Genomic DNA, 57,671 nt, shown 5'->3' on the forward strand with positions numbered 1-57,671 from the left:
TGCCTTGATCGACAGGTTCACACCCGGCGCAATCACGCCACCAAGATAATCACCATTGCCATCAACCACGTCAAATGTCGTTGCCGTGCCGAAATCAAGCACGACCAGCGGCCCACCGAACAATTCATGGGCGGCAACGGCGTTGACCAAGCGGTCAGCCCCCACCTCGCTCGGACGATCCATGATGATCTTCATATCAAGATCAACCGCCGGATCGCCCACCACCATCGGCTCGACACTGAAATAGCGACGGCAAAGCGTCTTCAGGCTGAATTCCGCGGCCGGAACCACGGTTGCGATGATCGCACCGGTGATCGCATCGGCAGGAATGCCAGACAGCGTAAACAGGTGATGGAGCCACACGCCCAATTCATCGGCAGTGCGTTCAGTCGTGGTCGAACAGCGCCACTGCCCCTTGATGGTATCGCCATCAAAGACTGCAAAGACGATGTTGGTGTTTCCGGCGTCAATCGCAAGCAACATGATGCTTACAAGCCTCCGCTACAAAGCAAGGTAATCTATGAAGTCAGGAGGCAAAGAAAACTTCGCCAGCCCCGATACGGTGTTCGACACCGTTGTCTTCTCTTAGGATAAGTGAACCATCATCATCAAGTCCGACGAAAGTTCCTTCAAGCTCGCGTTCGGTCAAACGCGCCACAACCGGCTTGCCAATCCCATAGCCACGCATAAGCCAGGCTTCGCGGATCGGACCAAATCCTTCAGTCTCCCAGATCGGCAACCAGTGTGCAACACGCGCGATATAGGTCGATACAAGCTCATCGACCGAAACCGGCGAACCAAGGGCTGCAAGCGACGTTGCAGGACGTTCTAAATCTTCGGGGAAGAACGCCACATTCACCCCGGCCCCGATCACAAGGTAATCGGTTGCTGATCCCTGATTGGATGCGCTTTCAAGCAGGATACCGCAAATCTTGCGCCCATTGACCATCAGATCATTGGGCCATTTGCAATCAGGGCGCACTTGTTGCCCGGTAACGGTTTCAACCGCCTCGGCCATGGCAACAGCAATCAGGAAAGTCAGACGGGCTGCCTCGGCCAGTGAACAGGTCGGGCGCAGCAGCAAGGATGAATACAGGTTACCGACCGGCGATGACCAGGCCCGACCGCGGCGACCGCGACCAGACGTTTGTGTTCTTGCTAAAACAAGGGCGCCACTTTGGGCGCCCTTGTCCGCGAGGCGCTTGGCCTCATCATTTGTGCTGTCGATCGCTTCCAGTTCGTGAAGGTAGAAACCTTCGGGAAGACGGATCGTTCGCGCTGTCATTCTTACTGTCCGAACAGAGAGGCGGCAGCAACAGCTGCGCTATCCATCAGCGGGTTCGGGAAGAAGACGAAGGCCAAGATGACGATCGTTGCAATTGCCATGATGACGTTCATCTCGGTACCGTTGCGATCAAATCCTTCGACCGGCTCATCGAAATACATGACCTTGATGATGCGCAGATAGTAGTACGCACTCACAACAGAGGTCACGAGACCGATAACTGCCAGCGTCACAAGACCGGCATCAACAGCCGCCTTGAAGACGTAGAACTTGCCAAAGAAGCCTGCAAGCGGCGGGATACCAGCCATCGAGAACATCAGGATCGCAGTGATCGCAGCCATCAGCGGCTTGGTCTTGGCAAGGCCGGCAAGATCGGTGATTTCCTCAGCCATGCGGTCGTTACGACGCATGCACAGGATGACGGCAAAGGTGCCCAGGTTCATGACAAGGTAAATACCAAGATAAACTAGGATACCCGTGACACCGTCCTGCGTACCCGCAGCCAGACCAACAAGCGCGAAGCCAACGTGACCAATGGACGAATAAGCCATCAGACGCTTGATGTTTTCCTGACGAAGGGCTGCAAACGAACCAAGCGCCATGGACAGGATCGAGATCAGGACAATGATCTGCTGCCAGTCTTCAACGGCACCGCCAAACGGGCCCATCGCGACGCGGATGAACAGTGCAAGGCCAGCAATCTTCGGCGCAACCGCGAAGAAGGAAGTCACCGGGGTCGGTGCACCTTCGTAAACGTCCGGGGTCCACATGTGGAACGGAACAGCGGAAACCTTGAAGCACAGACCTGCAAAGATGAATGCCAGACCAACAAGTGCACCAAGCGGCAGCTCACCACCGACAAGGGTATCACCCAGAACGGTGAAGTTGGTGGTTCCGGTGAAACCGTAAACCATCGACATGCCATACAGCAGGATGCCCGACGCGATCGAACCGAGGATGAAGTATTTCAGACCCGATTCAGTCGAACGCACGGTGTCGCGGCGGATCGCAGCAACAACATAAAGAGCAAGCGACTGCAGTTCGAGACCAAGATACAGCGACAGCATATCGTTCGCCGAAACCATCGCCATCATGCCAAGGGTGGCAAGGGTGATAAGGATCGGGAATTCAAAGCGTGCCATGTTTTCGCGCTCGGCGAAGTTCATGGTCATGATGATACCGGTCGCAGAACCGATCAGGATCATCACCTTGCAGAAGGATGCAAAGGCATCAGCCGTGAACTGGCCGAAGAATGCGGTACCACCCTCGCCCATCACCACAAGGATGATGGCGACGATCTGTGCGGCAACTGCCAGCCAGGAGACGGTGCGGAACGATTTGTCCTTGCCGGCGAAAACCCCAAGCATCAACAACGCCAAGGCAGAAACTGCCATAAACATTTCGGGCAGTGCGGCCCCGAGGTTGAGCATAGAAACTCCCATGTTCATTCCCCTCAATTCGCGGCCAGCTGTGCGGCTTGCGCCGCTGCAGCCTGGGCCGTTTCGACCTGGTTGACGAGGTTTTCAACCGAGACATGCATGATGTCGAGGAAGGAGACCGGATAGACCCCCATCCACAGAACGATGATCACCAGCGGTGCGAAGATAATCCATTCACGCGGGCTCATATCGAGGATGGTTTTAAGGTTCTCTTTGGTCAGAGCCCCGAACACGATCCGGCGATAGAGATACAGCGCATATGCCGCACCAAGGATCAGACCGGTCGCAGCAAAGAATGCGACCCAGGTGTTGGCTTCGAACGCACCCAGCAGAGCCAGGATTTCTCCGATAAAGCCACCCGTCCCCGGAAGACCGACAGACGCCATGGTGAAGAACATGAAGATCAGCGCATAGCTCGGCATACGGTGGACAAGACCACCATAGGCATCAATCTCACGGGTATGGATACGGTCATAGACCACACCTACGCACAGGAAGAGCGCGCCGGAAACCACACCGTGGCTGAGCATCTGGAAGATCGAACCTTCGATACCATGCTGGTTAAAGGTGAATGCACCGATGGTAACGATACCCATATGTGCAACCGACGAATACGCAATCAGCTTTTTCATGTCCTGCTGGGCCAATGCCACCAGGGATGTGTAGATGATTGCAACAATCGACAGCGTGAAGACGAGCGGCGCGAAGGTTTCAGATGCCAGCGGCATCATCGGCAGCGAGAAACGCAGGAAACCATAACCACCCATTTTCAGAAGAACACCAGCCAGGATCACAGAACCGGCAGTCGGTGCTTCCACGTGGGCATCCGGAAGCCAGGTATGAACCGGCCACATCGGAACTTTAACCGCGAAGGACGCGAAGAAGGCCAGCCACAGCCACAGCTGCATATTATAGCTGAAGCCATACTCCATCAGGGTCGGGATGTCGGTGGTGCCGGCTTCGAAATACATCGCAAGCAGCGCAACCAGCATCAGAACCGAACCAAGAAGGGTATAAAGGAACAGCTTGAATGCCGCATAGACACGACGCTGACCACCCCAAACGCCGATGATGATGAACATCGGGATCAGGACGCCTTCGAAGAAGAGATAGAACAGCAGACCGTCAAGTGCGCTGAACATACCGACCATCATCGTTTCAAGAACGAGGAAGGCGATCATGTATTCCTTCACGCGCTTCTGGATCGCTTCCCACGCCGAAAGAATACAAATCGGCGTCAGGAAGGTCGCAAGCAGGACGAACAGAACGGAAATACCGTCAACGCCCATGTGATAGGAAATGTTCAGACCCGGCATCCATTCCGCCTGTTCGACGAACTGGAAGTCTGCGGTCGTTACATCGAAGTTCACCCACAGCATCAAGGATACAAGGAAGGTGAACCCGGAGGTCCAAAGCGCAACCCAACGGGAATTGCGGGCAACAGTCGCCTCCTCACCATTGATCAGAAGCAGCAGAGCTGCACCGACCAGCGGCAAGAAGGTGACGATCGAAAGAATTGGCCAATCACTCATCGCCCGTTAACCCATCTTCCAAATTGTGTAGGAGACCAGCGCCGCAATGCCGATCAGCATCGCAAATGCATAGTGATAAACGAAACCACTCTGAATGGCGCTGACGCGACGTGCGATGTTACGGCAAGCCGCTGCAACACCATCCGGACCGCAACCATCGATGATGGCACCATCCCCTGATTTCCAGAAGCCATAGCCAAGTGCAAAGGCCGGCTTGACGAAAATCTTGTCGTAGAGTTCGTCGAAGTACCACTTGTTCAGCGCGAAGCGGTAAACACCGTTGAAGGTATTTGCAAGCGAGCGCGGAAGCGACGGAACCAGCTTGTACATGACAATCGCAAGTGACAGACCAGTCAGCATCGCAACGAACGGTGCCCAAACGACCCAACCCGGGACGTGGTGTGCGTTCTCAAGTGCGTTATGGCCTTCGGCAACAAAGATCGCGCCGTTCCAGAACGACAGCATCTCGTCATAGTCGCCAACACCGAACCAATCGGATGCAAACCAACCAGCGAAGATCGCACCAACGGTCAGGAACAGAAGCGGACCGGTCATAATCGCCGGGCTCTCATGAACATGAGCCATGGTACGTTCATCAGCGCGCGGTGCACCAAAGAAGGTCAGGAAGATCAGACGCCAGCTATAGAACGAGGTCATAAGCGCAGCAAGGATACCTGCCCAGAAGGCATAAAGACCAACACCGGTATGTGCGGCATATGCGCTTTCAAGGATAAGGTCCTTGGAATAGTAACCCGCGAAGCCCGGAACACCGGTAATCGCAAGCGTACCAATCACCATGACAGCGAAGGTCAGCGGAACCATCTTGGCGATACCGCCCATCTTGCGCATGTCCTGTTCATCAGACATTGCGTGGATGACCGAACCGGCACCAAGGAACAGAAGCGCTTTGAAGAAACCGTGCGTCATCAGGTGGAACACACCAGCCGAATATGCCGACACGCCGCAAGCAAAGAACATGTAGCCCAGCTGCGAACAGGTCGAATATGCGATCACGCGTTTGATGTCGTTCTGAACACAGCCGATGGTGGCCGCGAAGAACGCGGTCGACGCTCCAACGATGGTTACGATCATCAGGGTGGTTTCAGCATATTCAAAGATCGGCGACAGACGCGCCACCATGAATACGCCAGCCGTCACCATGGTTGCCGCGTGAATAAGTGCGGAAACCGGGGTCGGGCCTTCCATCGCGTCCGGCAGCCAGGTGTGCAGGCCAAGCTGTGCCGATTTACCCATCGCGCCGATGAACAGCAAGAAGCAGGTAATTTCCAGAGCCGAGAATTCATGGCCAAGGAACATCAGCGTTGCGCCAGAAACCTCTTCGGCATTGCCAAAGATGACGTCGAACTGAACAGAGTCAAACAGAACGTAGACGGCAAAGATACCAAGCGCGAAGCCAAAGTCACCAACACGGTTGACGATAAAGGCCTTGATCGCTGCTGCCGAAGCAGACGGCTTGGAGTACCAGAAACCGATCAGAAGATACGATGCCAGACCAACGCCCTCCCAGCCGAAGAACAGCTGGATCAGGTTGTCGGCGGTAATCAGCATCAACATCGCAAAGGTGAACAGGCTCAGATACGCCATAAAGCGCGGCTTGTCCGGGTCATGCGACATATAGCCGATGGAATAGATGTGAACCATCGAGGAAACGCCGGTCACAACGATCAGCATCACGCAGGTCAGCGTATCAATACGCAGGGCCCAGGATGCATCGAAGCTGCCAGACGAAATCCAGGTGAACAGTTCAATCGTTACCGGGTTGCCACCAAGGGCAACGTCGACAAAGGCAAAGATCGAAATGATGAAGGCAATCACAACACCGGCAACGGTGACAAGCTGTGCCACGCGATCAGCCGATGAAACACCATGATGGTGATGACCGTGCGCGTCATGCGGGGCCTCTTTCGCGGTCGACATGGCGCCAACCAGCGTAATGGTCCCGGCAATGGCTGCCGCGATCAGGGGCAGGAAAACAATCAACGGATACATATCTGCCTTACCCCTTCATCATGTTGATGTCTTCAACCGCAATCGTGCCGCGGTTACGGAAATAGACGACCAGGATCGCCAGACCAATTGCCGCTTCAGCCGCAGCAACCGTCAGAACGAAGATGGTGAAAACCTGTCCAACGAGGTCGCCGAGGAACGACGAGAACGCGACCAGATTGATATTGACCGCCAGCAGCATCAGCTCGATCGACATCATGATGATGATGACGTTCTTGCGGTTCATGAAGATGCCGAAGATCCCGAGTGTGAAAAGGATCGCCGCGACGGTCAGATAATGTGCAAGACCGATTTCCATCAGATCCCCCTTCCGACCGGAACTTTTTTGATTTCAAGCGTATCAGCGCGGGAACGCTTGACCTGCTCGGAGATTTTCTGACGGCGGACACCTTCACGGTGACGCAGCGTCAGGACAATTGCGCCAATCATCGCAACAAGCAGAACCAGACCAGCCGCCTGGAAGATGTATGCGTAATCGGTGTAGATCAGTTGACCGAGTGCTTCGACGTTGGTCAGCCCCGCCGGTGTCGGCTGCGCGAGTACCGCGACCGCCTCATCGGTAAGGGTCCAGCCAGCGCCAACCAGTGCCAGTTCGACGAACAGAACAACCGCGATCAGAACACCGATCGGCAGGTAGTTCAGGAAACCCTGGCGCATTTCAACAAAGTTGATGTCCAGCATCATCACGACGAACAGGAACAGAACTGCGACCGCGCCGACATAAACGACGACGAGCAGCATGGCGAGAAACTCGGCACCCAGCAGGACGAAAAGTCCGGCTGCGTTAAAGAATGTCAAGATCAGCAACAGTACCGAATGCACCGGGTTGCGAACGGTCACAACCGCAGTCGCGGAAATCACCGCGACGGTAGCAAACAGGTAAAAAGCCAAAGCCTGTACGACCATAAGGTACCCCCTTGGCGAACCGTTGCTGCCCCTTTGGCAAACAACGGCCCATGAACTCTCTTTCTAACGATCAGACGCGACACTTACCGGTAAGGTGCGTCTGCCTCCAATCGTGCAGCAAGCTCGGCTTCCCAGCGCTCGCCGTTTGCCAGCAGCTTGTCCTTGTCATAGAACAGCTCCTCGCGGTTTTCGGTTGCGAACTCGAAGTTCGGACCTTCGACGATTGCATCCACCGGGCAGGCTTCTTCACAGAAACCACAGTAAATGCACTTCGTCATATCAATGTCGTAGCGGGTCGTACGACGCGAACCGTCGTCACGCGGCTCTACCTCGATGGTAATAGCCTGTGCCGGGCAGATCGCTTCGCAGAGCTTACAAGCAATGCAACGCTCTTCCCCGTTCGGGTAGCGACGCAGCGCATGTTCGCCACGGAAACGCGGGCTCAGCGGGCCTTTTTCATACGGGTAGTTCAGCGTCACTTTCGGCTTGAACATGTATTTCAAGGTGAGCGCCATACCCGATACGAGTTCCGCGAGCAGGAAGCTCCGGGCCGTCCGATCAATAAATGACATCGTATACCTCTCTCTTTCCGATGCGCGGCGATCAGGCCGGGACCTTGTCAAAAACAACCAGGAACGTGGCAACCAGCATGACCCATGCGAAGGACAGCGGCAGGAAGATTTTCCAGCCCAGACGCATCAGTTGGTCATAGCGGTAACGCGGGAAGGTTGCACGAACCCACAGGAAGATGAACAGCACGAAGCAGATCTTCAGAATGAACCAGATCGCACCCGGGATGAATTCGAGGAACGGCAACGGCGCGCTCCAGCCACCCAGGAACAGAATGGCGCACAGGCCACTCATCAGGATCATGTTCGCGTATTCACCCAAGAAGAACAGCGCAAAGGTCATTGCCGAATAATCGACGTTGTAACCCGAAACCAGTTCTGCTTCCGCTTCCGGAAGGTCAAACGGTGCACGGTTGGTTTCTGCCAGAATGGACACGATGAAGACGATGAACATCGGGAAGTGATAAACAAAGTTCCACTCCCAGATCCCGCCGACCTGACCGCGCACAATGTCGCTAAGGTTCAGGGAACCGGTCGTCAGCAGAACCGAGATGATGATCAGGCCAATCGAAATCTCGTACGAAACCATCTGTGCGCCGGAACGCAGCGCACCAAGGAATGCGTATTTGGAGTTCGATGCCCAACCGGCCATCACGATGCCGTAAACACCAAGCGAAGAAATCGCGAAGATGTAAAGAATACCAACGTTCAGATCCGCCAGAACCATGCCTTCGTCGAACGGGATAACCGCCCAGGCGATGATTGCCAGAATGAAAGTCAGCATCGGGGCGATGATAAATACGCCCTTGTTCGCGCTGCTCGGAATGATTGTTTCTTTCAGAAACAGCTTCAGACCATCAGCGAGCGGTTGCAAAAGGCCAAACGGCCCCACAACGTTCGGGCCCTTACGGAGCTGAATAGCACCGATAACCTTACGCTCGGCGTAAGTCAGATAGGCGACAGCACCCAACAGCGGGAGGACAATCGCCAAAATCTTGGCGACGATCCAGACCAGCGGTTCAATATATCCGTCCCAAAGAAGTTCCATCGGTCAAACCGTATCTTTTGCGTTTCGTCCCTGAATTGGGACACCCCCTTGCGGGATGGGCGACGATCAAATCGCCGCCCCCCTTACTCAGGCAACCTTCTCGGCAGCCGCTTCCTTGACAAAGGCCTCAGTACATTTGGCCATCGTCACCGATGCACGGCTGATCGGGTCGGTCATATAGAAATTGCGAACCGGGGAAACGAAACCTTCCGGCTTCATGTCGCCCGCTTTACCGAAATCGGCCCATTCTGCCTTGGTCGGAACGTTCAGCGACGCGAAGGTCGGGCTGATTTCCACCATACGGGTACGAACGGCATCGATATTGTTGTACGGCAGGGTCAGGTCCAGCGCGCCAGACAGCGCACGAACAATGGCCCAGTCCTCACGTGCATCACCAAGCGGGAAGATCGCGCGCCAGCCCTGCTGTGCACGGCCTTCGGTGTTGACGTAAGTACCGTTCTTTTCGGTATAGGCTGCACCCGGCAGAATAACGTCTGCTGCTTGGGCACCGGCATCACCAATCGCACCCTGGTAAATGACAAATGCCTTTTCCAGTTTGCTCATGTCGACTTCGTCTGCACCCAGCAGGTAAACAACTTCGATGTCGCCTTTGGAAGCGGCATCAAGGATGTCGTTGGTTGCAAGACCGCCGTCGCCCGGGACAAAACCCAGATCCAGACCGCCGACGCGCGACGCTGCGGTGTGCAGAACGTTAAAGCCGTTCCATTCACCGGAAACCATGCCGAATTTCTCGGCAATCGCGCGGGTTGCTGCCAGAACGGCATCGCCATCTTCACGGTTCAAGGCACCCATGCCGACGATGATCATCGGTTTGTTGGCTGCTTCGAGAACCTTGGCAAAGTCGTTTTTGCCGTCAAGAATTTCGCTAAGGGTGTCCGGGCCTGCGCCAAGATAATCGTTCTTGAAGGTCGGATCCCATTTTTCGCCGATGATGCCAAGTTTGAAATCACCTGCGGTCGAACGCCAGCGCTTGCGCAGGCGGGAATTGATGATCGGCGCTTCTGCACGGACATTGGCACCAACGATCAAGCAGGCATCTGCCTCGTCAATCCCGGCAATCGTGCTGTTGAAGATATAGGATGAACGTGCACCCCCAATCTTCGAACCGTCCTGACGGCAATCAAGGTTCGCAGAACCGAACTTGCCCATCAGGTCTTTAAGAGCCGTCATGGATTCACAATCAACCGTGTCACCAGCAAGGGCAGCTATCTTTTTGCCGTCCAGACCGGAAACCTTCGCCTTGATCGCAGCGAACGCTTCGTCCCAGCTTGCAGGCTGGAGCTTGCCATCCTTGCGAACATACGGACGGTCAAGGCGCTGACGCTTCAGACCATCAATTGCGTAACGGGTTTTATCCGAAATCCACTCTTCGTTGATGTCTTCGTTGGTGCGCGGCAGAACACGAAGTACTTCTGCACTGCGTGCATCAATACGAATGTTCGAGCCAACAGCATCCATGACATCGACGCTATCGGTTTTCTTGAGTTCCCAAGGACGCGCGGTGAACGCATACGGCTTGGACGTCAAAGCACCAACCGGGCAAAGATCGATCAGGTTCCCCGAAAGTTCGGAGTTGATCGAAGCTTCGATATACGGTCCGACCTCGGTGTCCTCGCCACGGTAAACAGCACCCATGGTGCCGACACCAGCGACTTCCTCGGAGAAACGAACGCAACGGGTGCAATGGATGCAACGGGTCATGATCGTTTTAACGATCGGGCCCAGTTCCTTGTCCTTCACTGCGCGCTTTTTCTCGGCGTAACGCGACGAGTCAAAACCATAGGCCATGGCCTGGTCCTGAAGGTCACATTCACCACCCTGGTCACAAATCGGGCAATCCAGCGGATGGTTGATCAGCAGGAATTCCATCACGCCATTGCGTGCTTTTTTGACCAGATCGGAATCGGTTTTAATAACCATTCCATCTGCCGCAGGCATGGCGCAGGACGCGACCGGCTTGGGCGCGCGTTCCATTTCAACCAGGCACATACGGCAGTTGCCGGCGATTGACAGGCGTTCGTGATAGCAGAAACGCGGGATTTCCTTACCGGCCTCTTCACAGGCCTGAAGGACTGTCGCCCCGGCTTCTACTTCAACTTCAATACCGTCAACTGTTAGTTTCGGCATGTCTCAATCCCTCTCAACAGGCCCCTCTCAGGCCGCGATCCGTGCGCGATATTCCTTGATCCGACGTTCCATTTCGGGACGGAAGTGTCGGATAAGACCCTGAATTGGCCATGCAGCTGCATCGCCAAGCGCACAAATGGTGTGGCCCTCGACCTGTTTGGTCACATCCCACAACAGATCAATTTCATCGAGCGTGGCCTGTCCGCGGACCATGCGCGCCATCATGCGCATCATCCAGCCAGTACCTTCACGGCACGGCGTGCACTGACCACAGCTCTCATGCTTGTAGAATTCGGAAAGACGGGCGATCGCGTAGACAATATCGGTCGACTTGTCCATGACGATCACAGCAGCCGTACCAAGACCCGAGCCCACTTCACGCAAGCCGTCAAAGTCCATCAGCACGTTGTCACAAACGTCTTTTGGCATCAGCGGAACGGATGAACCGCCCGGAATAACCGCAAGAAGGTTGTCCCAGCCGCCGCGAACACCGCCGCAATGCTTTTCGATCAGCTCTTTAAGCGGAATGCTCATTGCTTCTTCAACGGTGCACGGCTTTTCGACGTGACCGGAAATCGCAAACAGCTTGGTACCGTGGTTGTTTTCACGGCCGAAGCTCGAGAACCACGAACCACCACGACGCAGAATGGTCGGAACAGCCGCAATCGATTCGACGTTGTTCACCGTGGTCGGGCAGCCATAAAGACCTGCGTTCGCCGGGAATGGCGGCTTCAGGCGCGGTTGACCTTTTTTACCTTCGATACTTTCGATCAGGGCGGTTTCTTCGCCACAGATGTAAGCACCGGCACCAAGATGCAGGTAGAGGTCGAAGTCCCAACCAGAACCACAGGCGTTTTTACCGATCAGACCGGCATCATATGCTTCGTCGATCGCGCGCTGCAGGTTGGAAGCCTCGTGATAGAACTCACCACGGATATAGATGTAAGCCGCGTGCGCATTCATCGCGAAGCTGGCCAGAAGGCAACCTTCAACGAGGGTATGCGGATCGTTACGCATGATCTCGCGGTCTTTACAGGTGCCCGGCTCGCCTTCGTCGGCATTCACAACGAGGTAGCTCGGACGACCATCAAATTCTTTGGGCATGAACGACCATTTAAGGCCGGTCGGGAAGCCTGCGCCACCACGACCACGCATACCGGATGATTTCATCTCGTCGATGATCCAGTCGCGGCCCTTTTCGATCAAAGCCTTGGTACCATCCCAGTTACCACGGGACTGCGCGCCTTTAAGGCCGAAATCCTGGAAACCATACAGGTTGGTAAAGATACGATCCTTATCCTGCAGCATATCAGGCGTCCCCTTCGCTTGCATCAGCATCCTGGGGGGCTGCACCACAGCCACAGAATGCCTTCAGAACCTGCGGACCACCAATCGGCTCGCAACCTTTACGGCCGATCTGCGGACCGGCTTTCGGCTTTTCACCCTTTTTCAGAGCGTCGAGGATCGACTTGGTCGTTTCTGCGGTCAGATCTTCATAGTAATCGTCGTTAATCTGCATCATCGGCGCGTTGACACACGCACCAAGGCATTCAACTTCGATCATGGTGAACTGACCGTCTTCGGTGGTTTCGCCAATACCGATGCCGAGTTCCTTTTTGCAGGTCTCGACAACGTCGGCAGAACCGCGAAGCCAGCACGGCGTGGTGGTGCAAACCTGGATGAAGTTCTTACCCACCGGGGCAAGGTTATACATCGTATAGAAGGTTGCGACCTCGTAGACGCGAATGGCTGGCATCTCGAGCATGTCGGCAATGTAATCCATTGCGACGGTCGGAACCCAGTTACCTTCGGTCTGACGCTGTGCCAGATCAAGCAACGGCATGACTGCGCTCTGCTGGCGGCCTTCCGGATACTTGGCGATGATCTTCTTTGCCCGTTCCTGATTTTCAGGCGTAAAGGCAAAGCTGGTCGGTTGAAGCTCTTTCGGAGCTGGTCTTCTCAAATGGCTCATCGGTCAATCTCACCGAACACGATATCTAGCGACCCGATATTGGCAACGACGTCGGCCAGCATGTGGCCTTTTGACATGAAGTCGATGCCCTGAAGGTGCGGGAACCCCGGGGCGCGGATTTTGCAGCGATACGGACGGTTCGAGCCATCCGAAACAAGATACACACCAAACTCGCCTTTCGGTGCCTCGACCGCGGCATAGCATTCGCCAGCCGGAACGTGGAAACCTTCGGTGAAGAGTTTGAAGTGGTGAATAAGGGCTTCCATCGAACGCTTCATTTCAGCGCGCGACGGCGGTGCCACTTTATTATTCTCAACAATAACAGGACCATCTGGCATATTCTTGATGGCCTGCTTGATGATTTTCAGCGACTGCCACATCTCTTCGAAACGAACGAGGAAGCGGTCATAGCAATCGCCGTTCTTGCCGACAGGAATGTCGAAGTCGAAATCTTCGTAGGAGTCATAAGGCTGCGATTTACGCAGATCCCATGCCAGACCCGAAGCACGAATGTTCGGACCGGTGAAGCCCCAATCAAGCGCCTCTTCCGCACTCACGATACCGATATCAACCGTACGCTGTTTGAAGATACGGTTGCCGGTCAGAACGCGGTCAAAGTCCTTGAGGAAGATGTCATACTGATCGGCCCAGGCATCGATGTCTTCAAGAAGACCAGCCGGAAGATCAGCCGCAACGCCACCCGGACGGAAATAGTTGGCGTGAAGACGGGCACCACAGGCGCGCTCATAGAATTCCATGAGCTTTTCACGTTCTTCAAAGCCCCACAGAAGCGGGGTCATCGCACCAACGTCCAGCGCGAACGCGGTCAGGTTCAGAATGTGGTTCAGAATACGACCGATTTCCGCATACAGTACACGGATATACTGCGCACGCTTGGGCACTTCGACGCCCATCAGCTTTTCGATGGCCAGGCAATATGCATGTTCCTGGTTCATCGGTGCGACATAGTCGAGACGGTCGAAATACGGGGTCGCCTGAATATAGCTCTTATATTCGATCAGCTTTTCCGTACCACGGTGCAGAAGACCAATATGCGGGTCGGAACGTTCGACGACTTCGCCGTCCATTTCCAGAACCAAACGCAGAACGCCGTGCGCCGCAGGGTGCTGCGGGCCGAAGTTCATGGTCATATTTTTGATTTTTTGTTCGGACATCAGGCGTTGCCCTCCGCCTTTTCATCACCCGGAAGAACATGCTGGATGCCTTCCCACGGGCTTTCGAAATCGAAATTACGGAAATCCTGAACCAGCTTGACCGGCTCATAGACAACGCGCTTCTGCTCATCGTCATAACGGACTTCGACATACCCGGTCAGCGGGAAGTCTTTACGCAGCGGGTGACCTTCGAAACCGTAGTCGGTCAGGATACGGCGGGGATCCGGATGGTCGGCAAAGAAGATACCGTACATGTCCCATGCCTCGCGCTCGAACCAGTCGGCGGCGCTGAAAAGCGGAACACTGCTCGGTACCGGGGTTTCTTCGTCGGTACGGACCTTCACACGAATGCGCAGGTTATGTTTCAGAGACAGTAGGTGATAGACAACGTCGAAACGCTCTGCGCGTTCCGGGTAATCTGCACCACAAACGTCGATAAGCTGCTTGAACAAGCAGCCGGTATCGTCCCGAAGGAAGGTCAGAACTTTTAGAATATCATCGCGCTTTGCGACGATGGTCAGCTCGCCGTAACGAATCTCGCTTTCGAGGATTTCGTTGGCCAGCTGGGACACCACAAGATCTTTAAGATCATTCAATGCGGCGCTGTTATCGCTGAGCAGTTCGCTCATGCAAGCCCCCTATTACGGATCAGCGTGTCAGGACACCAGTACGGCGGATTTTCTTTTGCAGCTGCAATATGCCGTAGATCAGCGCTTCGGCTGTCGGCGGGCACCCGGGTACATATACGTCCACCGGTACAACGCGATCGCAACCGCGCACCACCGAATAGGAATAGTGATAGTAACCGCCGCCATTTGCGCACGAACCCATCGAAATAACCCAGCGCGGCTCTGCCATCTGGTCATAGACCTTACGCAGTGCCGGGGCCATTTTGTTGGTCAGCGTACCAGCAACGATCATCACGTCTGACTGACGCGGGCTCGGGCGGAAGACCAGACCATAACGGTCAAGGTCATAACGCGACGCAGCGGAATGCATCATCTCAACAGCACAGCAGGCCAGACCAAAAGTCATCGGCCAGAGCGAACCGGTGCTTGCCCAGCTTGCAAGTTTATCGAGATTGGCAAGGACAAAGCCCTTGTCGTTCATCTCGTCAAACACGCCCTTAAGCAGTGCATCCTGATCCGAACCGGGTGCCAGGGGTGCGCCAGTATTGGTGCTCACTCCCATTCCAAAGCTCCCTTCTTCCATTCATAGATAAATCCGACCGTCAGAACAGCCAGGAAGATCACCATCGATACAAAGCCGAAAGTCCCGATATCACCGAGGGTAACAGCCCACGGGAACAGGAAGGCGACTTCGAGGTCGAAAATAATGAACAAGATTGCGACCAGATAGAACCGAACGTCGAACTTGATGCGCGCATCCTCGAACGGCGCAAAACCGCATTCGTATGCGGACAGTTTCTCAACATCCGGTGCCTGCTTGGCAAGAAGCAGCGACGCGATGACGATTACCGCCGAAAGACCGACGGCGATCCCGATGAACACCAGGATCGGAAGATATTCCGAAAGAAGCTCTTGCATCTCTCTGACCTCTCAAGAACAGGCCTTTTGACCCGACCAGGTCCCCACCTGGCCCATTACGGCGCACCATAACGTATGCACCGCACAAGTTCCAGCCCCCAAGCAGGTTTAACCCGCTCTAAGACCGGAAACTTTCTAATCTTTTTACCGTTTACTACCGTCCGATATCGGGGTGCACGTCGTGATGATCAAGACCCAGACCTGCGAAGCAGCATATGCAACACATGAAAAGGCGATCGCGGAAAAGACGAAACACCCGACAAAAGACAACAGATGATGGGTCATGGCGCGAGTGACGGGACTTGAACCCGCGGCCTCCGGCGTGACAGGCCGGCGCTCTAACCAACTGAGCTACACCCGCAAAATGACCATCAATCGGCGGGCCTTTGTTAGACCACACCCCAAACCAAGTCAAGCAGCTAGCAGTGTTTTCAACCCTTTCGACAATTGCACCTGCGAACATCACCTTCTGAAAGGCAATTTGGGGTCATTTTTGTACTGAAAACTCTAAACCCGTACATTTTATAGGTCTATACGTGAGGAGTTTTGCAATAGCGCGTCGGCTTTTATAGAATTGTTGACAAATTCGTCCTATCTTACTGTGCGATAGGGGCAGGTTTGCGCATTTCAAATCAGATGCCAAACATAGTCATCACGACGGAGAAGACCACCCGTGGGGCGCGTTAAAGAAGAATACAGATCACTTGCCGGACCGGAAAAGGCAGCGATTCTCATGCTTGCTCTTGGGGAAGAGCACGCGACCAAGATGTTCAGCATGATGGATGATGAGGAAATCAAAGAGATTTCCCAAACCATGTCGAGCTTGGGCACCATCGGCTCGAACATCGTTGAACGTCTGTTTGTTGAATTCGCAGACCAGCTGTCGTCGACCGGCTCGCTGGTCGGTTCGTTCGACACCACCGAACGACTGCTGTCCAAGGTTCTGCCAGAAGACCGCGTTAACGGCATCATGGAAGAGATCCGCGGCCCTGCGGGTCGTACCATGTGGGACAAGCTCAATAACGTTAACGAAGCGGTTCTGGCCAACTATCTTAAAAACGAATATCCGCAAACCGTCGGCGTTGTGCTTTCCAAGCTCAAACCTGGCCACTCGGCCTCGGTTCTGTCGCTCCTTCCCGAGAACTTCTCGATGGAAGTCATCATGCGTATGCTGCGTATGGAAGCCGTACAGAAAGAAGTTCTCGATAACATCGAAAAGACGCTGCGTACCGAGTTCATGTCCAACCTTGCGCGTGGCTCGCGTGGCGACAACCACGAACTGATGGCAGACATCTTCAACAGTCTTGATCGTCAAAGTCAGGATCGCTTCCTGACCGCACTTGAGGAACGTAACCGTGACTCGGCCGAGAAGATCAAGGCGCTCATGTTCACCTTCGAAGACCTTGCGCGTCTCGACAACAACGGTGTTCAGACCCTTCTGCGTCAGGTCGAAAAAGACAAGCTTGCACTGGCACTGAAAGGCTCCACCGATCAGATGCGCGACCTGTTCTTCAAAAACATGTCCGAACGTGCTGGCAAGATGATGAAAGAAGACATGGATGCACTGGGCCCTGTCCGCCTGTCGGATGTGGAAGAATCCCAGATGATGATCGTCCAGCTGGCCAAGGAACTGGCTGCACAGGGCCAGATCGTTATTTCCGAAGGCAGTGGCGAAGACGAGATGGTCTATTAAGGCCGATCACAGCAGCGCAGAAACAAACAAGGGACAGCCAATGCGCTGTCCCTTTTCTTTTGGGCGGTTATCACCCTGTCCGCGATGCTCGGCCCTTAATCCAAGTCTTTTCTAATAGACAGTCAGAACGATTAAGGGGGGGAGCTAGCCAACAATTACGTTGGGCACCGGATCCGTGATCGAACGGATTTCCCAACGCAAGCGGTTCTGGCCACTGATTTCACGGAACTCGGCGGCATTATGGCTGCGAATACCCGCCGTGGTTCGGAATTCAATCTTGCCAGTCATTTGATAGCCAAGAGCGGTCAAACGGTCCTGATATTGGTCTGGCACAAAACCACCACGGATTTCGACGGTATTGCGTTCGCTGTGGAAGAACATCTCAAGAATGCGGGATTGGCGCCGGACAAAGACAAAGCTTTTCTCGCGGATGATATTGCCGCGCTTTTCATAGACGATGTTAAACACACCCTTCCCGGCATAGGTCAACTGACGTACGGACGAATCGCGCTTGAGATCATAAATCACCTTGGCGACTTTTTCCTTCTCGGCGTCCGCATCAAGCGTGGCCTCAAGAAGCCCCTGCGTGATGTTTGGTTGCATCAGCAATCCGCGATAGCTAAGCCGGTAATCACCATTGCGCTCCATCGACAAATCGATGGTGAAATCCTGGGGCAGATAACAGCTGGTCAGTAAGACTGGCACCAACAACACCATCAGAAGCCGCCTGAGCACCATCAGGGGGCTGTTAGAGCTCATCAGGCGCATCCTGGGCCATCCCGTTCGCGGCAGCTTTGATGACTGTTCTGTCGGATGCGTGTTCATCATGAAGGTTCCGATTCTCGTGACCATGGGATCAACAGTGCCTGTGACAGCGCCAAGCGTCAACTTTTACAGATAGTTACAGAAAAACCGGTATTCAAACGTCGCAATTACACCGGAACTACATTTTGAAATCCCCGTAATCCGCCAGCTCCACTCCGGCTATGGCGCCTTCCCTCAATCGAACTACAAATCCGTTAAAACGCGCCTGAGGGGCATTGAAGCATCAATGCACAGTTTGTCATGACACAAACGGCAACAGCGCACTCAGCAGCTCACAAACGCCAGATCGCCGACTGGCATTCGGGTTTAATTCGGACGGACAGTCAGCTTGGAACGATATGCTTGGCAGGGGAAAATCGGGCAAAGAAAAAGGCAGCCTTTAGGGCTGCCTTTAACGTGGTGGGTGATGAGAGATTCGAACTCCCGACCCTCTCGGTGTAAACGAGATGCTCTAACCAGCTGAGCTAATCACCCGTTGCTTGTCCGCGCTGTTCTCTGCGGAAGCGGGCGGAACTTAACATGGTTTTTCCAAAAAGCAACGCTCTCTTTGCAGAAAAATGTAACTTCTATTTCAGGGCTATTTATCCTCGCCCACTGGTCAACCTAAACCCGCCAAAACACTGCTTATTTTGCCAATTTCTCGGCAAAATGGATGCTGATCGGTGGGATGAAAAGCGTGGCCATGAGAATCACGCACGAAGTTTGATTTGCATTGGTGAGAAAAAGAGAGCCAGAAACGACAAAAGGCAGCCTTTAGGGCTGCCTTTATCATGGTGGGTGATGAGAGATTCGAACTCCCGACCCTCTCGGTGTAAACGAGATGCTCTAACCAGCTGAGCTAATCACCCATTTTTTGTTTCCGCGCTGTGTTCTGCGGAAGCGGGGCGGAACATAACACGGTTTTTTTAAAAAGCAATGCCGGTGACGCTTGTCACCGGCATTTTTTCCAAGAACGGTGTCAACCTTAGTTGACGGCGTCCTTAAGGCCTTTGCCAGCCTTGAACTTCGGCTGTTTCGATGCCGGGATGTCGATTTCTTCACCGGTGCGCGGGTTGCGACCTTTTGAAGCAGCGCGAGCAGCGACAGCGAAGGTACCGAAACCAACCAGACGAACTTCGTCGCCGGATTTCAGAGAATCGGTGATGGAATCGAAAACAGCGTCAACCGCTTTAGCAGCGTCAGCTTTGGACAGATCAGCTTTAGCAGCTACACTTCCAACGAGATCGTTTTTATTCACTTCCTGGCCCCCTTGTTTGGACGTTCGGAGTTATGAGGAAATTTGGTTTGCCCCAAACCTGTTGCATCGGCAGGGTAAGCGGGTATCAAACAGCTCGTCAATGCGACAGTCGCAGTTTTCTGCGGTTTTTGACGTTTTTTTCCTTTTTTTGCGCTTTACACCTATCCCGACATGTCCCTTTGCCAATTCTTGGCCAAAGTTATCCACAGAAAAAGGGGAGCGACATGGTCGCTCCCCTTGATTTCTGCCGGTTATAAGACCCTTTAATGGGTCGTCACACCGCCGATATCCAATTCTTCGCCGTCCTTGGATTTGACGCCGACATCATCAACGTCTTCTTCCCATTCGATCGGCACCAGCGGATTGACCAATGCGTGGCTGAGAACCTCGTCAACATGGGACACCGGAATGATTTCCATGCCGCGTTTGACGTTATCCGGGATCTCTTCGAGATCCTTCTCGTTCTCCTGCGGGATCAGGACGGTTTTCACCCCACCCCGCAATGCCGCCAGCAGTTTTTCTTTCAAACCACCAATCGCAAGCACACGGCCACGAAGCGTGACTTCACCCGTCATCGCCACATCCTTGCGCACCGGGTTACCGGTCAGGACAGAGACAACCGAGGTCACCATGCCAACACCAGCAGACGGACCGTCTTTCGGTGTTGCGCCTTCCGGAACGTGAACGTGAATGTCACGCTTCTGGAACAGCGTCGGCTTGATGCCAAACTCGGTTGCACGCGAACGCACAAACGAGGTCGCAGCCTGGATCAATTCCGTCATGACTTCACCGAGTTTACCGGTGGTTTTCATGTTGCCCTTACCCGGGACCGTCACGGATTCAATCTGAAGCAGATCGCCACCGAATTCGGTATAGGCAAGACCGGTAACGACACCGACCTGATCTTCACCCTCAGTCTCGCCGTAGCGGAACTTGCGGATACCAGCATATTTGCCAAGGGTCCGCGGGGTCACGCGCACGGTCTTGAGATTTTCAAGCATGATGCGTTTGGTCGCCTTACGGGCGAGCTTCGCCAACTCACGCTCAAGGTTACGCACACCAGCTTCACGGGTATAGAAGCGGATCAGATCACGAAGCGCGTCATCGGAAATGCTCCACTCACTCTTCTTCAAGCCGTTATCCTTGACCTGTTTGGGAATGAGGTGACGTTTCGCAATCTCGACTTTTTCGTCTTCCGTGTAGCCAGAGATACGAATGATCTCCATACGGTCGAGCAGCGGCTGCTGCATACGAAGCGAGTTTGCCGTGGTCACGAACATGACATCAGACAGATCGTAATCGACTTCAAGATAGTGATCGTTGAAGGTCGAGTTCTGTTCCGGATCAAGAACCTCAAGCAATGCCGATGCTGGGTCACCGCGGAAATCCGAACCCATTTTTTCAATCTCGTCGAGAAGGAACAACGGATTGGAATATTTCGCCTTTTTCATGCCCTGGACAATCTTGCCCGGCATGGAACCGATATAGGTCCGGCGATGGCCACGGATTTCAAATTCGTCGCGCACACCGCCAAGCGACATACGCACAAAGCTACGACCGGTCGCATTTGCCATGGATTTACCAAGCGAGGTTTTACCAACGCCGGGAGGTCCAACTAGGCACAGGATCGGGCCTTTGACTTTTTTGGTACGCGCCTGAACAGCTAAGTATTCAAGAATGCGTTCCTTGACCTTCTCAAGACCGTAATGCTCCTTGTCCAGAACACGCTTGGCCTTTTTCAGGTCATGGGAAACACGTGAACGCTTGTTCCACGGAATAGACACCATCCAGTCAAGATAGTTGCGCACCACAGTGGCTTCCGCCGACATCGGGCTCATATTGCGCAGCTTCTTGAGCTCTGCCTGGGCCTTTTCCTTGGCTTCCTTGGGCATTTTGGCCTTGTTCAGCTTCTCTTCGATTTCAGAAGCTTCATCCTTGCCATCTTCGCCCTCGCCGAGTTCCTTCTGAATGGCTTTAAGCTGCTCATTCAAATAATACTCGCGCTGGGTTTTCTCCATCTGGCGTTTGACGCGGTTGCGGATCTTCTTTTCGACCTGCAACACGCCAATTTCGGATTCCATGAAGCCGAAAATACGCTCAAGACGATCGCCAACCAGCTTGGTTTCAAGCAGTTCCTGTTTTTCGGAAATCTTGAGCGACAGGTGCGATGCAACCGTGTCAGCAAGCTTTGCCGGTTCTTCGATCTGATTGACCGAAACCAGGACTTCAGGCGGAATTTTCTTGTTGAGTTTGATGTACTGTTCAAACTGGGTCACGACGGAACGTGCAAGCGCTTCGAGCTCGCTATCATCTTCGTCGCTATCCTCGCGCACAGCACCATAAGCCTGGAAGAAGTCCGGGTTATCAACATAGCCGGTAATCTCGGCCCGTTTCCCGCCTTCAACCAATACCTTTACCGTGCCGTCCGGCAGCTTGAGAAGCTGCAAGACAGTCGCGACAGTACCAACTTCATAGAGATCTTCGACGGCCGGGTCATCAAGACCGGCGTCCTTCTGGGTGACCAGCAAAATCTGCTTGTCTTCGCGCATCACATCTTCGAGTGCACGCACCGATTTCTCACGTCCGACAAACAGCGGAACAATCATGTGCGGGAACACGACAATGTCGCGCAACGGCAGCACCGGGTATATTTCGCCACGCGCCAAATCGACCATTATGTTCTATTCCCTACTCTGAGCCAAAAACGTTGCTGGGGTCCTGCCAGAGGCCCCGCCAGTAACGCGAACATTTGTTAGATAAGCTGAAATTCCCGCACCGCAATAGATGCCGGTGCGGGATTTAAGATCAGGCAGTGTTTTCGACACCTTCGTGACGCTCGGCATGGATCAGCAACGGTTTTGCTTTTCCTTCGACGACGTCGCCATTGATGACGATTTCTTCAACACTTTCCATGGTCGGCAGATCGAACATGGTATCCAGCAGGATGCCTTCCATGATCGAACGCAGGCCACGGGCACCAGTCTTGCGCTCAATCGCCTTGTCAGCGATCGACTTAAGCGCATCGGGCTGGAAGGTAAGTTTGACATCTTCCATGTCAAACAGGCGCTGATACTGCTTGCTCAGGGCGTTTTTCGGCTCGGTCAGGATTTTGACCAAAGCGTCATTATCCAGATCTTCCAGCGTCGCCAGAACCGGCAGACGGCCGATGAATTCCGGAATAAGACCGAACTTCAAAAGATCTTCAGGTTCGACTTCACGCAGAACCTCGCCAGTGCGGCGGTCGTCTTTGCTGCGAACATCGGCGCCAAAGCCGATTGCGCTGCCTTTGCCACGCTGAGAGATCACCTTGTCCAGGCCAGCGAACGCGCCGCCAACGATGAACAGGATGTTGGTGGTGTCGACCTGCAGGAATTCCTGTTGCGGATGCTTACGACCACCCTGGGGCGGTACGGATGCAACAGTGCCTTCCATGATCTTGAGCAGTGCCTGCTGAACGCCCTCGCCCGAGACATCGCGCGTGATCGACGGGTTGTCGGATTTACGCGAGATCTTGTCGACTTCGTCGATATAGACGATGCCGCGCTGAGCGCGCTCGACATTGTAGTCAGCAGCCTGCAGCAGCTTGAGAATGATGTTCTCGACATCTTCACCCACATAACCGGCTTCGGTCAGGGTGGTGGCATCTGCCATGGTGAAGGGAACGTCAAGAATACGGGCCAGCGTCTGAGCCAGAAGCGTCTTACCGCAACCGGTCGGGCCGACCAGCATGATGTTCGACTTCGCCAGTTCGATGTCTTCATTCTTGCTGGCGTGATGCAGGCGTTTGTAATGGTTGTGAACCGCTACAGAGAGAACTTTTTTCGCATGGCCCTGACCGATGACATAGTCATCAAGGACCTTGCAAATCTCTTGCGGAGAAGGCACCCCGTCCGCCGATTTGACGAGATGGGTCTTATGCTCTTCGCGGATGATGTCCATGCAAAGCTCTACGCATTCATCACAGATGAACACGGTTGGACCGGCGATGAGCTTGCGAACCTCGTGCTGGCTCTTTCCACAGAAAGAACAGTACAGAGTGTTCTTGGAGTCCCCGCTATTCGATTTGCTCATACAAACCCCAATTACGTTTGACGTTATCTTTTATCGCCATGTTAGCCGGTAAACGATACCGATCTCAACGTTTAATCTGCGCTTTTCGGCGTTATGGCGTCTTGTTTGATATGGGTCCGCCATCGTGGTTGCGAAACCCCTTGCATTAATCACCCAAACGTTCGGATGTCCCGCAAGTTCCAAACAATATCGCCAAAGCCAGCGCATATACTTGTCTATGACTTAAAACTGCCATGAGGCAAGACATAAAAAAACGCCCCGGCCAACGACCGGGGCGTTTTCACCAATCACGATGCCGCGATCAGTCTTTCTTTTCGTCGGTCTCGGTTTTCGGACGCGACGTCACCACTTCGTCAATCAGGCCAAATTCCTTGGCCTGATCCGGGGTGAGGAAGTTGTCACGCTCCATCGCATCTTCGATGGTCTTGAGATCTCGGCCGGTATGTTCGACGTAGATTTCATTAAGACGCTGACGAAGAGCCAAGATTTCACGGGCATGGATTTCGATATCCGATGCCTGCCCCTGGAAACCACCGGACGGCTGATGGATCATCACGCGTGCATTCGGCAGGCAGTAACGCTTGCCCTTTGCACCGGCCATCAAAAGCAGCGAGCCCATGGATGCCGCCTGCCCCATGCACACCGTAGAAACATCACAACGGATGTACTGCATGGTGTCATAGATGGCGAGACCCGAGGTCACAACACCGCCCGGAGAGTTGATGTAAAGCGAAATATCCTTGTCCGGATTTTCCGATTCGAGATGCAGGAGCTGCGCACAGATCAGTGACGACATGCCGTCATGGACCTGGCCGTTGATGAAAACGATACGCTCCTTGAGCAAACGCGAAAAGATGTCGTAGGCACGCTCGCCACGGCTGGTCTGTTCAACCACCATCGGTACGAGCGAATTCATCTGTTCTCTAATCATCAACTGCAACTCCCTGCATTATCCTAAACCGTGTCCGGCCGGATTACTTCTCGTCGGATTAGTCAGCTGCTTTTTTCTTCGCAGCTGGCTTCTTGGCAGCAGCTTTCTTGGCCGGAGCCTTTTTCTCTGCGTCCTTTTTCGCCGGTGCTTTCTTAGCAGCCGATTTCTTCTTCGGAGCTTCGTCTTCCTCTTCCGGCTTCAGAAGTTCTTCGACCGTTACGGTCTTTTCTTCAACCTTTGCGAGTTCGACGATGTAATCAACGACCTTGTCTTCATATACAGGGCCCTGAAGAGCCTGCAAGGCCTGCGGGTTATTTTTATAGAATTCAATAACCTGCTGTTCCTGGCCCGGGTACTTCTGAGCTTCAGCAACAAGGACCTTGTTCACGTCTTCCTGGGTAACCTGGATGTCGTTTGCACGGCCAACTTCTGCGAGCAGAAGACCAAGAAGAACACGACGTTCTGCGATTTCGCGGAACTCTTCGGTCAGCTCTTCTTCGGATTTGCCTTTGGTCTCGTCATCTTCCTGACCAGCTTCACGTGCCTGTTTGATCTGGCCAATGATGCCCTGCAGTTCGTTTTCAACGAGCGAGGTCGGGAGTTCGAAGCTGTGGTTTTCAGCAAGAGCGTCGAGCAGCTCGCGCTTCAGCTTCTGACGGGAAACCGATTCGTACTCACGGCCGTAATCCTTGCGGATTGCGTCTTTGAGTGCTTCAAACGATTCCTGACCGAGTTTCTTGGCCAGTTCGTCATCAAGAGCAGCCGATTTCTTTTCTTTGATTTCCTTAACGGTAACGTCGAACTCGGCATCTTTGCCTGCGAGTTCAGCGGCACCGTAAGCTTCCGGGAACTTAACTTTGACGACAACTTCGTCACCAGCGTTCACACCGGTCAGCTGATCTTCGAAACCTTCGATGAAGGAACCAGAACCCAGCTCAAGCTCGTAATCTTCTGCTTTGCCGCCTTCAAAGGCTTCGCCGCCGATTTTGCCGAGGAAGTCGATGACAACAACGTCACCAGCTTTCGACTTGCGCTTACGTGCGAGCGGTTCGGTCGTGCCCTGCGCACTTGCGATGCGATCAAGGGTTTCGTTCACTTTGCTGTCGTCAAGTTCAACAACTTCGCGGGTCAGCTTCAGCTTTTTGAAGTCCATTGCTTCAATTGCCGGGATGACTTCAACTGCGATATCGAACTCAAGATCGCCGCCTTCATCGAATTTGGTTACTTCGATTTTCGGCTGAACGGCCGGGCGAAGTTCATTGTCGTTCAGAACTTTGCCGGTGTTTTCGTTTACAGCGGCTTCAAGAACTTCGCCCATAACTGCCTGGCCATAACGCTGACGCAGGAGTTTCGCCGGGATTTTGCCCGGACGGAAGCCGGGAAGACGGACCTGGTCCTTGATCTCTTCCAGCTTGGCGACAACTTTTTCTTCGATTTGTGCGGCGGGCACGACGACTTTGAACTCGCGCGCCAGGCCTTCGTTTTTGGTTTCAGTAACCTGCATAGATAACTCTTTTGCTTGGTTCGAATAATGTCCGTTACGCGACGCAGTCCGGACGTCAGAAAGTCAATATGACTAAACGAATATAATACCTGATCCAAATTGATCAGCATGCATGGTACGGGCGAAGGGACTCGAACCCCCACGGATTGCTCCACTGGAACCTAAATCCAGCGCGTCTACCAGTTCCGCCACGCCCGCACACAAGCACGCAATTCACTCCGGTTCGACCGGAATGAGTGCGCCTTAATACAAACTTCGATCAGCTCATGCAAGCATCGCCTTTTCGACAAATGCATTCTTGTCGAAATTCATGGGGTAATATGCCCGAAATGCGCGCTATTTAAGGGTTTTCTTACGCTTGGAAATCTAGCGCAACAGACGCTTTACCGCGCCAGAAGCCGCAATTTTGCCCTGCCCGACATAGCTTTCGTGATTTTTTTCGATGACGGAAAGGTCATAAAGATAGTTCACCATCATCGAAAATGACTGCTCCCAACCGTTTTCTTTGGCGTTGCCATTCCAGTTCAATCGCTCAACCAGCGCTCCGTTGCTTAGATGGAAATGCGCGACCGGATCAAATGCCGATCCGGTTTCCGGTCGTTTGGCATTCAAAAGATACCATGCGGTCAGATATTCAATATTGGTGCGTGTCCGCTCCCCCACGCCATCCGGGCTGGTTGCCGGTGGCTTTGGCCCCATCAGATCATCACAATCGCGCAAGGCCGCCTCAATCGCCTTGGGCAATCCGGTTTCAAGCCCTTTAGCCATGGCATCAAGCTGACGGTCCATCCAGTTGCGCAAACCCGGAATGGGCGAAAGCGTGCTGAACTGTTTCAGATTGGGCAGATCGCGTTGAAGCTCGGCAACAACACGCTTGATCAGGAAATCGCCAAAGCTGATACCCGCCAGACCGGCCTGCGCATTTGAGATCGAATAAAAGATTGCCGTATCAATTTTATGATCTTCGTCTTTATCGGTTGCACGGCCACCTGCCCCATCCGGATCATCAGACTGGATCAACGCATCCACATTGCCAGCAATCCCATGACACAGTGCCACTTCGACAAAAATAAGCGGCTCATCAGGCATTCCCGGATGGAAAAAGGCAAAACATCTCCGATCCGGTGCCAAGCGGCGCTTCAGATCATCCCAGTTTTGAATGGCGTGAACCGCTTCATAGGCAATCAGTTTTTCCAAAAGTGCGGCTGGCGAATTCCACGTGATGCGCTGGAGCTCCAAGAATCCGATATCAAACCAGCTTGCCAGCAGCGTTTTTAAATCCCGCTCAAGGATCGAAAGCCCCGGGGCCTCTTTGCGCCAACGCAAAAGGTCACCGCGCAGATCAACCAGGAACTTAACACCCTGAGGTAATGAATTGAATTCCTTAAGGATTGCACGAAATGGCGGGACAAGTGCTGTGCTGAGTTCTGCCTCAAGCAATGCTTGTTCTGCCAAATCATCGGCCATGTTCCAGTCGGCCATGATGGCGGAAACGCGATCCCGATCAACACCGAACTCGTTGACCAGAAGATGCAAGAATTCCCGCTTTCCCGCATCGTCAAGACGCAGGAAATCATGACCAAGGGCAGCCGCACGCGCGCGTGCAGATACCGCGCCACCGCGTCTGGCAAGGCAATCGGATATCTGCCGACGCCAACGTTCCTGGCGCGTATGGCTTTCATCAAGACCAAGCCCGCGCACAACGGAACTGTCGCGAAGTTCCCGCCAGGCGAAGCGCAGATTATCTAACGTTCGATCCAGAAAAGTCTGAGACATGTTTTGTCTCCCACACCACCATTTCCGCATGCGCCCCGAATGGCAACGCACGGATTTTATTGCATATCTGTTCCACTTTATATCGGGCGGACCACATCAAAGGTCCAGCCCACCCAAGGACATGTCACAAAAATGGCTTATTACTGGCGCTCTGGTGGGGGCACTTAGCCCTTTTTACGCGACGCTAACCACAATTCCCTGAGGATGACCGGCAGATGATCAGGGATATCTTCTGCGATCAATCCTGGACCGATATCCGCCCCGCTTCGGGCATGAAGCCAAACGCCCATGCAGGCTGCGTCAAACATCTCCATGCCTTGGGCCATCAGGCCTCCAATGATGCCAGCCAAAACATCCCCTGACCCGGCGGTTGCAAGCCAAGGCGCTTCGACCGCACTGATTGCAGCCCGTCCATCGGGTGCCGCGATCACGGTATCTGCCCCTTTAATCAGAACTACCGCACCGCTTCGTTTTGCGGCGGCACGCGCCCGGGTAAGCTTATCGCCCTCGATATCCGGGAACAGGCGGACAAATTCACCTTCATGCGGGGTTAGGACTGTCGGGCCCTGCACCGCGAAACACAATGTAGACGGATCTTCGACAAAGCTTGTGAGCGCATCTGCGTCAAGAACCGTTGATCGACACAGATGCAGAAGCTGCAAGACCAGTGATCTTGTATCATCGCCAACGCCATATCCCGGACCGATGACAAAAGCATTGTGCCGACAATCGTTCAAAAGCGCATCAAGTGCTGAAATCGGCGCTGTCATATTGCCCGGCGTATCTGCGGCATAGACCGGAAGCACGGATGCGTCCGCCACCACAGTCAAAAGCCCGACACCAGAACGCCGCGCAGCACGTGCCACAAGCCGCGTCGCCCCCGACATATTGGCACCACCAAAGGCCAGCATGTGACCACGATGATATTTATGCCCGTCCAGCCCCGGCCAATGGATCCCTGCCCGCCACAGAACAGGGTCATTGCGCCAACAGTTCGGACGGATTTCCGTGATCACAGAATCAGGAATGCCAATATCGCGAATAGCAAGCTCCCCACACATCAACCGACCGGGCAAAAGATAATGTCCCGGTTTGCCCCGGGCAAAGGTCACCGTCAGATCGGCCTTAACCGCACAGCCCATCACCTGCCCGCTATTGCCATCCACACCCGATGGCACGTCAACAGCAACCACCGCGCACATGCTTGAATTGATGGTTGTCACGAGCTCAGCCAGCTCGCCCGTAATGTCGCGGGCCAAACCTGCGCCAAAGATACAATCAACCACCATGTCGGCCCCGACTACAAGGGCTGGTGATAAACGTTCCGTCGCACCGTCCCAGCGCGCGGCATGCAGGGCGGCATCGCCCTTAAGATCAGCCAGATCACCAAGCAACCCCAACCGAACCGACCAGCCCTGTTCGCGGAGCAATCTGGCAATGACAAACCCATCCCCGCCATTATTGCCCGGACCGCACAGAACCGATACAGACCGTGGCGACCAGTGACGGACAATTTCGTCAAACACCGCGCGCCCGGCATTTTGCATCAATTGATCGCCGGAAACGCCGCCTTCGATGGTGCGGCGGTCGGCATCATACATTTGGTCCGTGGTCAGGATTTCAAACATGTCACCCCATCAGTATTCAGGACTTTGGCACGCGGTGCTGCGCTATCTGAATGCCTGGAAAAACAGCATCAGTCACAGGTAGCCATTTGTTTTTCACATCAGTATATTGCAACCAAATTCGCGAGTCAGATAGTCAGAATTATCTTGCTTGCCCGCAATGTGAACGCACTTTCCGCAACAAGGCTTTGCCCGTATGCATGTTGTCGTAATGGGCGCTGGTGTCATCGGGACAACAGCGGCTTGGTATCTTTTGCAAAATGGCCATCAGGTCACGGTCATTGACCGCCAACATGCCAGTGCGCAGGAAACAAGCTTTGCCAATGGCGGTCAGATTTCTGCATGCCACGCAACACCTTGGGCCAATGCGGACACGCCGGGACATATCCTTAAATGGTTGGGGCGCGAAGAAGCGCCGCTTTTGGTGCGCATACGCTTCGACCCCCAACTATTCGCATGGGGTCTTCGCTTCCTGCGCAACTGCACCGATGCCCGTGCGCGGATCAATCTGGAAAAGGCACTGCGCGTTGCGATCTATAGCCGCGACTGCCTGCGTGATCTGCGTACTGAGCTTGGCCTTGATTACGATCACAGCGAACGCGGCATTCTTCATATCTGTCGTGATGAACGTGAATTGGCCTCTGTCGCGGCGGCCACCGATCAGATGCAACAGTTTGGCCTGAACCGCCGGACCGTGACAGCCGAAGAATGCTACGAGATTGAACCGGCCCTTCGTCAAAGCACCGCCCCGATTGTCGGCGGCAGTTACACGCCTGATGATGAAAGTGGGGATGCACGGAAGTTCACCGAACTTCTGACCCAGTACTGCATTGATCGCGGCGTGACGTTCAAGTTCAACACGCGGATCACTGGCATCACCCATGATCAGGGTAAAATCACAGCAGTTCAAACAGATGAGGGCGAGGTCAAAGCAGACGCCTATCTCGTATGCCTTGGCAGCTACAGCCCGCTTTTATTGAAGCCACTTGGCATCAATTTGCCTGTTTATCCCTGCAAAGGCTATTCGATCAGCATCGACACCACGGGCCATAACGGCGCACCACAGACAGCATTGATCGATGATAGCGTAAAGATGGTGTATTCACGCCTTGGCGCACAGCTTCGAGTTGCAGGAACGGCCGAGCTTGATGGCTATAACCTGCGAATGCCTCCGCGCAGAAAGCAGCTGATCGTCAACAAAGCATTGGAATTATTCCCAAATTCCGGCGACCGCGACAGTATCGAATTCTGGGCCGGATTACGCCCGGTTACGCCCGATTCTGCCCCTATTCTTGGCGGGACAAAATATGGTAATCTATATGTAAATACGGGGCACGGGACGCTGGGTTGGACAATGAGTTGCGGATCGGCAAAGGCAATCGCCGATTTGATTAGCAATCGAAACCCTGACATCCCACTTACCGGGCTAGGTATCGAACGTTTTAAACGAACGTTACTTTAACCATGGGACCAGGGGCTGACATGACTACCAATACTCCGATTGGTACAACCAGCGTACCATTGGCCGATCAGGTTGTGCTAAACGCCCTTCCATATGCGGCGGTTATTTGCGACCGTACCGGTCTTGTCCTGCAATGTAACGAAGCCATTGCAAGACTGATCGGTGTTACCCGCGAACGGATGATGGGACGCAAGGCAGGCTTTATCTCCAAGGGCCTGATGAACGACATTGAAGATGTCTTTTCCTCTGGCCGGACTTGGCGGGGCGACATCATTCTTGTTGGCGCGTCCAAGGAAAATCATGTCTGTGATCTGTCAATTGCGCCGCTTGAATATTTCCAGAATAACGAGACCCGCACGGCTGTCCTGATGACGCTGCTGGAAAATGATCGCCAGCAACAGGCTGAACGTAGTCTGATGGAACAAAACCGCAATCAGTCCGACGCCAATGCATCGAAATCCGACTTCATCGCCAATATGGGTCATGAACTGCGCACACCGCTAAACGCGATCATCGGGAACTCCGAACTGATTGCCCAAGGTGTTCTTGGTGAACTGTCAGAAGGCTATCGCGATTGCGGGCGTGACGTCTATGAAGCCGGTAAGCATCTGCTTGAGCTCGTAAACAACGTTCTTGATGTCTCAAAACTCTCTGCGGGTTCAATGACCCTGCAAGAAGAAGAGATTGATCTTCCGACAGTCATTACCGAGACCACAAAGCTTGTGCGCGACGATATCAAACGTCGTGGACATAATCTTCATCTTGATCTGCCGCGCGAAGCTGTTTCGCTGCGTTGTGACAAGCTGAAGCTTAAACAGATCCTGATCAATATCCTGAGCAACGCTGCAAAATTCACCCCGGATCACGGCAAGATCAATGTCAGCCTATCGATGACTCTTGAGGACATCACCATCGCCATCGAAGATAACGGCGTTGGCATAAGTCCGAACGACATTCCCCGTGCCTTGGCGCGCTTCTCGCAGTTGCATCCATCCGGGGTTAAGGAAAGTGCCGGTACCGGCCTTGGCTTGCCACTGGCGAAACTTCTGGTCGAACTGCATGGCGGCCATATGAGCATCGAAAGTGCTCTTGGAAAAGGCACCACGGTGCGCATTACACTGCCGCGCAACCGATAGGCATTTGATCGATCAATTACAAAAGGCCGTATCAGGAATATCCGATGCGGCCTTTTCTTTTGTCGTTCCGACCTTGTAGCAATCCTATTGCGCGGCAGATTGGTTGATCTGGTCGTGGCGTTCCTGAATTTCCTTTGACCAGCGGCTTTTGATGTAAGACAGGCTGGCAAGAATATCGGTATCGGGCAATATGTCCTCGAAACCCGGCATGGCCGATTTATACCCATCACCTGCCATCTTGGCCGGGCCATATTTGGTCAGTGCAAACAAAACCGCATCCGGGTGATGCCATGTATGGCCGGTTTCATCATGCGGCGGCGCGGGCAAAAGACCATCTGCATTTCGTTCGCGCCAATTGGCTTCACCAGCCAAATCTACACCGTGGCAGGACGCACAGTTTTCGTCATAGACCTTCTTGCCATAGGCAACGATTTTCAGATCATCGGCACGAAGCTGGATATTCTTTTCATCGAACGTGTCGGGTGAACCGGGCCCGAAGAATGAAATGATGCCATACATGATCGCCCCACCGATCGCGGCTCCGATTACCATAACGCCTTTGTTTTGCACTTTTCTCTCTCTGCTTTTTGTTGGCGCTGTGTATTAGCGTGCCAGATCGTTAATAATCGGACAATGCGGACGATCATCGCCATGACAGGCATGAACCAGTTCCGACAATGTCTTTTGCAAGCTTTGGAGCTCCGCAATCTTGCGTTCGATTTCGACCAAGTGGGTCTGGGCAATTTGTTTTACATCGGCCGACGCACGGTTGCGATCCTCATAAAGTGACAACAAAACCCGGCATTCCTCGACCGAAAAACCAAGCCCCCGCGCGCGTTGCAAAAACCGCAACTTATGCAGATCGTTCTCGCCATAGTCACGATACCCGTTTGCCAATCGCCCCGGCGATACCAAACCGATATCCTCGTAATAGCGGATGGTCTTGGCCGGAAGACCGCTTTCGACAGCAGCATCAGAAATATTCATCGCCTTCTCCTACTTCCGGACTTTCCAACGCCGCAGCGTCAGCGAGTTACCAACGACTGAAACCGAGCTCAACGCCATCGCCGCCCCGGCGATCGCCGGGCTCAGCACGCCGAACGCTGCCAACGGCACGCCAACCACGTTATAGGCAAATGCCCAAAACAGGTTCTGCGCGATTTTACGACGGGTGGCGATGGAAATATCAATTGCGGCAGAAACCAGCGCCGGGTCAGAACGCATCAGCGTAATACCGGCCGTTTCCATGGCAACGTCGGTTCCACCGCCCATGGCAATTCCGACATCGGCTGCCGCCAAGGCAGGTGCATCATTGATGCCATCGCCAACCATCGCGACACGACGGCCCTGCTTGCGCAGTTTTTCAACTTCAAGCGCCTTATCCTGCGGACGAATGCGACCTTCCCCGCGCTCAAGACCAAGTTCACGGGCAACGTGGCTTGCCACATCCTGACTGTCACCCGAAAGCATGATCGATGAAATACCGCGTGCCTTAAGATCAGCAATCGCCTGTTTGGCATTGGCACGAATGCGGTCTTCAAGGGTCAAGTAACCGGCAAACTTGCCATCAATCGCAACCAGAATAACGGTGCGGCCTTCGCCCTCATGCTTTTTGATATCCTTGGCAAAGTCTTCTGACGGACCGGCAATTTCCAGATCGCTGAGCAACGCCTCACTGCCAATGGCAATCTTGCGGCCTTCGGTCTCGGCCATGACACCAGCACCGGTTTTGCCTTTGAAATTATCGATCTCGGGCAACGAGACACCTTCTTCCTTGGCAAGTGACACAACGGCACGGGCCAAGGGGTGCTCACTTGCGGCCTGAACGGCTGCAGTCAGACGCAGGAAGTCTTTACGCTCAATACCGTCCACCGGGCAAACGTCACGCACCGTCGGGGTACCTTCGGTCAGTGTGCCGGTCTTATCAAAGATGACGGTATCAACGTTGTGCGCCTGTTCAAGGGCTTCAAAATTGCGGATCAGAATACCGTTGCGCGCGGCACTGCCTGTACCGGCGACCAAGGCAGTTGGCGTTGCCAGCCCCAGCGCACAAGGACACGCAATCACAAGGACGGACACAGCCGCAACTATCGACGCCTCAAGATCAAAGCCAGCCAGCAACCATCCAATCATGGTGACAATGGCAATACCGACAACGATCGGCACAAAGACGGCAGACACACGATCAACCAGTTTCTGAACCGGTGCCTTGCCGGTTTGCGCCTTTTCCACCAGACGAATGATGCGTGACAAAGTGGTATCATCACCGACAGCACGGACTTCGATATCAAGACGACCGGTACCGTTCACCGCACCGCCAACCACGTCATCACCGCGGACACGTGCAACCGGTCGGGTTTCACCCGTGATCAGACTTTCATCAAGTTCGCTTTCGCCTGCCTGCACGGTACCATCGACCGGAACACGTTCGCCAGGCAGGACACGGACGATGTCACCCACTTTCAGGCTTTCGATTGCGACATCCTGTTCGCCCTCGCCTGCGACAACTTTGCGTGCACGGCGCGGGCGCAATGCCATCAATTCACGGATGGCCGCCGACGCACCGCGTTTGGCGCGCTCTTCCATAATTTTACCGGCAAGGATCAGGGTAATGATCGCAGCAGATGCTTCGAAATAAAGATGCATCTGGCCAGCATCAGTCATCACAACGTTATAAAGGCTCAAGAAATAAGCCGCTGAGGTCCCAAGCGCGACCAGCACATCCATATTGGCACTGCGATGACGAAGGGCGGCATAAGCCCCCTTATAGAAACGCGCACCGATATAGAATTGCACAGGTGTCGCCAGAACAAGCTCAAGCCACGCCGGAAGATGATAAGACACACCAAGGTTCATCCAGACCATCTGCAGAACCAGCGGAGCAGTCAAAAGTGCAGAGATCCCCAGAAGGATTAGCGATTTATCCTGTTTTCTTGCACTACGCGCGGCTTCTTCGGCGCTGTCATCGTCGGATGTCACTTTGTTGCGTGACGTCGCATGATAGCCAGCATCCTCGATCGCCTTGATCACGACAGCATCATTCACCTTGCCCGAAAGCGCCGAAATATCGGCACGTTCAAGGGCAAAATTGACACTTGCTGTCGTCACGTCCGGCAAACCTGCCAAGGCCTTTTCAACACGCAGCGCGCAGTTCGCGCAGGTCATGCCATCAACATCGAAGGAAAGCTGGTTAGTGACAACGGTATAACCTGAATCCGTCACCGCATCGGCGATTTTGGACGTATCAAGTTTGCTGTCGTCGAAATGCACATTTGCATTGTTCAGTGCAAAGTTCACGGTCACATCAGAAACACCGTCCAGACCGGCGATCGCCTTTTCAACGCGACCAGCACAATTGGCACAGGTCATGCCTTCAATCTGAAGGGTGACTTCACGGGTGTTGGCAGTTGGCTGCGCGGATGCCCCACCGCCTGATGCGGTGTCATACTGTTCTGTACGGCTATCCATATCACTGACCTCAATAAAAGGGGTTATCACAAGATATGGATCAAGATAGACCTTCCAGCAACTGGAAGGTCAAGGCAAAAACTGCCACCATCGCGAAACAGAATTATCGCCTTGATTTTTAACAAAAAAGCCCCGGACAATGCCGGGGCTTTTGAAAAATCGTGATCGGCGATCAGCCATGCGGGTTGGGTTCGCCCGCTGCGCGGAACTGAATATAGTTTGGCAAGCCCATCATTTCGATCAGACGGATCTGCTGTTCGATCCAGTATGCGTGATCTTCTTCGCTATCATCAAGCAGGCCGACCAGCATCTGGCGGGTCTGGAAATCATCTTCTGCTTCGGCAATCTTGATCGCCTTTTTCAGAAGATTAATGACGTGATATTCGTGCTCGAGATCGTTTTTCATCATCTCCGGCACGGTTTTTCCGATCTTGATCGGCTCGCGCGATGCGGTGTCAGGAACACCTTCAAGGAACAGAATACGCTCGATCAAACGCTTTGCGTGTTCAAGCTCTTCGTCCTTTTCGTGATGCATGCGTTCATAGAGTGAATGCAGACCCCAGTCGGCATACATTTCTGCATGGGTGTTGTACTGGTCAGCCGCCGACAGCTCAGCCGTAAGCTGCTTGTTCAGTGCGGCGATAACCTTCTTGCTACCCTTCATGGCGTAAAGCTCCTGATCTGATTAATCGCCGTCGCCTGAACGGCTCTGGATATAGTTCTGCAGGCCGACATTCTCGAGTTGCCATTCTTCGGTCTCAAGCCAGTCAACGTGCTCTTCCTGATCTTCAAGGAATTTCACCAGCAGATCGCGGGTGACAAAATCCTCGGCCTTTTCGCAGGCCGTAATTGCTTCGCGCAGCAGCGGTAATGAAGCCAGTTCGAACTTCATGTCGCATTTGACGATTTCTTCGACGTTCTCGCCGATCATCAATTTATTGAGGTTCTGAAGATTGGGCAGACCTTCAAGAAACAGAATACGTTCGATGGTGTCATCGGCACGTTTCATTTCCTTGATGGAAAGTTTGTATTCGTACTCACCCATTTCTTCGACGCCCCAGTCGCGCAGCATTCGGGCATGCAGGAAATACTGGTTAATCGCAGTCAACTGGTTGGTCAGAATGCGATTAAGATATGTGATGATCTTCGGATCACCTTTCATCATGGCTCTCCTGATGGGTTGGGCTACCCAAATTGTGGGATTGCCACCGGTTGGTTTCAAGGGAAAAACGCGCCTTTGATTACCATTATCAATAATTTAGGCGATTTTTTTGAAATTCACCATTCAGACGGAATGAGTAAAAATCATTCGCAGCAAAACGCCTGAGAATGAAAATCGCTTCATCAAAAATCCACCCGGCTGCGATCCTTTGCGCGGATCATTTCGTACAACTCGTCAGATACGTACAACCAACTGATACACATCATAATGTCGCGCTTTAACACCATCCGATTTATCCTTGGCGATCAGCTGACCCACGCGGTCTCAAGCCTTGCGGACGCAGATCCAACAACGGATCTGATCGTCATGGCAGAACCCGCTGATGAGGCAACCTATGTGCCCCATCACCGTCAAAAGATCGTCATGATCCTCTCAGCCATGCGCCTTTTCGCTGATGAACTGCGCGAACGCGGATTTAGCGTCGACTATTTCGATTACCAATCCCGTCCGACACGAAGCTTCACCGATGCCCTGCAAGCATCGCTAAAACAGCACAGCATTAAGCAGGTCATCATCACAGAATCCGGTGAATGGCGCGTCAAGGCAGAGATCGATGCATGGGCCGCCAAACTTGATGTATCAGTTGAAGTTCGCCCGGATGATCGTTTCTTTGCACCACTTTCCGAGTTTGCGGAATTCGCGGAAAACCGCAAGGAACTCCGAATGGAGTATTTCTATCGCGGGCTTCGCCGCAAGACCGGCATATTGATGGAACCCGAAGGAAAGCCGGTCGGTGGTCAATGGAACTTTGATCACGATAACCGCAAACGCCTGCCTGATGACATTACGCCGCCTGCCCCGAAATCATTCACCCCGGATGCGACGACCCGGGATCTTCTTGATCACGCCCATGATGATTTCCCCGATGCCTTGGGCAGTGTGGCGTCCTTTGGCTGGGCGGTAACGCGGGACGATGCGCTGATCGCGCTTGATCACTTCATCACCCATCGATTGCCCAGATTTGGCGACTATCAGGATGCGATGACAGTACGAAGTGCGACGGTCTATCACTCCTTGATCAGCCCCTATATCAATGTTGGCCTTCTGCTGCCCAATGAAGTCTGCCGGGCGGCAGAGAAGGCCTATTATGATGGCAAGGCGCCCTTAAACGCGGTTGAAGGGTTTATTCGCCAAATCCTTGGCTGGCGTGAATATGTCCGCGGGCTTTACTGGTTCATGGGCGACAGCTATGGATCCGATAACCATTTTGACGCCAAACGCCCCCTGCCCGAGTTTTTCTGGGATGGGGACGTGTCAATGAACTGTCTGAAACAGGCGATTGGCGAAACGCTTGATCATGCCTATGCACACCACATTCAGCGTTTGATGGTGATCGGTAATTTCGCGTTGCTGGCAGGCCTTGATCCAAAGGCCGTGTGTGACTGGTATCTGGCAGTCTATATTGATGCCTTTGAATGGGTGGAGCTTCCCAACACCTTTGGCATGGCGCTTTATGCCGATGGCGGCAAGATGGCGTCCAAACCCTATGCAGCCAGTGGCAAATATATCGACCGGATGTCTGATTATTGTCAGGGCTGTCAGTTCAATCCGCGCAAGAATAGCGGAACAGATGCTTGCCCCTATAACGCGCTTTATTGGCATTTTCTTGATCGTAATGCCGATCAGCTTGGCAAGAACCCGAGACTTGGCATGCCGTATCGCAATTGGGCACGGATGAAAGATGACAATAAGCGCGAACTGATCGCGCAGGCCGAACATTTCCTGACCAAGCTTGATAACGGCAAGCTTGCTGCCAAACCGGCACAGACCAGCTTGTTCTAGGCATCAGAAATCAAAGGCAATCTGCTTGTTGGCTTTGTCTGCACCGGCGGGCGGGCGTTTTTGTTTGAAGGTCCGACTGCCATGCGCAACGACGATCTGCTGCGCCTGATCGCGGAAATTATCGCTTTTGCGAATGGCCCAGATTTCTGTTCTGGCGTGGCGGGCGGCCGCCATATGGTCAATGATCGGTGCGGGATAGTGTTTGCCAATCTCCAACCCCAGATCAATTTGTTCAATCGGGGCCAGACGCCACGGTTCATGAATGAACTCGTCTGGGACTGAACGAAGCTCTGGCACCCAACGGCGGATGAACTCCCCGTTCGGGTCTTGATCATGGGACTGTTTGACCGGGTTATAGATGCGTGGCGTATTGATCCCGGTTGTCCCCGATTGCATCTGGATTTGCGGATAATGAATGCCCGGTTCGTAATCGACGAACTGGCGCGCCAGATGCAGCGACGGAGATCGCCAATGTTGCCAAAGCTGATAACTGACAAAGGCGGTCAGCATCGCGCGCATACGAAAATTGATCCAGCCGGTGTGATCAAGGGCGCGCATACAAGCATCAATAAACGGAAAGCCGGTTTTCCCCGCTGCCCACGCCAGAAGCCCCTGATCATTTGGATTATCGGGTCGCAAACCGTCATAGGCCGGATGCAGATTTTCGATCTCGATTTCCGGCGTGGTTTCAAGTTTTTGCACAAAATGGCAATGCCAGTGTAGCCGACTTTCATAGGCCTTGAGCGCTGATAGAAACCCTTTGGGTCGTTCACTGGCAGGCAACGCATAGATATCGCGCCGACGCGCACGCACCCCATGAATGATTTCGCGCAGTGATACGGTGCCATAGGCAATATGCGGACTTAGGCGCGAACAACTTTCAAAGGCGGTTAGCGGTGATGACATTTCACGATGATAGCGTTGCCCGCGATAGCCAAGAAATCCATCAAGCAATCGAATGCCGGACGCCCGACCGCCCTTTTGCGGATCAGAACAGGACGCATCCATTTGGGGAACAGGCTGTTCCGGGATGACACCCGGATCAAGATTGACCGTGGGATGTTCAAACTCGGCGAGACCAGATGGTGGCGTAGCAAAGAAATCCTGCCACGCATGATGCCAATGATCGCGATCAAGCCTGCCACGAACAACCGCAAACTGGCGATGTTCGTGAATGGGAATGGAATTCTGCCGCCCCCAGACCAAAACATCCAGATCACGTTTGAATGTCCAGAGATTGCCCGTTTCTTCATGCGCATGGATGGCAACGATATCAAACTGTTCGGAAAGTGCGGTCAGCACATCAACCACAGTGCCAACACGCACGGTAAGCAACTGCCCCATCGTTCGGGCCTCTGTTGCAAGTTCATGGAGCGATGCGCGAATGAATTGCCAATGGCGCGCAGATGTATCCGGCAGTCGCCAATAATCAGGCTCGACCACATAAAGAAGAAGTACCGGAACGCCATCCGCAATCGCGGCATTCAGGGCGGCATGGTCATGCAGGCGGAGATCACGTTTTAGCCAAACAATCGAGAGTTTCTGACGCATCTTAGCGACCCTCCGCGATCGGTCGGAGTTGGGTGGCGCTTAGCAACAACAAAATCAGGTGACGGAACAGCGGCATGCAAACGTATCTCGCAATCACAATGGTATTGCATTCGATACGCTGGGGGCTGTTGTCCGGATTGGTTTGGGTATCGAACCGGCACGTGTTGTTGCCCAGAAACACAAAAAGCCGGACTTCTGTCCGGCTTCCGCATTGGCAATCCCGATTTACAGGTGCCTAGGTAGTGCGAGCATTATGCAATCGCGTCGCGTGCTGCTTTACGTGCAACGTCTTTGATCTGCCACTGGGAAATCCCGACATCATCAAGATCGCGCTTATCAAGACCGTAAAGTTCATTCGCAACAGAGCGTGCATAGGCCCAACGGCGAACAGCAACAAGAATACTGGACAGGAACATGTTGAACCTCCTTTAGGTTACAGAAATCGGATGCAGCCGAGGAAACCGTATTGATGTTTCGGCGACCAGCTGTTTGGCGCATCCATCGCAGTACTTTCGCGATGCAATATGCCCAAATGGCACTTGATCCTCAACCACCAAACTATGCATATCATCTATTCCAAAACGTCACATATATTCCGTCATCAACTTGTAATAAACCACCCTGAGTGGCTTATCATCGTTTAAATCTGGAAATTTCCGGTTGATTTATGCCCGCACGGGAATGTTGCACCGCAACATATCACACCCGTTCAACACCTTACAAAGTCAGGATTATTACCCTTTTTGGCGGTTTTCGCTGTGCGTTGACATCGCGCTTTCAAGCGCATGAACCTTAAGTGGTTCGGCAACCCCTTTGACGGGATATTCACCGCAATAAACCGTGGGTGCCGCAATATGGCGGGCCAGAACATCAGACATCAAAAGCGGTGTTCCGATCTGTTTGGTCAGGGTTTCGAGCCGCGCGGTCCGATTAACAGCAACCCCCATCACGGTAAAATCAAGGCGATGCGCACCACCGACATTGCCATAGATCACCTCGCCGTAATGGAGTCCCACACCAAACTTCAGTGGCGGCAAACTGTCAGCCACGCGGTTTGTATTGGTTATTTCAAGGGCTGATAGCGCCTCTTGGGCGGCGGCGACTGCACGTTCGCACACGGTCTCAGACGTATCGCCATCTTCCTGGGCGAAGACAATCAGCATTGCATCACCAACAAAGCGCAAGATTTCGCCGCCCTTCTCGCGCACAGCCCCTTCGACGGTTTCGAAATAGGCATTCAGACTTTGTAACAACTGATCGGCTGAGAGTGTTTCGGTAAGCACCGTGAAGTCCCGCACATCGCTAAACCACAACGCTGCACGGATTGTTTCCCCGTCCCCTCGCCGGATTTGTCCATTGATCACGCGTTTCCCGGTGCGAGTCCCGAGATATGTATCAAGAAGTGACTGGGCGATCCGTTTGGTGATGTGGATTTCAAGAATAAGCCCGACCTGATCAAGCAGGGCTTCAAACCGTTCAACATCATCATCGCTAAACCCCTCCGGGTTCTCGGTCGCGATTGTCAGCACGCACCAACGGTTGCCGCTAAATGTAACACGCGTGCAGTAATAATCCGTCAGGCCCATATCAATCAGTTCGCCAACCACATGATGATGGTCTGCGCGATTTATCTTTGCCAGACGGATGCGGACCGGCTTGCCATGCAGGTTCACTTCTTCGATCGGGCTTCCGAAATAGGAATTGCTTTCATGGATGCTGTGCGTGACTTCGCGCAATCGCGCGCCAGTTTGTCGATCCCATGTATAAGACCAAACCGCGACTTGTGGATGCAGCGCCTGTAATGCGATACGCATGCGGGCAATTTCAAATCCATTGCCATTAAGTGTCGCCATCAGACCATCAAGCAATGCAACCGGATCCTCAAACAGGCGACCTTCCCTGCTGATCCAGTCAATAATCGGCTGGTTATTCCACATAATGCTGCCCAACTTCCCTGTCAGAACGGCCCAATCATCACATATAGCTGGTGATTTATTCCGCGCGGTCACAGCTTTAATGCACGCAAACGCCCTAATTGTTTTTGCTGCTTTGCAATATACTTAGGGTCTATTTTACCATTTTTGTAACAGATTGTTTCAGTTCGTATTTTGGAAACGCCCTGTTACAGTTTTGTGGATGCAATCAAAGGCCTCTCGCAGCATGGTGTTGCTGCAAATGGTTAAATGCCAGGGAGGAAACCTAAATGTATCTGCGCAAAACCATCCTCGCCACAGGTGTGGCGTTCTCTGCTCTCGCGACTGCAAGCTTTGCTCATGCAGAGCCGACCGCTGAAGTTCTGCATTGGTGGACTTCGGGCGGCGAAGCAAAAGCTGTCGCATCCCTTAAAGAAGATTTCGAAGCAAACGGCGGCACCTGGGTTGATAGCCCGGTTGCTGGCGGCGGCGGCGATGCAGCCATGACTGTTCTGCGTTCGCGCGTTCTGTCCGGTGACGCACCGGCAGCTGTTCAGCTCAAAGGTCCGGCTATTCAGGATTGGGCAGAACAGGGTGCACTCGCTGATCTGAACGACGTTGCTGCTGCTGAAGGCTGGGACAATGTAATCCCGGGTGCCATCCAGGACGTTATGAAATACGAAGGCGACTATGTTGCTGTTCCGGTAAACGTACACCGCGTTGACTGGATCTGGGCAAACCCGACCCTTCTGGCAAAAGTTGGTGCCGAAGCGGCTCCGACCACCTGGGAAGAGTTCAACGCTCTTGCTGACAAACTCCAGGCTGCTGGCATTACGCCGGTCGCACATGGTGGTCAGCCGTGGCAGGACGCAACCGTGTTTGAAACCGTCGTTCTTGGCCTTGGTGGCCCGGAATTCTTCCAGAAAGCTCTGGTTGACCTCGACGAAGACGCGCTGAAGTCCGACACCATGAAGGCTGTCTTCGACCAGATGCGTAAAATCCGCGGTTATGTCGATGCAGACTTCCCGGGCCGTGACTGGAACCTCGCAACCGCAATGGTCATGAATGGCGAAGCCGCCATGCAGATTATGGGTGACTGGGCAAAAGGCGAATTCCTTGCTGCTGGTAAAGTACCGGGCAAAGACTTCATCTGTGCAGCAACCCCGTCTGACAACGGTTACCTGTTCAACGTTGACAGCTTTGCAATGTTCAACGTTTCGGGCGACGACAAAGTTGCTGGCCAGAAGCTTCTTGCTGAACTGATCGTTGGTGAGAAGTTCCAGGAAACCTTCAACCTTCTCAAAGGTTCGATCCCGGCACGTTCGGGCGTATCGCTCGACAAATTCGACGATTGCGCAAAGAAATCTGAGGCTGACCTCGAAGCAGCTCAGGCAGCTGGCGGGTTCCTTCCGTCCATGGCACACGGCATGGCGCTTCGCGGCCACCTTTCGGGTGCGATCGTTGACGTTGTGACCGCTCACTTCAACTCCGACATGTCGTCTGACGAAGCTGTCTCTCGCCTTGTCGAAGCTGTTGAACTGGCCAAAGACTAATCTCATCTGATCAGTACAGTTTTGCTGTCTGAATAGTTTGTGGGCCCCGGATTTTCCGGGGCCTACGTCCCGCTACATCTAACTTTTGAGGCAAAGGGTATGGGGGCTTCTCAAAGCACCGAAAGCAACCTGACGGCCCGCATTCAGCGTCATCTTTCCAAGATCGTTGTTGCTCCGTCCTTTGCTGCGTCCCTGTTTTTCGTCTACGGGTTTATCCTGTGGACCGGCTATATGGCGTTTTCCAAGTCGCGCATGCTTCCCGTTTGGGATTGGGCAGGCCTGCGACAGTATGAACGTCTGTGGCAGATGGAACGCTGGCATGTTGCCATTGAAAACCTGCTGATTTTTGGTGGTCTGTTTATTGTGACCTGCCTGATCATCGGGTGCCTTTTGGCAGTTCTTCTCGATCAGCGCATTCGCGCCGAAGGCGTACTTCGCACGATCTTCCTTTATCCGATGGCCCTGTCCTTCATTGTGACCGGTACCGTCTGGAAATGGCTTCTTAATCCGGGCCTTGGTCTGGAAAGCATGATGCATGATCTTGGCTGGACGAGCTTCAAGTTCGACTGGCTGGTCAATTCTGACATGGCGATCTACACGGTTGTTATCGCTGCTGTCTGGCAAGCATCGGGCTTTGTTATGGCAATGTTCCTTGCGGCATTGCGCGGCGTCGACCAGGACATCATTCGCGCAGCCTATATGGATGGTGCCAGCCTGCCCCGTATCTATTTCGGCATTATCATCCCGTCGATCCGTCCGGTCTTCCTGAGTGCGATTGTCGTTCTGGCCCACCTGGCCGTTAAAAGCTTTGACCTTGTCATCGCCCTTACGGGTGGTGGTCCGGGTTACTCATCGGATCTTCCGGCAACCTTCATGTACACGATGGCATTCCAGCGCAACCAGCTTGGTGTTGGCGCGGCCAGTGCGATGATGATGCTGGCGACCGTCATGGCAATCATCGTGCCGTACCTCTATTCCGAACTGCGTGGAGGCAAGAAAAATGGCTGATCTTCAGACCTATAGCCACAACGCAGGCTGGAAAAATACCGTACTGCGCGGCTTGTTGTATCTCGTATTGATCCTGTTTGCGGCCTACTATCTTTTCCCGCTTATCGTCATGATTTCAACCTCGTTGAAGTCGCTTGACGAGATCCGTGAAGGGTCGCTGATTTCCCTGCCGCGCGTTGTGACGTTCGATGCGTGGAACTATGCCTGGAACGAGGCATGCGTTGGCGTGGAATGCACCGGGATCAAAGTCTATTTCTGGAACTCGGTCAAAATGGCCATCCCGGCCGTTCTGATTTCGACCTTCCTTGGTGCGATCAACGGTTATGCTCTGACCAAATGGCGTTTCAAGGGTGCGAACATCGTGTTTGCCCTGCTGCTGTTTGGTTGCTTCATTCCGTTCCAGGTCGTTCTGCTGCCGATGTCGCAGGTTCTTGGCAAGCTTGGTCTTGCAAGCTCCACAACCGGCCTGGTTATGGTCCACGTGGTTTACGGCCTGTGCTTCACCACCCTGTTCTTCCGGAACTACTATGTTTCGATCCCGGATGAACTGGTTAAAGCAGCCACCATCGACGGTGCGGGTTTCTTCACCATTTTCTGGCGCATCATTCTGCCGATCTCGACCCCGATCATCGTGGTTTCGGTCATCTGGCAGTTCACCCAGATCTGGAACGACTTCCTCTTTGGCGCGTCCTTCGCTTCTGGCGACAACGCCCCAATGACCGTCGCACTTAACAATATCGTCAACACCACGACTGGCGTGAAACAGTACAACGTTGATATGGCGGCAGCCCTGCTGACCGGTCTCCCGACGCTGCTGGTTTATGTCCTCGCAGGCAAATACTTCGTCCGCGGCCTGACCGCCGGTTCGGTGAAGGGATAAGCAAATGGCATCACTCACCCTCGATAAAGTTCGCAAGGCCTTTGGCCCTGTCGAAGTTCTCAAGGAAATCAATCTGGCGATTGAAGATGGCGAGTTTCTCGTCCTTGTCGGTCCGTCAGGTTGCGGTAAATCGACCCTTCTGAACCTGATTGCAGGTCTGGAAACGGCCACTGACGGTGAAATCCGCATCGGCGATCGCGTTATTAACGACGTGCATCCCAAAGACCGTAACATCGCCATGGTGTTCCAGTCCTATGCGCTTTACCCGAACATGACTGTTCGCAAGAACATCACCTTTGGTTTGGAAATTCGCGGCGTATCTGCACAGGAACGTGACAAGGCTGTTGCCGATGTCGCCAAACTGCTTCAGATCGAACCGCTGCTGGATCGTAAGCCGTCCCAGCTTTCGGGTGGTCAGCGTCAGCGTGTTGCCATGGGCCGTGCGCTTGTTCGTGATCCGGATATCTTCCTGTTTGACGAACCGCTTTCGAACCTTGATGCGAAACTGCGCGTCGACATGCGGACCGAAATCAAGAAGCTGCATCAGCGTCTTGGCTCGACCATCGTTTACGTGACCCACGATCAGATCGAAGCCATGACCTTGGCTTCGCGTATCGCAGTCATGAAAGACGGTATCTTGCAGCAGTTCGATACCCCGCAGAACATCTATGAACGCCCCAACAACATGTTTGTTGCAGGCTTCATCGGTTCTCCGTCGATGAACTTCGTGGATGCAACCCTGACCGATGAGAACGGTCAGCTTGCAGTCACCATCGAACGTTCAGGCAGCCCGATTGTCCTTCCGCTGTTCCAGGCGCCGGAAAGCTATCGTGGTTATGTCGGCAAAAAGGTTGTCTTTGGTATCCGTCCTGAAGCCCTTACACACGAGCGTACCGGTTCGGGCGAAGCTGGCAGCCAGTATGTCAATTTCGACAGCAAGGTCGAAGTCATTGAGCCGACCGGTGCCGACACCATGACGGTGATCGAAATTGCCGGCAAAGAAATCGTCGCACGTGTCCGTCCTGACCGGGCACCGACGCCGGGCGAGAGCATGACGTTCTCGGCCGATATGTCTCAGATCAGTCTGTTTGACCCGGACACCGAGTTGCGGATCTGATCTGACTGGCGGGTGGTTCTGGGGGCCACCCGCCATTCTTTTATCCGGGGTATCTCACCATGCCCCTCACCCAATCATTTCCCGATCCACGCTTTTTCAAAACGTTTAGACGCACAGATTATCGAACCGGACACAAAGAAGTCGGTCGATCATAAATCCACGTGAAAACCACAATATTTTCACGTAGTTAGGGAGAACGGTCCATGACGACCACGAAAAAGGCGACCTCAAAAACCAATTCAGAAACCAAGGGCCTTGGCATTCGCTTCAAGCTCGGCGCTTCCTTTGGCGCGATCGCAGCCATGACCGCGATTGCAGCCATTGTCGGCATCGTATCGATTGAACGGATCAGCTCCGCCCTTGATACCGTGACCAAAACATCTTCGGTCGCACAGGCCCTGCGCGCAGCAGAAGAAAGCAGCGCCATCGCAGTTCTTGCATCCGAGATGGCAACCAACCCGAACGCCGATATCAGTGCCCTTTCCGCGACGGCCAAAAGTCGGATGACGGACCTGACCGAGGCAACCAAGAACTCGCCACTTGCAGAAACGGCCAAAACACTTGGTCCGGACCTGACATCGCTGATTGATGCTTCGGCAAGCCGCAAGGAATTTGACACCAAGGTCGATGGCGCAATTACGGACTTGCGCAGCCAGCATGACGGGTTCCTGAAAACCATCGAAGGCAAGGTCACAACAGCCAACCGTGAATTGATTGATGGCAGCAATGACGTCATCAGCTCGGCTGCTGATAACCTTAATACCCTGATCACGGATCAGGTTGGCACGCTTCGCTCGGCGCTTACCCTTCAGGCCGAAGGCAATCTTCTGGTCAGCATCCTGATCGAAGCCGCCAATGCCGTTGATGCCAAAACCATCGACGCGCTCAAGGCCCGGTTTGACACCACCAGTGCCACGCTTTCCGAGCTGGGTCAGGCATCCGGCTCCGAAGCGCTTGGTAACATCACCGAAAACCTTCTGGGCTTTGGTGTCGGTGACAACAACATCTTTTCGATCCGTCGCAACGAGCTGACTGCAACCACCCAATCCAGTGAGGTGTTCCGCAAGGCACGCCTTGGTCTGGAAGGCCGCCTGCATGAAGCATATGGCGAGTTGGTCACGTTAATCGACACCACCACCCTGCCCGCCTCCGACGGTTTCCAGATGAAGGCAATGATCGCCCAAGCCTACGCGATGATGGTATCGGGCATTGCCGCCAATGACATCGAAACCGTAAACGCGACCAAGGATCAGTTCCGCGAATTTTACAGCGCCAATCGCAAGATCCCTGAAACCATCAATCCGGATTTCAAGAAGCCCGTGGGTGATTTCTTCCGGCTGGGCATCACCCGTGGTGCGTTGTTTGATTTGCGCAAACAGGAACTCGAAGCCATTCAGCGCGCAACCGAAACATGGTCCCGACTGGCTTCTGAACGCAAAGAACAACTTTTTGCGGCCCATCAGGCATTCCGCGATGCCATCGCACCGGTCGTTGAAGCCGCCGATAGCGGTCTTCGTGATCGATCAGCTGCCATTCAGGATCAAAGCCGGTCTGCAATCAGTGGTCTGATGGAAAAGGAACTGGCGGCCCTTATTACAATGGTGCGTCTTGAAGCTGCCGGGAACTTGGCCATCGGCTATCAAAACCAGGCCGCCGCAACAACGTCGCTTGGCACCCTTGATCAATTAACCAGCCGTCTGTCGGATGTTGCAAAATCAAGCAAGGCGATTGCTGCAAACACACCAGAGGCATCCGACATTGCCAAAACAGCTGAAACTTTGACCGGCCTTTCGGTCGTAACACCAAAACGCGAAGCCATCAGCGCACAGCAATTAGCAACAACTGCACTTGATGAGGTCCGGGTTGCGGTCGAACAGATGGGTGTTCAGGGTGTGGCAGGTGCGGCTAGCAAGCAATCAGCTGCCGTCACGGTCCAGTCCGCCGAAGCGATCACGCAGGGCCGCATTATCCTGATCGCCCTTGGCATTGGATCGCTGGTTCTGGCCGGGCTTTTGGCATGGGTTTATGTCGGCCGTGGTCTTATCACGCGTCTTGAACGGATCCGCATTGCCATGGCCGAAATCGCATCAGGTAATACCGACGTTGCGATTAATGACAATGGCCGTGACGAGCTGACGGAAATGAGCAAGACGCTTGAAGTCTTCCGCGCCAATGCGGCTGACGTCGCCAAAGCACAACATCGCGAAGCAGCGCAACGTGAAGCCGCTGCCAAGGAACGTCAGGCAGCACTGAATGCGCTGGCCAATGACTTCGAAAGCCGGATCAAATCGCTTGCCGAAGACATCGCAACCGCATCCGAAGGGATGCATAAATCCGCCCAAACCTTGTCAGATCGCAGCACGACCAGTGCATCCCGTTCAGAAAGTGCGGCAAGCGCAACGCAGGCAACGGCACACAGCGTTGAAACCGTTGCCGCAGCAGCCGAAGAACTGGCTGCATCAATTAGTGAAATCCGTCGTCAAACCGAAGATTCAACGCGGATTTCACGTGATACGTCCGAACGTGCAACCCAAAGTGCGGAAAGCGTTCAGGCTTTGAACAAACTGGCCGATGAAATCGGTGATGTTGTGACCCTGATTTCCGACATTGCCGAACAGACAAACATGCTGGCACTCAACGCCACGATCGAGGCTGCCCGTGCCGGTGATGCCGGCAAGGGATTTGCGGTTGTCGCCAACGAGGTCAAACATCTGGCCGATCAAACGGCAAAGGCAACAGCCGATATCAGCGCACGGATCAAGGCGGTTCAAAACGCCACGCAAAGTGCATCAGATGAAATCGGTGCGATCACCGCATCGATCAACGAGCTTGATAACATCACCTCGGCCCTTTCGAGTGCTGTGGAACAGCAGGCATCCGCCACCCATGAAATCACCCAGAACGCCCAGGCGGCCAACGACACGACCCGGCGTGCCGCCGATGACGTGATGGCAGCAAAATCGGTGGTGATTGAGACCGGCGAGATTTCCAATGATGTGCTGACCTCTGCCAAGGATCTCAGCAGTCAGGCGACCAACATCCAGCGCGAAGTCGACAACTTCCTAGCCGATATTCGCCAAGGATGATGCGCAAGCACCGCAAACGAAAAACGGCCCGGAAATCCGGGCCGTTTTTTGTGCTCTATACGCGACGCGGTAGGGAGATCAAAACTTCCAGCCCCTTACCCGGCATATTGCGAAGCTCGATCCGGCCATCGTGGGCATCAATGACGGTTTTAACGATCGAAAGCCCAAGGCCACTGCCCCCGGTGCTGCGTGCGCGTGATCCTTCAACACGGTAAAACGGCAGGAATACTTTGTCCTGATGCTCAACCGGAATGCCCGGTCCTTCGTCGCGGATGGTGACAAGGACGGTGTCCGCCGTTGCTTCCAGACTGACACGCGCGCGATGACCATATTTCAGCGCGTTTTCAATCAGGTTGGTAAAGGCACGCTTGAGCGTTCCCGGACGACAGGACAGCCGAATGCTGCGCTTACCATCAAAGGAATGCATTTCATCGCCACTGCCAAATACAGTTTGGACCGAACTGAATTGTAAGGGCTGCGGCCCGGCGAACGTCACCGGACGACCAAGATCGGCATAATCATCGCAGATCGCTTCAAGGACAGAGACGAAATCAACGGTGCGTTCTTCTTCCTTCTGGATCCAGTCCCCCAGGAAGTCGAGCGCATCATTTAAAAGCCCGTCCATCTCATCAAGATCGCGCAAGATCGTCTCGCGCAGTTCGTCATTTTCAATGAACTCGGCACGCAAGCGCAGGCGCGTGCTGGGCGTGCGCAGATCGTGCGAAATGGCGGCTAGCATCCGGGTTCGGTCCCCCAACATGCGCGAAATACGCTCCCGCAAATCGTTATAGGCAGCTGCCATTGACCTGGCTTCCGTCGGGCCGCGTTCTTCAACCGGCGGGCCATCGACTTCATCACCATGATCAATGATTGCACGTGTCAGGTTCTTGAATGGTCCCGCCAGTAAATCGGCCAATGTCGCAAACACGACAAGGACGGCAACGACGCCCAAAAGGAAAACAAGGAACACCAGTGACGGGCTTGAATAGCTTGACCACAGTTCACCATGGCTGACCAAAATGCGTTTGCCTGACGGCATCATGATTTCGATCTGCGCCTGTAGGCCCAAACGGGCAATCTCACGCGATAGTTCGGCAAAGAACAGGCTTGGGTTTTCGGCCGCTTCGATGATTTCACGCTGTTCGGCACTGAGCCGCCCACGCAGGAAATGCACTTTCACCGATGTCGGCCAACCGGTATCGGCCAGACGTGCCGGCATGGCGATATGCTGTGCCGGGCGGGAGAATAAAAGCAGCGTGCCCAAATCATCTGGCGGCAACAGCTTTAACGTCATCCCGTCACGGGCCGCAATACTGACGATATCGGCTTCGAACTCCGGGTTTTCGGCAATGCGAACCAGTTCACGCAGCGTGAAGCCCAGTGTATAGGCGCGACTGATGCGCTCGCCACGTTCAATGACGTAATAGGATGCCATCGCGCTTAGCGTCGCGATGATCAATCCGCCGACCATCATCAGGATGAAAATCCGCCCACCCAAGGTGCGCGGTTTATAGCGACGAAGATAGTTGCTGAAATCTGCGAACATATCCGCCATCGCCAGTCCTTAAATCGACTGGGTGTCAGCGCAGAACTGATAGCCGATGCCACGCACGGTCTTGATCAGTTTCGGGTTCTTGGCATCTTTTTCAATCTTGCGGCGCAGACGGCTGATCTGAATGTCGATGCTGCGATCAAACGGCAAGGAGCTTTGACCACGGACAATATCCACCAGTTGCTCACGCGAAAGCGCACGCTTGTTGTTTTTCACCAATGCCAAAAGAAGCGAAAACTCGCCGGTCGACAAATGCACTGCAACATTATCGGCATCACGCAATTCCCGTGATCCGATATCAAGGGTCCATTCACCAAAGATGATCTTGCGCGTCGGGGCGATTTCATTTTCGACCGGCCCCACCGTCCCGGTTTCAAACCGGCGAAACACCGCCCGGATACGGGCCAGTAATTCACGCGGATTGAACGGCTTGGTCAGATAATCATCCGCCCCCAGTTCAAGGCCAAGAATACGATCAGTATCCTCGCCAACAGCCGTTAGCATGACAATCGGCACCTTGGACGTGCGGCGCACATCGCGACACAGCGCAAAGCCATCTTCGCCCGGAAGCATGATATCTAGAATGACCAGATCAATCTTCCAGTCACGCAATGCACGATGCATCTCGTTGCCGTCTGAAACGGTCGTGATGCGAAAACCATGCTGGAGCAGGAATTTCTTTAAAAGCTTCTGGATTTCCTGATCGTCATCCACGACCAGGATATGTGGTTCACGTCGCGTAGTCAGTGTCCCGAACTCCCCTATTTATCAACCGGCCATGTTCCTGACCGTGGGCGGAGTTTAGTCGAATTTGCCTATGGATTGAAACATTTTACCACGCAACGCGCATAAAAGAAAAAGCCGGGCAAAACCCGGCTTTCCCTGATCAGATGATGCAATCAAACTTGCCGATTATTTCAGGTCGTAAACCTTGGTACTGCCTGATACTTCGGATGCAACAACCAGCATCGCATTACCGGTCGGGCTATCCTTGGCATCAACGAACTGCATGCCTTCCGGGGCCAACTCACCTGCGCTGTCATGTTCCGGGCTGCCCGAGAAACGACGATCGCTGTGATAGGTAACAAATTGCGGGTTGGTCGGGTTGGTCAGATCGTAAACCATGAAACCACCCTGACGCTCCAGACCGATAAAGGCATAAGGCGTACCATTGACGTAACCTGATGCAATGCCTTCGGGTTCCGGACCTTTGTCGTCCGAACGGTTGTCACGGCTGTAGTTTTCGGTGTCGGAAGAGTTGAACACGTTGGCATATTTCGATGCCAGAAGTTGCTCGAAGGCATCACCGCTGTCAAAGACCATCTCGCCATTTGCATCAAGCACCGAGAACGAACGCGCGCCGTAGCTATAGATGACATCAACGTCACCATCGCCATCGGTATCACCCTGTGCGGTCGTGGTTTTCAGACGGCCAAGGTTTTCGTCCTTCTGAAGCGTGCTTGCGGTCGGGAAGGCAACCGGATCGAGTTTCAGCTTACCAACGCGGGTTTCTTCGCTGTAACCGTCATAATCACGTGAATCCCCTTCGTTGGCGATCAGGACCCATTCCTTGCCACCGATTTCGATCGCATCGATGGTGTCAGGCATATACATGCCCATGACCGGCCAGGTACGAATGTTGATCTTGCCGTCCTTGTCACTTGCGTCAAAGGCGTGAACCGAATGGTCCTTGAAACCAAGCCCAGCAACGCGTTTGACCGATGCGCCATCGATGTCAATGATCGCAACAGCATTGTTTTCCTGAAGCGAGACATAGGCGGTTCTGCTGTCCTTGGAGACGGCGATATATTCCGGCTCAACATCCTGGGCAACGCTTGAGGTGCCCGGGTTGGACGTGCGCATGCCATAAGGCAGTTCACCATCATTCAGGAACGAGAATTCAACAGTACGAACATTTGCAGCACTAAGGTTGTTCACACCTCCCGCCAGCGAAATGATCGAAACGCTGCCTTCCGGATCGTTTTTGAAATTGTCGCTCGGCTCACCTTCGTTGGCGACCAGAACATATTTGCCATCCGGGGTGAACTTGATCATGTCTGGCAGTGCGCCGACCGTTACAGCAGAAATAAAGCTGCCTTCGGTGTCAAAGAATACAGCCTGACCTGCAGCCTGCTTGTCCTTGTTTTCAACCGCAACCGCGACGATGCCATCCTTGATTGCAACACTGTTGGCACCCTTGCCCCATGTCGAAAGCTCCATCGAGCCGATCTTGGTCAGCTTGGATGGATCAGACATATCAAGAATATCAATCGCCTTATCGGCACCGTTCACGACAAAGATGCGCTTGGAGATCGGATCAAAAGCCGGGATTTCAGCAGCACCTTCGTCCAGCATACCGGTGCGGTATTCGCCCATCGGCACGATGGTCAGCGGATGCGCGCCAAGATTGGCAGCGCCAGAAACCATCATCGCATTGTTTTCAGCAGTGCTTACACAGGCAGTCAGAAGTACAGAAACGGCAGCAGTTGCCAGCAGTGAAGAACGCATAAATTCCCCCTTGGTAAATGGTTCGTCAGTGCAGACAACTTCCTGATTTGCTGTAACAGTTTAATGACCACGCGGTGACAGTTTCATAAATATCTTATGGCACTGACTGCTCCAAAACGCGCGCCGTCCCGTACCACTATGCAAGAGCCGGTTTTGTCCGACCAAATGCAAGACAGGAACGCCAAATGAGCATGATCAAGATCGCCATTATCGGGGCTGGCATGGCCGGCCTTAAAGCTGCCAGCACCCTTCATAAAATCGGCATGGATGTAACCGTGTTTGAAAAAAGCCGCGGCCTTGGCGGACGATTGGCATCACGGCGGACCGAGTTCGGACATTTCAATCATGGTGCGCAGTATGTAACCGCGCGCCATCCGGGCTTTAACGATTACCTTCATCAGGCTGCTGAATTTAACGCGGCACAGAACTGGCAACCCAACCTGCATCGTGGCGGTGATCATGGCGCGTATTCTGGCGATACCATCCCAGAAGTCAGCGGCAACCTCGCGCTGGAAAAATGGTATCAGGGCGCGCCGCAGATGAACAAACTTATCCGTCCACTGGTCGAACCGTTTGAAATCAGAAAACAGCACCGCATCACCAAAATCGATGCGATAACACCAAGAAGCTTTATGCTGCATGATGATCTCGATGGTGAATTTGGCCCGTTCGATGGCGTGATCGTCACCGCTCCTGCCCCGCAAACGGCTGATCTTCTGCGCCCACTCAGCCCACGCTTTGATCCGATTGGCGATGTGGTGATGGCGCCGTGCTGGGCTGTGATGGTGGCATTTGAAAAGCCGTTACCAACCGCGTTTGATGCGATGATCCATCCCTGCCCCGATATCAGTTGGGCCGCACGCAGCAGTCAAAGCAATGACATGTTCCATCGCAGAACGCCTGATCCGTGGGTCCTGCATGCAAGCCCGGAATGGTCACGCGACCATCTGGAAGAAGACAAGGAACGCGTGATTGAAAAGCTGTTGGCCGCCCTTCGCGATGTCAGTGGCGTGAAGTTGCCTGAATTGCATTCGGTTCAGGCGCATCGTTGGCGCTATGCCCGGACCAAAACGCCACTTGGCCGTGCGCAGCTTAATGGCATGAATGGTCGCGTGATTGCCGCAGGCGACTGGTGCCTTGGTGCGCGTGTCGAAGCCGCATGGCGCAGTGGTCAGTCTGCCGCACACACCATGATCGAAACGCTTATCGGTTGATCGCGCCAATCAGGGCCCTGTGACATGCCACGCAATGCCAACGGACATCGCCAAAGCAAATCCCACCTGCCAGAGAAAATCTGTGCAAGTTGCGCGCGCCCGTTTTCATGGCGGCGCAAATGGAAAGATTGCTGGGACGACGTTCGTTATTGCTCTGAGCGGTGTCGGGGCAATCGAAAGGCCGTAACGAACACTGAACAACAGAGTTTATCGCCATGATGTTTGATCAAAGCGATGAAGATATCCCGACCTACGCCATCCTGCGTCAGCGCACAATCGATCTGGCAACAGAACACGGTGTCGAGAAAACCATCTGCCCATCCGAAGTCGCGCGATCTTTCGGATCATACTGGCGCGATTTGATGCCACGTGTGCATCAGGTTGCAGATCAATTATGTTCGGAAGGTCAGCTTGAATATTGCAAGGACGGCGTCAGCCATGGCCAACGCCGTCCTTCAGGTCACTATCGTCTGCGCATCATCCCCGACAAGGGATCATGACTTCATCTTTGGCGGCTTAACCGCGCAGCGACTGCAAATGTTTGATCAGGCCTGCGGTAGATGCGTCGCGCGATCCGGCATCTTCCTTGCCCTCAACCATCGGAAGCAGTTCCATGGCAAGCTGCTTGCCAAGCTCAACCCCCCACTGGTCATAGGAATTCACATTCCAGATGATGCCCTGAACAAAGATCTTATGTTCATACATCGCAACCAAGCGGCCCAGGGTGAAGGGATCAAGCTGCTTATATAGGATCATGGTGCTGGGCTTGTTGCCTTCAAACACCTTTTGCGGTGCCAGAACGTCAATCTCGGCCGGTGACAGGTCACTTCCCGCCAGTTCCGCACGTACCTCTTCCTCGGTCTTGCCCCGCATCAGGGCTTCGGCCTGTGCCAGGCAGTTGGAAACCAGCTTGTCATGATGGTTTGCCAGCGGATGAAGCGCATTGGCCGCCATGATGAAATCAACCGGGATCAGTTCCGTGCCCTGATGGATCAGCTGATAAAACGCATGCTGGCCATTGGTGCCCGGCTCACCCCAGATGATCGGACCGGTTTCATAGGCAATCTGTTTGCCATCGCGTGTTACGGACTTGCCGTTACTTTCCATATCGGCCTGCTGCAGATAGGCCGGAAGGCGCGACAGATGCTGATCATAAGGCAGGATTGCTTGGCTCGATGCGCCAAGAACATTGCGATACCAAACACCAATCAAACCAAGAATCATCGGAATGTTTGTTTCAATTGGTGCGGTTTTGAAATGGTTGTCCATCGATTGCGCACCGCGCAGCAATTCTTCGAACTTGTCATACCCGACGGCGAGAATGATCGGCAAGCCAATCGCCGACCACAGGCTATAACGCCCGCCAACCCAGTCCCAGAAGCCGAACGCATTGTCGGTATCGATCCCGAAAGCTGCGACCTTATCAAGGGCGGTTGAAACCGCGACAAAGTGCTTGGCAACTGCGGCTTCGCTTTTGAGCATACCGACAAGCCAGTCACGCGCGGAATAGGCATTGGTTAGTGTTTCATCGGTCGTGAAGGTCTTTGATGCGATGATGAAAAGCGTCGTTTCCGCATCTAGGAACTTCAGCGTATCGACAATATGCGCGCCATCGACGTTGGAAACGAAATGGCAGCGAATGCCATCAAGATGGTACGGACGAAGGGCTTCGTTGACCATAACCGGGCCAAGGTCAGACCCGCCAATCCCGATATTGACGACATCAGTGATTTTCTTGCCGGTATGGCCTTTCCATTCGCCTGAATTCACACGCGCGGCAAAGTCTTTCAAACGGCCCAGCACCTCCTTGACGGCAGGCATGACGTCTTCGCCGTCAACTTCCACCGGTGCGCCATCAAGGTTACGAAGGGCTGTATGCAGCACCGCACGATTTTCGGTCACATTGATTTTGTCACCGGCAAACATCCGGTCGCGCCAACCTTCGACATTGGCCGCCTTGGCAAGCTCGACAAGGGCTGCCATGACATCATCGGTGATCAGGTTTTTGGAATAGTCGACAAACAGGTCGTTCAGTGCGACGCTATAGCGCTCAAACCGTGCCGGGTCTTCGGCAAATGCACGGCGCAGGTTCAGGTTTTCAGAAACCTCGGCACCCAGTTGATCAAGTTTGTCCCAGCTTGCGGTCATGGTATCAGCAGACATTCCACCCTCGGTCCATTCAAAATTTCATCCATACGAAACAGTCGCTCCGCAATTTGCGGCAGCCCTGAAACAAACCATGTGTGGGACAGTTTGCAGCATGCGGCGGCAAGATTATGGCCGCCGCATGAATTTTCGTTTAAGGCCTCGATCTTAGCGGTTCGAAAGAAACTCTTCGACCTCTTTTTCGGTCGGAAGTGCATTGATCGCACCACGTTTGGTCGCCGTGATCGCACCGACTGCATTGGCAAAACGGCACGCTGCGGCAAGCTTCTCTTCGGACTTCAAAAGGTCTGCGTCCTTAAGCAAACGCGACAGGAAACCTGCCGTGCAGCCATCACCGGCACCCGTTGCATCCACCGCAGTAATTTCAAATGACGGGACAAAACCATCAAATTCCGGGGTGATAAAGCGCGATCCTTTCGGGCCATAAGTCACAACCAAGGCACGCCACTGATCACACCAAAGATCCTTGATGCCTTCTTCAAGGTCATCCTTGCCCGAAACAAAGGTAATTTCTTCGTCGGACATTTTAACGACGTCAGCCTGACTGATTGCCAGACGCAGAATTTCGCGGGCCTTTTCAACACTTGGCCAAAGTGGCAAACGCAGGTTCGGATCGCACGAAATGATTGCGCCATTTTCGCGCGCAATCTTGATCGCCTCAAGCGTTGCCGCACGCGGATCATCATCGATCATGCAAAGGGTTCCGTAATGGAACAGATCGGTCGATTTCAGCATATCCTGA

Annotated in this window: 49 protein-coding genes and 4 tRNA genes (2 of these 53 cut by a window edge); 12 read left to right on the plus strand and 41 right to left on the minus strand. The window is 53.7% G+C overall.

Annotation, left to right across the window (positions count from 1 at the left end; genetic code table 11):
• From ACMZ66_RS04150 to ACMZ66_RS04230, 17 genes are all read right to left on the minus strand, one after another.
• Window positions 1-483, minus strand: the 5' portion of a protein-coding gene (locus ACMZ66_RS04150) for a type III pantothenate kinase (RefSeq protein ID WP_416934723.1). The gene continues 309 nt to the left of window position 1, outside the view; 483 of the gene's 792 nt are visible here — the first part of the coding sequence; the start codon lies at window positions 481-483; its stop codon lies beyond the left edge, outside the window.
• 43 nt (window positions 484-526) lie between these two features.
• Window positions 527-1,285 (minus strand): biotin--[acetyl-CoA-carboxylase] ligase, encoded by a 759-nt coding sequence (locus ACMZ66_RS04155; RefSeq protein WP_416934725.1) that lies wholly within the window; start codon window positions 1,283-1,285, stop codon window positions 527-529.
• A gap of 2 nt (window positions 1,286-1,287) precedes the next feature.
• Entirely contained in the window at window positions 1,288-2,727 is a 1,440-nt protein-coding gene (nuoN, locus tag ACMZ66_RS04160; RefSeq protein ID WP_416934726.1) for an NADH-quinone oxidoreductase subunit NuoN, read from the minus strand.
• Between the two features lie 11 nt (window positions 2,728-2,738).
• Window positions 2,739-4,256 (minus strand): NADH-quinone oxidoreductase subunit M, encoded by a 1,518-nt coding sequence (locus tag ACMZ66_RS04165; protein ID WP_416934728.1) that lies wholly within the window; start codon window positions 4,254-4,256, stop codon window positions 2,739-2,741.
• Between the two features lie 6 nt (window positions 4,257-4,262).
• Window positions 4,263-6,266, minus strand: a complete 2,004-nt coding sequence (gene nuoL / locus ACMZ66_RS04170) for an NADH-quinone oxidoreductase subunit L (RefSeq protein WP_416934730.1) — start codon at window positions 6,264-6,266, stop codon at window positions 4,263-4,265.
• Window positions 6,267-6,273: 7 nt separating this feature from the next.
• Complete coding sequence (nuoK, locus tag ACMZ66_RS04175) at window positions 6,274-6,582, minus strand: NADH-quinone oxidoreductase subunit NuoK (RefSeq protein ID WP_007089416.1); 309 nt, start codon at window positions 6,580-6,582, stop codon at window positions 6,274-6,276.
• On the minus strand, window positions 6,582-7,190 hold the full coding sequence (locus ACMZ66_RS04180) for an NADH-quinone oxidoreductase subunit J (RefSeq protein ID WP_416934733.1): 609 nt from the start codon (window positions 7,188-7,190) through the stop codon (window positions 6,582-6,584). Before ACMZ66_RS04180 ends, nuoK begins: the two co-directional genes overlap by 1 nt.
• A gap of 83 nt (window positions 7,191-7,273) precedes the next feature.
• Entirely contained in the window at window positions 7,274-7,762 is a 489-nt protein-coding gene (gene nuoI / locus ACMZ66_RS04185) for an NADH-quinone oxidoreductase subunit NuoI (RefSeq protein WP_068518918.1), read from the minus strand.
• Between the two features lie 31 nt (window positions 7,763-7,793).
• Window positions 7,794-8,807, minus strand: coding sequence for an NADH-quinone oxidoreductase subunit NuoH (gene nuoH, locus ACMZ66_RS04190; protein ID WP_167717887.1), 1,014 nt, complete (start codon window positions 8,805-8,807; stop codon window positions 7,794-7,796).
• Between the two features lie 87 nt (window positions 8,808-8,894).
• On the minus strand, window positions 8,895-10,955 hold the full coding sequence (gene nuoG, locus ACMZ66_RS04195) for an NADH-quinone oxidoreductase subunit NuoG (RefSeq protein WP_416934736.1): 2,061 nt from the start codon (window positions 10,953-10,955) through the stop codon (window positions 8,895-8,897).
• Window positions 10,956-10,982: 27 nt separating this feature from the next.
• Window positions 10,983-12,263, minus strand: a complete 1,281-nt coding sequence (gene nuoF, locus ACMZ66_RS04200) for an NADH-quinone oxidoreductase subunit NuoF (protein WP_416935620.1) — start codon at window positions 12,261-12,263, stop codon at window positions 10,983-10,985.
• Between the two features lies 1 nt (window position 12,264).
• Window positions 12,265-12,927, minus strand: coding sequence for an NADH-quinone oxidoreductase subunit NuoE (gene nuoE, locus ACMZ66_RS04205; protein ID WP_416934738.1), 663 nt, complete (start codon window positions 12,925-12,927; stop codon window positions 12,265-12,267).
• Window positions 12,924-14,102 (minus strand): NADH-quinone oxidoreductase subunit D, encoded by a 1,179-nt coding sequence (locus ACMZ66_RS04210; protein WP_416934740.1) that lies wholly within the window; start codon window positions 14,100-14,102, stop codon window positions 12,924-12,926. The genes nuoE and ACMZ66_RS04210 overlap by 4 nt, the downstream gene beginning before the upstream one ends.
• Window positions 14,102-14,731 (minus strand): NADH-quinone oxidoreductase subunit C, encoded by a 630-nt coding sequence (locus ACMZ66_RS04215; protein ID WP_416934742.1) that lies wholly within the window; start codon window positions 14,729-14,731, stop codon window positions 14,102-14,104. Before ACMZ66_RS04215 ends, ACMZ66_RS04210 begins: the two co-directional genes overlap by 1 nt.
• A 19-nt stretch (window positions 14,732-14,750) precedes the next feature.
• Entirely contained in the window at window positions 14,751-15,293 is a 543-nt protein-coding gene (locus tag ACMZ66_RS04220) for a NuoB/complex I 20 kDa subunit family protein (protein WP_416934744.1), read from the minus strand.
• Window positions 15,284-15,649 (minus strand): NADH-quinone oxidoreductase subunit A, encoded by a 366-nt coding sequence (locus ACMZ66_RS04225; protein ID WP_416934746.1) that lies wholly within the window; start codon window positions 15,647-15,649, stop codon window positions 15,284-15,286. The genes ACMZ66_RS04220 and ACMZ66_RS04225 overlap by 10 nt, the downstream gene beginning before the upstream one ends.
• 284 nt (window positions 15,650-15,933) lie before the next feature.
• A tRNA-Asp gene (locus tag ACMZ66_RS04230) sits at window positions 15,934-16,010 on the minus strand.
• Window positions 16,011-16,322: 312 nt separating this feature from the next.
• Between ACMZ66_RS04230 and fliG the strand changes: the two genes are divergently transcribed.
• Complete coding sequence (gene fliG / locus ACMZ66_RS04235; RefSeq protein WP_416934748.1) at window positions 16,323-17,342, plus strand: flagellar motor switch protein FliG; 1,020 nt, start codon at window positions 16,323-16,325, stop codon at window positions 17,340-17,342.
• A 144-nt stretch (window positions 17,343-17,486) separates the two neighbouring features.
• Here the strand turns inward: fliG and ACMZ66_RS04240 are convergent, their stop codons facing one another.
• From ACMZ66_RS04240 to ACMZ66_RS04290, 11 genes are all read right to left on the minus strand, one after another.
• Window positions 17,487-18,101 (minus strand): hypothetical protein, encoded by a 615-nt coding sequence (locus ACMZ66_RS04240; protein WP_416934750.1) that lies wholly within the window; start codon window positions 18,099-18,101, stop codon window positions 17,487-17,489.
• A gap of 463 nt (window positions 18,102-18,564) precedes the next feature.
• Window positions 18,565-18,641 (minus strand) — tRNA-Val (locus tag ACMZ66_RS04245).
• A gap of 297 nt (window positions 18,642-18,938) precedes the next feature.
• Window positions 18,939-19,015: transfer RNA gene (locus tag ACMZ66_RS04250), tRNA-Val, on the minus strand.
• A 116-nt stretch (window positions 19,016-19,131) separates the two neighbouring features.
• Window positions 19,132-19,404, minus strand: coding sequence for an HU family DNA-binding protein (locus ACMZ66_RS04255; protein ID WP_008891813.1), 273 nt, complete (start codon window positions 19,402-19,404; stop codon window positions 19,132-19,134).
• A 263-nt stretch (window positions 19,405-19,667) separates the two neighbouring features.
• Window positions 19,668-22,079: an endopeptidase La gene (gene lon / locus ACMZ66_RS04260; protein ID WP_416934752.1), complete on the minus strand. Its 2,412-nt coding sequence runs from the start codon at window positions 22,077-22,079 to the stop codon at window positions 19,668-19,670.
• A 130-nt stretch (window positions 22,080-22,209) separates the two neighbouring features.
• Window positions 22,210-23,475: an ATP-dependent Clp protease ATP-binding subunit ClpX gene (gene clpX, locus ACMZ66_RS04265; protein ID WP_416934754.1), complete on the minus strand. Its 1,266-nt coding sequence runs from the start codon at window positions 23,473-23,475 to the stop codon at window positions 22,210-22,212.
• A gap of 301 nt (window positions 23,476-23,776) precedes the next feature.
• Window positions 23,777-24,406, minus strand: coding sequence for an ATP-dependent Clp endopeptidase proteolytic subunit ClpP (gene clpP / locus ACMZ66_RS04270; RefSeq protein ID WP_416934756.1), 630 nt, complete (start codon window positions 24,404-24,406; stop codon window positions 23,777-23,779).
• Window positions 24,407-24,464: 58 nt separating this feature from the next.
• Entirely contained in the window at window positions 24,465-25,910 is a 1,446-nt protein-coding gene (tig, locus tag ACMZ66_RS04275) for a trigger factor (RefSeq protein ID WP_416934758.1), read from the minus strand.
• Window positions 25,911-26,023: 113 nt separating this feature from the next.
• Window positions 26,024-26,108: transfer RNA gene (locus tag ACMZ66_RS04280), tRNA-Leu, on the minus strand.
• A 168-nt stretch (window positions 26,109-26,276) separates the two neighbouring features.
• Complete coding sequence (locus tag ACMZ66_RS04285) at window positions 26,277-27,686, minus strand: malonyl-CoA decarboxylase (RefSeq protein ID WP_416934760.1); 1,410 nt, start codon at window positions 27,684-27,686, stop codon at window positions 26,277-26,279.
• Window positions 27,687-27,850: 164 nt separating this feature from the next.
• Entirely contained in the window at window positions 27,851-29,314 is a 1,464-nt protein-coding gene (locus ACMZ66_RS04290; RefSeq protein ID WP_416934762.1) for an NAD(P)H-hydrate dehydratase, read from the minus strand.
• Window positions 29,315-29,507: 193 nt separating this feature from the next.
• Between ACMZ66_RS04290 and ACMZ66_RS04295 the strand changes: the two genes are divergently transcribed.
• Both ACMZ66_RS04295 and ACMZ66_RS04300 read left to right on the plus strand, forming a co-directional pair.
• Window positions 29,508-30,773: a D-amino acid dehydrogenase gene (locus ACMZ66_RS04295; RefSeq protein WP_416934764.1), complete on the plus strand. Its 1,266-nt coding sequence runs from the start codon at window positions 29,508-29,510 to the stop codon at window positions 30,771-30,773.
• Between the two features lie 20 nt (window positions 30,774-30,793).
• Window positions 30,794-31,909, plus strand: coding sequence for an ATP-binding protein (locus ACMZ66_RS04300; protein ID WP_416934766.1), 1,116 nt, complete (start codon window positions 30,794-30,796; stop codon window positions 31,907-31,909).
• Window positions 31,910-31,993: 84 nt separating this feature from the next.
• On the opposite strand, the gene ACMZ66_RS04305 is transcribed toward ACMZ66_RS04300, so the two are convergent.
• From ACMZ66_RS04305 to bfr (ACMZ66_RS04325), 5 genes are all read right to left on the minus strand, one after another.
• On the minus strand, window positions 31,994-32,461 hold the full coding sequence (locus ACMZ66_RS04305; protein ID WP_416934768.1) for a c-type cytochrome: 468 nt from the start codon (window positions 32,459-32,461) through the stop codon (window positions 31,994-31,996).
• A gap of 51 nt (window positions 32,462-32,512) precedes the next feature.
• Window positions 32,513-32,896, minus strand: coding sequence for a Cu(I)-responsive transcriptional regulator (gene cueR, locus ACMZ66_RS04310; protein ID WP_416934770.1), 384 nt, complete (start codon window positions 32,894-32,896; stop codon window positions 32,513-32,515).
• Window positions 32,897-32,905: 9 nt separating this feature from the next.
• On the minus strand, window positions 32,906-35,377 hold the full coding sequence (locus ACMZ66_RS04315; protein ID WP_416934772.1) for a heavy metal translocating P-type ATPase: 2,472 nt from the start codon (window positions 35,375-35,377) through the stop codon (window positions 32,906-32,908).
• A 172-nt stretch (window positions 35,378-35,549) separates the two neighbouring features.
• Complete coding sequence (bfr, locus tag ACMZ66_RS04320; protein ID WP_033069834.1) at window positions 35,550-36,041, minus strand: bacterioferritin; 492 nt, start codon at window positions 36,039-36,041, stop codon at window positions 35,550-35,552.
• Between the two features lie 21 nt (window positions 36,042-36,062).
• Complete coding sequence (gene bfr, locus ACMZ66_RS04325) at window positions 36,063-36,539, minus strand: bacterioferritin (RefSeq protein ID WP_416935622.1); 477 nt, start codon at window positions 36,537-36,539, stop codon at window positions 36,063-36,065.
• 267 nt (window positions 36,540-36,806) lie between these two features.
• On the opposite strand from bfr (ACMZ66_RS04325), the gene ACMZ66_RS04330 reads away from it, so the two are divergent.
• Window positions 36,807-38,381: a cryptochrome/photolyase family protein gene (locus tag ACMZ66_RS04330; protein ID WP_416934775.1), complete on the plus strand. Its 1,575-nt coding sequence runs from the start codon at window positions 36,807-36,809 to the stop codon at window positions 38,379-38,381.
• A gap of 3 nt (window positions 38,382-38,384) precedes the next feature.
• Here the strand turns inward: ACMZ66_RS04330 and ACMZ66_RS04335 are convergent, their stop codons facing one another.
• The 3 genes from ACMZ66_RS04335 to ACMZ66_RS04345 all read right to left on the minus strand — a co-directional run bounded on the left by ACMZ66_RS04335 (window position 38,385) and on the right by ACMZ66_RS04345 (window position 41,869).
• Window positions 38,385-39,932: a deoxyribodipyrimidine photo-lyase/cryptochrome family protein gene (locus ACMZ66_RS04335; protein WP_416934777.1), complete on the minus strand. Its 1,548-nt coding sequence runs from the start codon at window positions 39,930-39,932 to the stop codon at window positions 38,385-38,387.
• Between the two features lie 251 nt (window positions 39,933-40,183).
• A complete protein-coding gene (locus ACMZ66_RS04340; RefSeq protein ID WP_008891829.1) occupies window positions 40,184-40,348 on the minus strand; it encodes a DUF1127 domain-containing protein in 165 nt (54 codons plus the stop codon).
• Window positions 40,349-40,666: 318 nt separating this feature from the next.
• Window positions 40,667-41,869, minus strand: a complete 1,203-nt coding sequence (locus ACMZ66_RS04345) for an adenylate/guanylate cyclase domain-containing protein (protein WP_416934779.1) — start codon at window positions 41,867-41,869, stop codon at window positions 40,667-40,669.
• Window positions 41,870-42,135: 266 nt separating this feature from the next.
• Here ACMZ66_RS04345 and ACMZ66_RS04350 point away from each other — a divergent pair, with 266 nt between their 5' ends.
• The 5 genes from ACMZ66_RS04350 to ACMZ66_RS04370 all read left to right on the plus strand — a co-directional run bounded on the left by ACMZ66_RS04350 (window position 42,136) and on the right by ACMZ66_RS04370 (window position 49,489).
• Window positions 42,136-43,398 (plus strand): ABC transporter substrate-binding protein, encoded by a 1,263-nt coding sequence (locus ACMZ66_RS04350; RefSeq protein ID WP_416934781.1) that lies wholly within the window; start codon window positions 42,136-42,138, stop codon window positions 43,396-43,398.
• 99 nt (window positions 43,399-43,497) lie between these two features.
• Window positions 43,498-44,406, plus strand: coding sequence for a carbohydrate ABC transporter permease (locus ACMZ66_RS04355; RefSeq protein ID WP_416934783.1), 909 nt, complete (start codon window positions 43,498-43,500; stop codon window positions 44,404-44,406).
• Window positions 44,399-45,286, plus strand: coding sequence for a carbohydrate ABC transporter permease (locus ACMZ66_RS04360; protein ID WP_416934785.1), 888 nt, complete (start codon window positions 44,399-44,401; stop codon window positions 45,284-45,286). Before ACMZ66_RS04355 ends, ACMZ66_RS04360 begins: the two co-directional genes overlap by 8 nt.
• Before the next feature lie 4 nt (window positions 45,287-45,290).
• The gene (locus ACMZ66_RS04365; protein ID WP_416934787.1) at window positions 45,291-46,403 is read left to right on the plus strand and encodes an ABC transporter ATP-binding protein; all 1,113 of its coding nucleotides are present in this window, start codon (window positions 45,291-45,293) and stop codon (window positions 46,401-46,403) included.
• A gap of 203 nt (window positions 46,404-46,606) precedes the next feature.
• A complete protein-coding gene (locus ACMZ66_RS04370) occupies window positions 46,607-49,489 on the plus strand; it encodes a methyl-accepting chemotaxis protein (protein WP_416934789.1) in 2,883 nt (960 codons plus the stop codon).
• Between the two features lie 55 nt (window positions 49,490-49,544).
• On the opposite strand, the gene ACMZ66_RS04375 is transcribed toward ACMZ66_RS04370, so the two are convergent.
• The 3 genes from ACMZ66_RS04375 to ACMZ66_RS04385 form a co-directional block, all read right to left on the minus strand.
• The gene (locus ACMZ66_RS04375; protein WP_416934791.1) at window positions 49,545-51,044 is read right to left on the minus strand and encodes a sensor histidine kinase; all 1,500 of its coding nucleotides are present in this window, start codon (window positions 51,042-51,044) and stop codon (window positions 49,545-49,547) included.
• A 9-nt stretch (window positions 51,045-51,053) separates the two neighbouring features.
• Window positions 51,054-51,755: a response regulator gene (locus ACMZ66_RS04380; protein ID WP_416934793.1), complete on the minus strand. Its 702-nt coding sequence runs from the start codon at window positions 51,753-51,755 to the stop codon at window positions 51,054-51,056.
• A gap of 198 nt (window positions 51,756-51,953) precedes the next feature.
• Complete coding sequence (locus ACMZ66_RS04385) at window positions 51,954-53,549, minus strand: choice-of-anchor I family protein (RefSeq protein ID WP_416934795.1); 1,596 nt, start codon at window positions 53,547-53,549, stop codon at window positions 51,954-51,956.
• Between the two features lie 185 nt (window positions 53,550-53,734).
• Between ACMZ66_RS04385 and ACMZ66_RS04390 the strand changes: the two genes are divergently transcribed.
• Genes ACMZ66_RS04390 through ACMZ66_RS04400 form a run of 3 tightly spaced genes read left to right on the plus strand, consistent with a single transcriptional unit; the run spans window position 53,735 to window position 55,263 of the window.
• A complete protein-coding gene (locus tag ACMZ66_RS04390) occupies window positions 53,735-54,763 on the plus strand; it encodes an NAD(P)/FAD-dependent oxidoreductase (RefSeq protein ID WP_416934797.1) in 1,029 nt (342 codons plus the stop codon).
• Between the two features lie 24 nt (window positions 54,764-54,787).
• Window positions 54,788-54,982, plus strand: a complete 195-nt coding sequence (locus tag ACMZ66_RS04395; protein WP_416934799.1) for a DUF2256 domain-containing protein — start codon at window positions 54,788-54,790, stop codon at window positions 54,980-54,982.
• The gene (locus ACMZ66_RS04400; RefSeq protein ID WP_416934801.1) at window positions 54,979-55,263 is read left to right on the plus strand and encodes a DUF3253 domain-containing protein; all 285 of its coding nucleotides are present in this window, start codon (window positions 54,979-54,981) and stop codon (window positions 55,261-55,263) included. The genes ACMZ66_RS04395 and ACMZ66_RS04400 overlap by 4 nt, the downstream gene beginning before the upstream one ends.
• 16 nt (window positions 55,264-55,279) lie before the next feature.
• On the opposite strand, the gene pgi is transcribed toward ACMZ66_RS04400, so the two are convergent.
• Entirely contained in the window at window positions 55,280-56,926 is a 1,647-nt protein-coding gene (gene pgi, locus ACMZ66_RS04405; protein WP_416934803.1) for a glucose-6-phosphate isomerase, read from the minus strand.
• 150 nt (window positions 56,927-57,076) lie between these two features.
• A protein-coding gene (locus tag ACMZ66_RS04410) for a PfkB family carbohydrate kinase (protein ID WP_416934805.1) crosses the window boundary here: on the minus strand, window positions 57,077-57,671 show its 3' portion. 365 nt of this gene lie beyond the right edge of the window; the window shows 595 of its 960 coding nt (coding positions 366-960); the start codon falls outside the window, past its right edge; the stop codon is at window positions 57,077-57,079.

It is taken from the genome of Thalassospira sp. (assembly GCF_048059015.1).
GTDB lineage: Bacteria > Pseudomonadota > Alphaproteobacteria > Rhodospirillales > Thalassospiraceae > Thalassospira.

Bases quoted from the DNA above. Each gene is read 5' to 3' on its own strand.
- ACMZ66_RS04155 (WP_416934725.1), bottom strand. From the start codon at position 1,285: ATGACAGCGCGAACGATCCGTCTTCCCGAAGGTTTCTACCTTCACGAA.
- nuoN (WP_416934726.1), bottom strand. From the start codon at position 2,727: ATGGGAGTTTCTATGCTCAACCTCGGGGCCGCACTGCCCGAAATGTTT.
- ACMZ66_RS04165 (WP_416934728.1), bottom strand. From the start codon at position 4,256: ATGAGTGATTGGCCAATTCTTTCGATCGTCACCTTCTTGCCGCTGGTC.
- nuoL (WP_416934730.1), bottom strand. From the start codon at position 6,266: ATGTATCCGTTGATTGTTTTCCTGCCCCTGATCGCGGCAGCCATTGCC.
- nuoK (WP_007089416.1), bottom strand. From the start codon at position 6,582: ATGGAAATCGGTCTTGCACATTATCTGACCGTCGCGGCGATCCTTTTC.
- ACMZ66_RS04180 (WP_416934733.1), bottom strand. From the start codon at position 7,190: ATGGTCGTACAGGCTTTGGCTTTTTACCTGTTTGCTACCGTCGCGGTG.
- nuoI (WP_068518918.1), bottom strand. From the start codon at position 7,762: ATGTCATTTATTGATCGGACGGCCCGGAGCTTCCTGCTCGCGGAACTC.
- nuoH (WP_167717887.1), bottom strand. From the start codon at position 8,807: ATGGAACTTCTTTGGGACGGATATATTGAACCGCTGGTCTGGATCGTC.
- nuoG (WP_416934736.1), bottom strand. From the start codon at position 10,955: ATGCCGAAACTAACAGTTGACGGTATTGAAGTTGAAGTAGAAGCCGGG.
- nuoF (WP_416935620.1), bottom strand. From the start codon at position 12,263: ATGCTGCAGGATAAGGATCGTATCTTTACCAACCTGTATGGTTTCCAG.
- nuoE (WP_416934738.1), bottom strand. From the start codon at position 12,927: ATGAGCCATTTGAGAAGACCAGCTCCGAAAGAGCTTCAACCGACCAGC.
- ACMZ66_RS04210 (WP_416934740.1), bottom strand. From the start codon at position 14,102: ATGTCCGAACAAAAAATCAAAAATATGACCATGAACTTCGGCCCGCAG.
- ACMZ66_RS04215 (WP_416934742.1), bottom strand. From the start codon at position 14,731: ATGAGCGAACTGCTCAGCGATAACAGCGCCGCATTGAATGATCTTAAA.
- ACMZ66_RS04220 (WP_416934744.1), bottom strand. From the start codon at position 15,293: ATGGGAGTGAGCACCAATACTGGCGCACCCCTGGCACCCGGTTCGGAT.
- ACMZ66_RS04225 (WP_416934746.1), bottom strand. From the start codon at position 15,649: ATGCAAGAGCTTCTTTCGGAATATCTTCCGATCCTGGTGTTCATCGGG.
- ACMZ66_RS04240 (WP_416934750.1), bottom strand. From the start codon at position 18,101: ATGAGCTCTAACAGCCCCCTGATGGTGCTCAGGCGGCTTCTGATGGTG.
- lon (WP_416934752.1), bottom strand. From the start codon at position 22,079: ATGGTCGATTTGGCGCGTGGCGAAATATACCCGGTGCTGCCGTTGCGC.
- clpX (WP_416934754.1), bottom strand. From the start codon at position 23,475: ATGAGCAAATCGAATAGCGGGGACTCCAAGAACACTCTGTACTGTTCT.
- clpP (WP_416934756.1), bottom strand. From the start codon at position 24,406: ATGATTAGAGAACAGATGAATTCGCTCGTACCGATGGTGGTTGAACAG.
- tig (WP_416934758.1), bottom strand. From the start codon at position 25,910: ATGCAGGTTACTGAAACCAAAAACGAAGGCCTGGCGCGCGAGTTCAAA.
- ACMZ66_RS04285 (WP_416934760.1), bottom strand. From the start codon at position 27,686: ATGTCTCAGACTTTTCTGGATCGAACGTTAGATAATCTGCGCTTCGCC.
- ACMZ66_RS04290 (WP_416934762.1), bottom strand. From the start codon at position 29,314: ATGTTTGAAATCCTGACCACGGACCAAATGTATGATGCCGACCGCCGC.
- ACMZ66_RS04295 (WP_416934764.1), top strand. From the start codon at position 29,508: ATGCATGTTGTCGTAATGGGCGCTGGTGTCATCGGGACAACAGCGGCT.
- ACMZ66_RS04300 (WP_416934766.1), top strand. From the start codon at position 30,794: ATGACTACCAATACTCCGATTGGTACAACCAGCGTACCATTGGCCGAT.
- ACMZ66_RS04305 (WP_416934768.1), bottom strand. From the start codon at position 32,461: ATGGTAATCGGAGCCGCGATCGGTGGGGCGATCATGTATGGCATCATT.
- cueR (WP_416934770.1), bottom strand. From the start codon at position 32,896: ATGAATATTTCTGATGCTGCTGTCGAAAGCGGTCTTCCGGCCAAGACC.
- ACMZ66_RS04315 (WP_416934772.1), bottom strand. From the start codon at position 35,377: ATGGATAGCCGTACAGAACAGTATGACACCGCATCAGGCGGTGGGGCA.
- bfr (WP_033069834.1), bottom strand. From the start codon at position 36,041: ATGAAGGGTAGCAAGAAGGTTATCGCCGCACTGAACAAGCAGCTTACG.
- bfr (WP_416935622.1), bottom strand. From the start codon at position 36,539: ATGAAAGGTGATCCGAAGATCATCACATATCTTAATCGCATTCTGACC.
- ACMZ66_RS04330 (WP_416934775.1), top strand. From the start codon at position 36,807: ATGTCGCGCTTTAACACCATCCGATTTATCCTTGGCGATCAGCTGACC.
- ACMZ66_RS04335 (WP_416934777.1), bottom strand. From the start codon at position 39,932: ATGCGTCAGAAACTCTCGATTGTTTGGCTAAAACGTGATCTCCGCCTG.
- ACMZ66_RS04340 (WP_008891829.1), bottom strand. From the start codon at position 40,348: ATGTTCCTGTCCAGTATTCTTGTTGCTGTTCGCCGTTGGGCCTATGCA.
- ACMZ66_RS04345 (WP_416934779.1), bottom strand. From the start codon at position 41,869: ATGTGGAATAACCAGCCGATTATTGACTGGATCAGCAGGGAAGGTCGC.
- ACMZ66_RS04350 (WP_416934781.1), top strand. From the start codon at position 42,136: ATGTATCTGCGCAAAACCATCCTCGCCACAGGTGTGGCGTTCTCTGCT.
- ACMZ66_RS04355 (WP_416934783.1), top strand. From the start codon at position 43,498: ATGGGGGCTTCTCAAAGCACCGAAAGCAACCTGACGGCCCGCATTCAG.
- ACMZ66_RS04360 (WP_416934785.1), top strand. From the start codon at position 44,399: ATGGCTGATCTTCAGACCTATAGCCACAACGCAGGCTGGAAAAATACC.
- ACMZ66_RS04365 (WP_416934787.1), top strand. From the start codon at position 45,291: ATGGCATCACTCACCCTCGATAAAGTTCGCAAGGCCTTTGGCCCTGTC.
- ACMZ66_RS04370 (WP_416934789.1), top strand. From the start codon at position 46,607: ATGACGACCACGAAAAAGGCGACCTCAAAAACCAATTCAGAAACCAAG.
- ACMZ66_RS04375 (WP_416934791.1), bottom strand. From the start codon at position 51,044: ATGGCGGATATGTTCGCAGATTTCAGCAACTATCTTCGTCGCTATAAA.
- ACMZ66_RS04385 (WP_416934795.1), bottom strand. From the start codon at position 53,549: ATGCGTTCTTCACTGCTGGCAACTGCTGCCGTTTCTGTACTTCTGACT.
- ACMZ66_RS04390 (WP_416934797.1), top strand. From the start codon at position 53,735: ATGAGCATGATCAAGATCGCCATTATCGGGGCTGGCATGGCCGGCCTT.
- ACMZ66_RS04395 (WP_416934799.1), top strand. From the start codon at position 54,788: ATGCCACGCAATGCCAACGGACATCGCCAAAGCAAATCCCACCTGCCA.
- ACMZ66_RS04400 (WP_416934801.1), top strand. From the start codon at position 54,979: ATGATGTTTGATCAAAGCGATGAAGATATCCCGACCTACGCCATCCTG.
- pgi (WP_416934803.1), bottom strand. From the start codon at position 56,926: ATGTCTGCTGATACCATGACCGCAAGCTGGGACAAACTTGATCAACTG.